Source organism: Coleofasciculus sp. A1-SPW-01, from assembly GCF_040217205.1.
GTDB classification, from domain to species: Bacteria; Cyanobacteriota; Cyanobacteriia; order Cyanobacteriales; family Coleofasciculaceae; genus Coleofasciculus; species Coleofasciculus chthonoplastes_A.
In genome coordinates this window covers 115,343-159,302 of sequence record NZ_JAVJNP010000212.1, presented here as the reverse complement: position 1 = coordinate 159,302, position 43,960 = coordinate 115,343, and the positions used below count along the sequence as shown (strand labels likewise).

The window sequence follows — 43,960 nt, the reverse complement described above, 5'->3', positions numbered from 1 at the left end:
TTCAAGAGACGATTGCCCTAATTGATAACGAAATCTCTGTCCTAAAACAGCTTCATGTACCCAATCAACCGAAAGCAGAACCGGGAAAAGCACCCCCCCCTTCACCCCTAGCCGCCCGATTAGCGATCGCGAATTTCCAAGATGAGCAAATCCGTAGTCGCATTCAGGAACGACGGGAAACCCAGAACAGCTTAAAGGAGGCAAAAACCCACTTAGACGAGTTATTACACAAACAGAAACTGGCGTCAACTGCCCAACAGGTGAAACCGCACGAATTGCGGAAAACGGTGATTATCAGCTTAAGTTATCCGGCGGAGGTGACAGTTTCCCAGCAACAGTTAATTGTCGAGTATTTCGTTCCTGGCGCACGCTGGACACCCACCTATTTATGCCGTTTAGAGAGTAGCACGAATACCGCCGCGATCGCAGTTCGGGCTTTTTTGTGTCAGCACACAGGAGAAGATTGGTCTGGAGTTCGCTTGGAACTCTCAACAGCTAACCCGATGACGTGGTGTGAGTTGCCAGAATTACCCTCACTGCGGTTAGGGCGTACCCAGCCTGTCCCCAGAAAATCCGGTTGGCGTTTACCTCCCGTTGGTGCAACAATGCTGTTTGCCGATTATGACCGCCAGAAGCCGCAGTTAGTCACGGTATCTGAACAGTTCCAAAACCTGGAATCATCTTCAATTGATGTGTCATCAGTACAAGAGTTGAACTTAGGAGGTAAACAGACTGTAAGAGAAAATCTACAAAAGAATAGAACCTCAACACCAAGAGCCTTTACACAACCAGCGAGTAGAATCAAAAGTTCATTCTACAATCGATTATTACAGTTAGGTTATGTTGATGAACGGCAGATAGAACAAGCGCGGATAGAAAGCCGTAAGTCAGGACGACCTCTGACCGATGTTATTGAAGCCATTACCGGGCGTCAGTTGCCACCCGACTTAATCCGCCATTACAAAAAACAGCAACTGTTTGAACTCAAAACAATTTACGGTGTTGAATCTCTTGATCCAGAACTTAGTGAAATTTCCGGACACCAAGTCAAGGAACTGATTGAAAGCCTCATTCCTATTGACATCTGTAGTCGCTATCGTTTAGTCCCGTTATTCAAAAATGATGGTCAACCCCCATCCGTTCTAGTGGCAATGGTTGATCCGGATAATCTGGATGCCCAAGATGATCTCAACCGGATTCTCCGCCCTCAAGGAATTGGGCTACGGCGGATGGTGATTACCCAAGAAGATTATCAGAATCTGATTAATCAATATCGGGATCAAAAGCTGGCACAAGAGAAGGAACAAGAAGCTGCCAACCATATAGGCATCAGTAAGGATTTGGATTGTCTTACCCCGTCCGATGCACCAGAAGAAACAGAATGCGACTTAGGCGAAGTTTTGAATGAAGGGAGTGCTGGGATAATTAACTTTGTGAATCGTATTCTCATCAAAGCCTTACAAGAGGGAGTCTCCGACATTCACATCGAACCCCAAGAAGAATACTTGCGGGTTCGTTTTCGTAAAGATGGCGTACTGCGGCAAGCCTTCGATCCCTTACCGAAAAAGATTAAAAATGCTGTGGCTAATCGTATCAAAATCATGGCAGATTTAGACATCAACAAACGTCTATTGCAAAGTGGTCAGTTTCAGCGTCTGTTTCAGAGACGCATGGTCAATTTATTCGTCGAAATCATCCCGGCTCGGTATGGGCAAAATATTTACATGAGGGTACAAAAATCAGCCTTTGGTTTCTCAACTGGATGGATTAAAAATGACCTAATGACTTACAATTTAATGCGACTTCCCGGCGCAGATGATGCCAATCAGCGAGGGAAATTACTACTTCAAAACCAGCAGGATGTTTATCTAGCAATCCTTAAGCAACAGCAACTTGTGGTAACATTCAATGTCCTAGAAATCGTCAAACAAGCGATATCAACTTCCCAACAATGTCTGTCTACCCCATTACCATTTGGTGGAATATCAGTACGTGAAGCAGCAGGTTCCTTTGATTATGCTTACCCTGCCGATGGACGGGTAGATGTTCCGTCAGATGGACAATTTCATTCTGTGGCACTAACTAGCCAAAGTACCAATGTCAACCTGCGCTATGTTGTCGTTCCCCGTGAAGATACAAATGTTTTCCGAATTGTTCAACTTTGTAATCCCCTAGATGCCCCACTTTTAAGTGGTTCAGCTGATGTTTATGTTGATGGGGAGTATATCTTATCCACGACATTACCCACCGTACCCGCCAAGGGACAAGTTGAATTAGGTTTAGGCGTTGAACAAGGGATAAAAGTGGCTCGAAACACGACATATCAGGAAAAACGTTCCAGTCATTTATTAGTCGCATTCAACGAACTCCATCACCACCTTACAATTGACATTGCTAACCGTTTAGCCAACGAAGCACGGATTGAAATTCGAGAACGGATTCCCGTCCCTCAAGAAGGAGAAAAAGTTGATGTAGAACTTGGTAAAGTTTACCCGCAATGGCAAAAATACGAACAAGAAGAACGCGGAAAACCCATTCGAGGCGGCTATCGCTGGCGGATAAAAGTACCCGGTCAACAACAGGCAAAATTATCAGCACAGTACACCATTAAAACCTACGCCGATAGTGAAGTAATCGGTGGGAATCGACGGGAATAGTTCGTTCGTAGTGAGGGGCTTTAGCCCTCTCCAGCTAGGCGTTATAGCACTCTTCGTGCTTACTACAAACTACGCTAAAATTTACAGAGGTCAATTATGCCATCAATTACACCCCAACAAGACATTCAATCCTTAACCCTCGACGCACCCGTCACCCTCGTTACCCTACTCGAAGACCGCGCCTTAGTGCAACGCCGGGGGAAAACCAACCTAACATCAGGATTATGGCGCATCACTGTAGAAAATGTCGCCCCCGTACTTTCCGATAAATCCCTGCGGGCAGAATTTGCAGAAAACTATGATAATGCCAGAATTAATGATGTCCGCGTTCGTCGCCAGATAATCGTCAAAGACGAAGAACGACCCGAAGACATTCAACCCTTGTATAACGAGTTGCGATCGCACCAGCATCACCTCGCCATAGTTTCAGAAGACTCTCAACATCAGAAGTATTGCTTTAAACAAGTCAATACCATCTTAAGCAAAGCCTTACAAGAATTACCCATTGATGCCGTTTGGGGACAAATTGACCCCAAAACCTGGCGGGAACAATTGCAAATTCTGTTTAAACAACTCCGTGAATTGCGGACAGAAACCTTAACCAGCGGTGAACATCAAGCACAACTCAGACGGCAAATTGATGACATAACCACTCACCTCCAATCCCTATCCCGTCCCGATACAATTTACACCGCCAAAATTGAATCCGATTTAATGATTTCTGACCCTGGAGACTATGAAATTACCTTCGATTACGTTGTTCCCAATGCCTTATGGCGTCCTTGGCATCAAGCCCGTCTGCTAGTCCCAACTAATGGGTCTTCATCACCAGCTACTCTATCCTTTCGGATGGATGGGTGTGTCTGGCAAAATACAGGAGAAGACTGGACAAATGTTGATTTAATCTTTTCCACTGCCCGCACATCTCTGGGCACTGAACCCCCTCTTTTAAGCGATGACAAATTAAATGTCAAAGAAAAATCCAAACAAATTATTGTTGAAACCCGAAATCAGCAAATTCAAACCACTGGACTGGGTACAGGTGTCACCCCTCCACAGAGAGAAACGACTAATTCAGTAAACTTACCGGGTGTTGATGATGGCGGCGAAGTCCGGACGCTTCGCCCTAGCCAAAAAGCAACAATTCCCTCTGATGGTCGTCCCTATCGGGTGCCAATTTTTTCCTTTGAGTCCAAGGCTGAGATTGAATATATCTTAATGCCAGAAGTATCCTGTCAGGTTGTTCTCAAAAGCGAACAAATTAATTCATCAACCTGTCCCATTCTCGCTGGACCTGTGGACTTAGTACGTTCTTCCGAATTTGTCGGCAAAACTGCCATTGGATTCATCGCCCCCGGAGAAAAATTTGCCTTAGGATGGGGGTCTGATGAAGCCATGCGGGTGCAGCGTAGCCAAACGAAAAAACAAGAAAAAGACCATCTAACCCAGTGGAAACGAGTGATTACGCAAACCCAGTTATTTCTCTCTAATATTGCCGCTGAACCGAGAGAGATTACAATAACAGAGCGGGTTCCGGTGTCAGAATTAGAGCAAGTCAAGGTAAAGTTTTAACGAAAAAAACGACCAATGGAGTTCAACCCGATAATGATGGATTTTGTACCTGGAAATTGACCCTCGCGCCCTACTCTAAACGTCAAGTCACCCTAGTTTATCAAGTAGCAACAGCGCCAGAGGTGAAAGGAGCATTGTAAGGGTACGGTATTGCCCATTCTCAACCCCTCACCCCCAGCCCCTCTCCCACCCTGGGATACTGCTGGCGAATTGGAAAAACCTAACCCCCCAGCCCCCTTCCCTGCGAGGGAAGGGGGAGCATCAAAGCCCCTCCCCGCGTCGGGGAGGGGTTTGGGGAGGGGTCAGACCCCTCAGTTAATGACCAGCAGTATCACCCTGGGGAGAGGGGAGCAAGAAGCAAGCGGTGTTCCAAAGGTACTTTGGAAGCGTCTGTATGTGATATAGCAATCCTATTTAGGGCTTGCTGAATTAATCCGGAAGCTATACTATACAAGGGTTCTAATCCCTTTTGCCACCTAGCAAGTGCAAGGTTTTTACACTACCACTCTCTTGCAGCTTGGAATTTTTGCCGACAACAGCACTAAATTTTACCTCGACAGAGGGTTGAAACCATTGCCCATGACACACCGAGCGAAGCCGAGGTGTTGCCTATTCCCTATTGCCTCTCCCCACCACAAGACTTATTCAGCAACCCCTATTTAGCTCATCTATGATTAAAGATCATTCAAAGGATTAGGACGAGGATTGAAGGGACGATTTTGGGGTACTACCGTGAAATAAGGATTGAGGAACTCTTCCTCCACCCAACCTGAATGGTAATTCAGCTTAGTGGTCGTTTCTGTTAATTCCAATACTTCCAGATCACCCCGCAAGACGTTCATATTGGCAGGCTTTTCCCCTGTCCATTGATCCTGATCGGATACAATTCCCAGAGGTCCACCACCAAAGAAATTTAGGGCGACTTGATCAAAACCGCGTACAAAGCGATCGCCTTGCCAATGCCATTCGTGTCCCGCCCAGTAGAAAGGCGGTTGCCAAGGGCGAGGTTGCCATGATGACCCATATTTCTCAGACCAAGAACTCGTCCCCTCGTCTAAGGTGACGGTAAAGCCATCCTCATACCGAACTTCATACCGCCCTTTTTGGGTTTGGTAGTCCAACGGAGACCACCATAACACCTCTACCGTGTCTCCCACCTGATCTGGGTCAAGGGTAACGGCTGGAGTTTCCGCTAATAAACGGCGGTAAATCGGTAATCCCTGACTCGGTAGTTCCGCCTTTGCTGCAAATCGCCAACAAGACCAATTTCCAGGATTATCTGCCCCTTGCCAACGAACCTGGCAAACCCCGTTTCCGGTTCCCACCCAGAGGCGATCGCCTTCTAAGTGCAGTTGATCAGGAATTGCGCCAACTATTGGACTATTGCGGACAGTGTAAGAGGTAATTGTTCCGGATTTGAGACTAGGGGGAGAAGGACGATAGGCGACTAATCCCATTCCGGATAAATAGGGATTCCCTTCACCACTGATTTGAGTTCCCAACCAAAAGACTGGATTGCCGGGATCTCCGGCGATGACAAAATCAGTAATTTGTTGCCCTTGGATTTCTTCAGGTTGAATCACCACCAACTCATTCATATCGGGATTGTAACCAACCATCGTGGCGATACCACTAAATCCTTCCCCTTGTTCCGATGCAACGGACAAAAATAGGCGATCCGCATAACTGAGGGCAGAGGTAATTCGCGGAACTCCCAAGGAAAATCCGACTTCAGCCTGCTTTACTTGGTCTAAAGTATAGAGGGGGTGACGTTGGGGTTGTTCGCTATTGGGAGTAATCAGTTCAAAGACAACCGTTTCGGGTTCAATTCCTTGGGCTTCATTGCCAAAGGGATTCGGTTCGAGAATGACGCGATATTGATAAGATTTTCCGTTCAGTTCAATAGTTTGATAGGGAGGGTTCTGGATATTTTCTGAGAATTGTTCAGGATTATTAGCTGTCTGGAATTCAGGGGCTAACGTTCCCGGTTCTACTGTCCAAGTGCGATCAAATCGGCAAAATACAATATCATACTGCTGTGTCTGGAATGTAATCGTATCAGCATCTGTAATAATATCGCGAATGTGATAATCAAATTGCTGATACAGTCCCTCCTCATTAGCAGACGCGATCGGTAGGGGTTCAGTTTGGCTAGGGCAATTAGCGGGATTCCTGATGGCTTGAGAGGAAATGTTCACCGGGGTGGTGCAACTCTGGAGTAATCCGATAATCGCAAAAATAGGTAAGATAGGTTTCATAGAAAAAGCACCAGAACTATTATTCTTAAAGACGAATTTCAGGACTTAGCGTTCCAATTTGTCATTTGTCATTGGTCATTGGTCATTTGTTACTAGACAGGGAAGGAAGAACCGGGAACCGGAAAATCTAGGATATCGGTCTAGAAACCGGGTTTCTTTGGGTGAAAGCTGGATATTTCGTTGTCATCCTCACGAGAAACCCGGTTTCTCGGAATACTTGACCGACGCTCTAGGTGAGGTTAGACATGGTATCAGACATCATTGTAGAGTGACTCTCTTAGTCGCTACTTCGTGAAATCTGCTCCGACAAAAGTTATTTATAATTCCGGAGAAATTTTCCCCACTCCACCGCCAGAGGAATTTCGGTAAACGGAACCTGAACTGTGGATTCTGGGAGGAGAAACTCTAGTGCGATCGCGCGACCTTTTTTGGGCGGATTCTCTAAGGTAACAATTTGCCCATCAACTACCAGTTTAATGCTTTGGACATCATTCAGAGAAAAGGTTTCTATATCCACCGGACCCGAACGAGTCGGTTTTCCCCAGGTCAGATTCTTCCCCTTTTGTCCCAGTACCGCATAAATATCATATTTTGCCCGTTCAAATTGTTCTGCCCATACACGATATGCCTCAACTTTTTGATATTCATTCCAACCTGACCAAGCTAGCCAAATAAATACAGCGAGTAAGGGTAACCAGAGTAAACCACGTTCCATGTTCTTGTTAATCTATAAATAAACCAAAATATTCTAAGTAGTCGGACACAACAAAACAGCACGTCCACGCTGGTTTTGTTAACCAGCCTCAACAGGGTAAGCTCATCTAATTTAGTATAAATTGTACTTGACAAAAGTCAGAGTCATTGTGGAGCAAGAGGAAGGGTTTGCGATCGCGCCCCTAACGGGGTGAATCAAAAACCTTGTCGGGCGGTCATTGTGGAGCAAGAGGAAAGGGGGGTTTGCGATCGCGCCCTGGATATGGGTCAACCTGACTTGCACAAGCAAACCGATAAAAAATGTACTTGACAGGGTAGTCCGCCTGCGCGGACTGAGTTATAGCAACCGCCATAGCGGTTAGGACACATCATTTATGTAGAGACGCGCTATGGCGCGTCTCTACAATGGTGCCGAAAGTCCTAATCGATGTGTCTACTGCTATATAATCGGGGTGCCTAACCCAAATTGGGTATAACGAATGACAAACGTTTTAATCATTTTCACCGACTTAGATGGCACACTTATAGATTCTGATACTTACAGTTATCAGAATGCGATTCCTGTTCTCAATACCTTAAAGAATAATCAGGTTCCGGTTATTCCGGTTACCAGTAAGACACGCCTAGAAGTCGAAACGCTACGCCAATCCCTACAAATCAATGATCCGTTTATTGTGGAAAATGGTAGCGGTATCTTTGTTCCCCTCGATTATAACGACTTAACCTTACCCAAAAGTAACCAATGGGGGGATTATTATCTGCATCGCTTAGGTTGTACTTATGCTGAAGCAAGACAGGGATTAGAGAAAATAGCCACCGCCCTCAATGAACCCTTGCAGGGATTTGGGGATATGAGTGAAGCCGAGATTTGTCACTTGACAGGGTTGTCCTCCGATGAAGCCAAACAAGCCAAGGCGCGGGAGTTTACCGAACCCTTTCTGACTCCTAAGAAGGTAACACCAGAACGCCTGAACAAAATTGTACAAGACTTAGGATACCGGATAGTTGTTGGCGATCGCTTCTGTCATTTGATTGGTGCTGGAGCAGGTAAAGGAAAAGCGGTACAGTGGTTAGTAGATTCCTACCAATCTGCTCGACCTGATGCCAAAATTACTACCCTGGGTTTAGGTAATAGTCCCAATGACTTGGAGATGCTGGAAGTGGTGGATAGCCCGGTAATTGTTCCTGGAAATAAAGGAATTAATCCCGGCTTATCCGGTAAAGGATGGCAAGTTGCACCCGCACCCGGTTCTCAGGGTTGGGCGGAAGCAGTGAGGGGGGTTGTCTTGTCCCCACCCTAAAATAAAAAACCTACGCCTATAAGGAGTGTGTAGGGGCGGGTTTCACTACTATCTTTTTGGTTATACCCAGATTTAACTAAACCCGCCCCGACTAAATGACGAATGACGAATGACGATCTTCACCGTTAGCTTTTATTGTGTCCACCTATTTAATGTGAGTCTATAGTTGATCACGTCGTAAAATCCGCCACAGGTGTTCGGTTGCACTCACTAGGCGAGGACTAGAAGATTGATTAAAGTAAAAGATAAGAGATAGGAAAACAAACGACACTACCCAATTTCGATTATTACCATGAACAATCTGTCCAATCGAGTTCCAGAATTTTTTGATGGCGAAGGCGAAGGCGGTAACTTACTCTGGCAATATGTCCAGTCTCTGCATCCAGAAACCGTCGCCCAACTCTCTAAACCCGATCCGGAAGTGGTTCAGGTGATGGAACGCAACCTAATCGGAATGTTAGGCGCACTCCCTCATGAACATTTTAATGTCACGGTTACGACCAACCGCGAAAATCTGAGTCGGTTATTAGTTTCTGCAATGATGAGCGGTTATTTTCTCCGCAATGCTCAACAGCGCCTGGAATTTGAAAAGTCGCTGCACGAAGTTGCCGAAATGTACGACAATTAATTAACTATCTGTAGACAAAGTGAAATTCGTCATTTATCCTACTCGCTTCGCGAAAAGCAAGCTACGTCATTCGGAAAAAGAAAACAAAGGACAAATGACATAAGACGAAGGACATAAGACGAAGGACATAAGACGAAGGATAACCTTGTCATCTGCCATCAGAAGTGAGATGATCGCTCAAAATGAGTGGTAAACTTCCCTGATGGCTAACCCTTTTCCCCAGAAAACTCCCAGTGAACCCTTGAATTTGCCCACCAAACTCGCTTATGGAGTTGGAGAACTGGGAGGAGAGATTCCGGGTAATATCTTAGTCTTTTTCTTGCTGTTTTTCCTCACCAATGTCGCGGGGTTAAATCCCACCTTGGCGGGGAGTGTTTTGCTGATTGGCAAGGTTTGGGATGCGATTAACGATCCGATGATCGGGTATTTGAGCGATCGCACTCGTTCTCCGTTAGGGCGGCGTTACCCGTGGATGCTGATTGGGGCGATTCCTTTGGGGATTGGCTTTGGTTTACAGTGGTTTGTTCCGCCTACCTCGAATCAATGGCTACTGTTTGCCTATTATGGGGGAGTTGGGATTCTCTTTTATGCGGCGTTTACTTCGGTTGTTCTCACCCATAATGCGTTAGCGGCTGAACTCACTCAAAGCTATGATGAGCGCATTGATTTAATTAGCTTTAAAGCGTCGTTTAGCATCGGTGCGAGTATTTTTTCCCTGGGTTTAGCCCAGATTATTTTTGCATACGTTGATGATGAGTCTCAAGAGTATCGGATTCTGGGCACAATTTGTGCAGTTGTCGCTACCTTAGCCGTTTTCCTGTGTGTTGTTGGCACCTATAAGCGTTATAAGCAAATTGAAGCCCAACGGGAATCGGTGACTCAGGTATCCGTTTTACCCATCACCCAACAGTTTCGGATTGCGTTTAGCAACTTCCCGTTTATTTGTGTGATCGGGATTTATTTGTGTTCGTGGTTAAGTCTGCAAACAACAGCAGCGATTCTGCCCTTTTTTGTGACGCATTGGATGGGATTACCGGATCACCACTTTACCCAAACTGCGCTCACTGTTCAAGGGACAGCCTTAAGTATGACATTTGTCTGGAGTGCGATCGCCAAACGGGTGGGTAAACGGATTATCTATTGTATCGGTATCCCTGTCACTGTCTGTGCCTTGATGGGACTGTTTTTCTTACAACCCAATCAAGTGGCATTAATGTATGTTCTGGCGGTGTTTGTGGGGCTGGGTTTGTCTACGGCTTATATTGTACCCTGGTCAATGCTTCCTGATGTGGTTGATTTTGATGAATTTAACACCGGACAACGACGGGAGGGTATTTTCTATGCCTTAGTTGTACAAATACACAAAATTGCCGTCGCGATCGCACTATTCCTCGTGGGTAGATCCCTAGATATGTCGGGGTTTATCTCCAGCACCTCTGAACAGTTACCCACGACTCAACCAGAATCAGCGTTGTGGACGATTCGTCTGCTGATTGGTCCGATTCCCGCTATTGTCCTCATGGGCGGTTTAGCTTGGGCGTACTTCTATCCGATTAGTCGTTCCTTCCATGGCGAAATCCTCCTAAAACTCATCGAACGCCGGAATACGGAAACGTTAAGAGATGGGGGAGATGGGGGAGATGGGGAAGACTACGGATGAAACCACAAGATTGTTAAATAACTTTATAGTGATATAAAATAATCAGAAGAACATTTACGTGATCCCTCGTTGATGCCTGGATCAGGCAACGATAGAGATATAGATAGGGAAACCTCCATGAATAACCTTCACCATAACCAAAGGCAGCACAAGCATCGTCGGCATCGCCAGACAACCCTAGAGACGGGCAACCATCGGCGACGACGCAGAGGGTGTCGATTCCCTGGCGTGGTTTTGGGAACAATGGTGCTGACATGCAGCAGCGCCTTCGCTGAAACTGCGTCACAACAACCCAGTAATGTTGTGTATCAACTCAACCCCGAAACCCAAGCCGCGTTGGTTGAAGCCATCGAAGATGAATATAAAGCCCGCGCTTTCTACGAAGCAGTTATCAATAAGTTCGGTAGTGTGCGACCATTTAGTAATATTGTTCACGCCGAAGCCAGACACGCTCAACGATTGGCAGCCCTGTTCATGAAGTATGGAGTGCCAGTACCAGCAGATACGTTTACTGGAACGATTGAGGCACCCGATAGCCTAAAAGCCGCCTGTCAAATCAGCATAGACGGCGAAATCGAGAATCTCAAAATGTACGATCGCTTTTCATCCTTTGTTCAGGAACCTGATATCGTTGCAGCTTTCTCCCAATTGCGTGACGCTTCCGCTAATCGCCATTTACCTGCTTTTGAGCGCTGTTATCGTCGATTGTAACGGGTTATTTGTCATTGGTCATTGGTCATTAGTCCTTTGTCAATAACCGATAAGTTAAAACGAATATGAGGTTTTCAGGCGCGATTTTATGACAGCCAGCCAGATTGAACAACTCCCTCTCCAACCTACCCCTGATATCGATATAACTCTAGATGATCAAGCAATACAGGAATGCTGCAACTGGTTGAGTTTTCACCGAGTTTGGGGAGAACTTAGCGATGCTGCGATTCACGCCATGGCGAGGGCATTTCAACCCTTGACAGTGGAACCGAATCGCGAAATCTATCGCCAAGGATTACAGCCAGCGGGTTTGTATCTACTCAAATGGGGAACTGTGGAGATTTATCGCCATTCTCTGGTGGGTAGAACCCATATTACCTATCGCAATGCGGGGGAAACCTTTGGCTATGTGCCATTAGTAGAAAACCAAGACACCGCTAGCTATCGCGCCAGCGCCGTCGCCCTGACAAAGAGTGAAATTTGGTTCCTCGGACAAACTGAGTTTCGTACCCTCTGTCGCACCTATCCAGACTTTCAAGGGGCAATTAATACCCTATTGGCGCAAGACTTAGCCAACTTTGCCATGCGAATGGCAAAGGAACAGGCGAGAATTCAGGGGTTACAGCGCTATATTCAGCCCGTACCCAGGGGAGAAGATATCATCGGTACGAGTAAAGCCACCAAAAAACTGCGATCGCAGATTCAACAAGCCCAGGATGACCTAAAACCTGTCATGTTTCAAGCCCCAGCCGGGAGTGGCAAAACCTTCTTGGCGGGGTTAATTCATGCTGGTTCATCCCTGCAAAACCGTCAGTTTGCCGAAATTGACTGCGCTGAGTTACCCAAAACTGAAGCGGGTGCGGTGAATACCGATGCCCTATTTGGTAAACAGGGAGAACAACTGGGGGTGATTGAACTGCTGGAACGGGGGAGTTTACTGATTGATAATATCCATCTCTTAACCCCCCAAGAGCGCGATCGCTTAATTCACTTTATCAAAACAGGCAGCTTTACCCCCAATCCCAACCCCGAATCTGAGGAATCCTCATCGCCACCCCTTGTCCAATCCTGGGTGCGCCTGATCCTCGCCAGTCCCCAAAAAATCGCCCTATCTGGCGTCGATGTTCATACCATCAAACTCTTTAGCCTCCCCCAACGTAAAGGAGATATTCCCGAATTTGCTCGCTATTTCCTCCAGAAATTCTGTCGCCAACGCGAGGAAATCCTGCAACTGGATCAAGCCAATTTGCGCCGTTTAATCAGTTATGATTATCCCGGAAATATTGCCGAACTCGCAGGAATCCTGCAACGCGCCGTCTTGATGACACCCGCCGGACAATCGGTGATTCCAGAACAGGTTCTTTGGTCTGTAGAATCAAAGAAAAATGCCTTCCGTGTCGATTTACTCAACCAACTACCTTGGTTACGTAAATTTCTCTTAAGTGACTGGTGGCCCCAACGGTTCTGGTTTATCGTCATGGCAATTTTTATCCCAGTGACAGTGATGGGATATATCGGTCCGCAAAGCCGAGATGCCAGCATCACCTTGAATTTTTTCTGGGCATGGTGGTGGCCCCTCTACCTCTTTTTATTTGCCTTTGTCGGTCGCCTTTGGTGTGCAATATGTCCGTTTATGATTACAGGGGAATGGATTAGAAAAGTCTCCCTATGGATATTTCCGCGCCAACTCTTACCGTGGCCCACGAAATGGTTAAATAAATGGGGCGCTTGGGTGTTATTTGCCGGATTTGTAGCGATTTATTTGTGGGAGAAACTCTGGGATTTACCTCATACGCCTTACCTGTCCTCTTGGCTATTAGTCGCAATTGCTGCGGGTGCGGTGATTTGTAGTGTCATTTATGAACGCCGCCTCTGGTGTCGCTATCTCTGTCCCATTGGTGGAATGAATGGGATGTTTGCCAAACTTTCTATGATTGAAGTGCGATCGGTTCAGCAAGTTTGTGGGAGTCAATGCAGTACCTTTGGCTGTTATAAAGGTAGTGAGGCGACACCTGTTAATTTTAGTAATCCCTTACCGAATGAAGGACAAGCCACAGGAGGATGTCCTCTCTATTCTCATCCGGCTCAGTTACAGGATAATCGAGATTGTGTGTTATGTATGACCTGTCTTAAGGCTTGTCCGAACCGTTCAGTACAGTTCAATTTGCGATTTCCGGCGGTGGATTTATTGGAGAATCATCAAGGGTTTTGGGCAGAAGTGGCGTTGATGTTGCTCTTATTTGGCGGCGTATTTATGCACTATTCGCACCGGATTCTGGGATGGTTGGGTGTTGGGAATATACCCTTAGATTCTGAGCATTTGTTGACGGCGTTCCCTGTGGTAACGTTGTTGCTGTTGATTCCCTTTGTCGCCACCTATTTGACACATCAACTGGCGCGTTTATTTGACAAAGAAATGCCAGATTATTTAAAGGTCATTTATGCCTATCTGCCCATGATGTTAGCGGCGAATTTAGCCTATTATGTGCCAGCCGGAATTACGGAAGCCGGTCAGATTCTGCCCGTTATTGCTCGTACTTTTGGTTATTCTGGCGCGAATTTGCCAACGTTAACCTGGAGTATGGATGTGGCGAGTTTTTTACAGGGGGTGACGTTGCTTTCAATTTTAGCGTTCAGCATCTATCCGTTGTTAAAAATTACCCAACGTCCGTTCTGGAACAATTTACCTCATTTGGTGCTGATGGCTGGTTTTACCGTGGTTTTCTTTGAATTAATGATCGGGTGAACTTCAGTGTTTAGGTAAGCGAAGACAGCGCAATGACGAACCAACTATAAACTATAATTGGTGAGCAAGAAACTCTCAAGTAAAGACATGACTACAGTTGCTATCTTGCCAGTATCCGATGCAAGCGGTGAGAGGCTTTATCGAGCGATTGCAGGTGATAAGCAATCCACTGGTAAAACCGCAGGTGAAGCGTTAGATGCATTGACCGCCCAGCTAGAAGGAGGTGAATTGGGTACTCTATTGATTCTCCAAAGCTTTCGTCCTGACTGGTTTTTTAGTGAAGTTGAGCAACAGCGTTTATCTAAGTTGATAAATCGGTGGCGAACAGCCCGCGATCAGGGAGAAATGCTACCTCCAGAACAACAAGCGGAGTTAGATAGTCTTGTCGAGGCGGAATTGAAAGCCGCCACAGCCCGAACCGCCGCTTTGATACAGCAACTGAACCCATGAATCCTTTCTATACTCTAGTTGCTGATCGTGCCTTTCATCGCTGTGAATATTGTCATGCTCCTGAACTGGTTTTCAACTTTCCGTTTGAAGTCGAACACATCATACCCCTTTACCGAGGCGGCGCTAATGCTGAATTCAATCTGGCTCTTGCTTGTCGCTCCTGCAATCTGCGTAAAGGAACTCGTATCAGTGGACTCGATCCTGAATCCAATCGGGAAGTTAGTCTGTTTCATCCCAGACAAGACTTGTGGGATGATCATTTCCAAGTAGACAGCGATTCGGGAAAATTGGTGGCGAAAACACCTATTGGAAGAGTCGCGATCGCGTATTTAGAGATGAACAGTCAAGCACAAGTAACAGCAAGGCAACTATGGATTCGTTTAGGTTTATTTCCCTAAGACTTTATCGTAAGTGAAATTGTACTTCCATCTGCCATCTATGAAAATTTACTCAAACATTACAGATGTTATCGGTAGCACCTCCCTGGTGCAACTTCAACGCCTTCCCCAACGTCACGGCTGCGTCGCCACAATTGTCTTAAAACTGGAGGGGATGAATCCAGCCAAATCGATTAAAGATCGCATCGCGATTAGTATGGTTGCGGAGGCGGAGGAGGTGGGATTGATTCAGCCGGGAGTCTCGACGATTATTGAGGCGACATCGGGGAATACGGGTATTGGTTTAGCCATGGTTTGTGCGGCTAAGGGATATCGCTTAATTTTAACTATGCCAGAAAATATGAGTCGTGAACGTCAGCAATTGGTGAAAGCCTACGGTGCAGAAGTGGTGCTGACACCTGCTAAAGCAGATATGGCTGGCGCGATCGCCCGGGCGAATGAGTTATTGGCGACTCTCCCCAATGCTTTTTCCCCACAACAATTTAGTAATCCCGCTAACCCGAAAATTCATTATCAAACCACGGGACCAGAGATTTGGCAAGGGACAGATGGACAAATTGACATTCTTGTGCTAGGCGTTGGCACAGGGGGGACACTCACGGGGGCGGGGCGCTATCTCAAACAACAAAAACCCCAATTGAAAATTGTGGCAATTGAGCCAACTAAGAGTGCGGTTTTAAGTGGCAAACCTGCGGGAATCCATAATTTACAAGGAATTGGTGCGGGGTTTGTTCCTGACGTGTTGCGGGTGAATTTGATTGACGAAATTATGCAGGTGAATGAGGCGCAAGCTTATGACATCGGGCGTCAGTTAGCGCAGGAGGAAGGAATTCTTAGTGGCATTTCTACAGGGGCGGCGGTGTCTGCTGCGTTAAAGGTGGGGTGTCGTCCCGAAAATCGCGATCGCCTAATTGTGGTGATTCAACCCAGTGGTGGAGAACGGTATCTGAGTACACCAATGTTTGCCCATTAATCTGTCATGTATTTAAATTGGGTACGAGTAGCGAGCAAGATGCTCGTACTACAAGGATGGCGTCATTATTGATATTTAAGATTTAATCGTTAGCCTCTCTCCCTCTATAATCTGTTGATGTCATACATTAAATTTGTAAATAACAAACTGTTGCAGCGATAAGCGTTAACAATGTAAGCTAGGGGCTAGTGATACAGAAGGAACCTCCCATGCATGAGCCTCTACCATCCTCGCCACCAAACTGGTACGAACAGGTTAAGCGAAATCACATTGTCCGGGCGCTAGAAACAATCCAAGACTTATTTATCATTTCCCTCTGTGTTGGCTTATTTGCTTTGATGGCGATTCAGCTACGAGAAATGTTTTTGGAGTTGCTACCGCCCTTAGATTTCCCTGGCGTCACTTCAGATATTCTGTTCTTGCTGATTTTGGTTGAGTTATTCCGACTGCTGATTATTTACTTACAAGAACAGCGGGTATCGATTGGAGTAGCAGTAGAAGTTTCCATTGTCTCTGTGCTGCGGGAGGTGATTGTGCGAGGAGTCTTGGAAACCTCCTGGATTCAAATTTTAGCTGCCTGTGCATTCTTAATTGTGATGGCGGCTTTATTAATTGTACGAGTCTATTTGCCACCAACATTTGATGGGATTGACCCAGAAAAACGGTTGTCCTTGCAATATAAACAGCCGACAATGAGTCAGGTTACTGATTCTAATAATCACCCGTTAACTCCTTACGCCAATACGAAGGTTGTGGCAGATAAAAGGGGTCACTGAGTTCCGAATATCATGTTCTTGGCTGTTCCCTTTTCCCTAAACTAAAACGTCAACATTAATTTCGTTCAACTGATTATCTATGACTACAATACCTGATATTAAACCCCGTGATGTCCAAGTCGCCGCCATTGAAGGAACGGATACAACGGTTTTGCGATCGCGAACCTGGGATAGACTCAAGTTTGAGGTAGAATATTCCCTACAACGGGGTACAACCGCCAACTCTTATCTAATTCAAGCCGATAAAACAGCGCTGATTGATCCGCCAGGGGAATCCTTTACTGAAATCTTCCTGACTCAATTACAGCAATGCCTAAATGTACAGCAATTGGATTATGTGATTTTAGGTCACGTCAATCCCAACCGAATGGTAACGCTGAAAGCTTTACTAGAATTAGCCCCCCAAATCACCTTTGTTTGTTCTAAAGCCGGGGCGGTGGCGTTACAAAATGCCTTACGAGAATACCAATGCAATGTTTGGGTACCCAAAGGCGAGGAAACCTTAGACTTAGGTCAAAATCATCAGCTACAATTCATTCCCATCCCCACACCTCGTTGGCCCGATGGACAATGTACGTATGACCCCCAAAGTCGTATCCTATTTACCGATAAACTCTTCGGCGCCCATGTCTGCGGCGATGAACTCTTTGATGAAAACTGGAAACGCCTAGACGAAGACCGACGCTACTATTATGATTGTCTCCATGCTGCCCAAGCGCGACAAGTTGAAGTCGCCCTGAACAAACTAGCCACGTTCTCGGCGAAAATGTACGCCCCAGGTCATGGTCCAATTGTCCGTTATAGCCTCAGTCGATTCCTCCATGACTATCGCCAATGGGGTCAGCAGCAGACTGAACAGGACTTGACAATAGCATTAATTTATGCATCAGCTTATGGGAATACTGCCACATTAGCCCAAGCGATCGCCAGAGGAATTACCAAAACTGGTGCAGCCGTCGAATCGATTAACTGTGAATTTGCCGAACCTGGGGAGATTGAAGCCGCGATTCAACGCTGTGATGGCTTTTTAATTGGTTCCCCTACCCTGGGTGGGCATACCCCCACTCAAGTGCAAACGGCGTTAGGGATTGTCCTCTCCAATGCCGCGAAAACCAAACTAGCTGGGGTGTTTGGTTCCTATGGCTGGAGTGGCGAAGCCGTTGATGAAATTGAAAGCAAACTTTTAGATGCAGGGTATCGATTAGGGTTTGAATCGATTCGGGTTAAATTTAAACCTGATGACGAGACGATTCAATATTGTAAAGAAGTCGGCATAGATTTTGCCCAGGCGCTGAAAAAATCCAAGAAATTCCGCGCCCCCAAACAAGCCGTCAGCAGCGCCCAAATTGATCGAACAGCGCAGGCGGTGGGACGAATTGTCGGATCATTGTGTGTTGTCGCGGCGCAGCGTGGGAATGTTCGCAGTGGGATGTTAGCCTCTTGGGTAACGCAAGCCTCATTCAATCCGCCAGGGATTACTGTTGCGATCGCCAAAGATCGGGCTGTTGAGTCTCTGACGCATACGGAAGATAGTTTTGTCCTGAATATCTTAAAAGAAGGGATGAATGTAAGGCGACACTTTTTACAATCCTTTGCGCCAGGGGACGATCGATTTGCGGGGTTAGAGACGGAAACAGCGGAAAATGGTTGTCCGATTATCAAAGATGCCCTGGCTTATTTAGAATGTACAGTGCAGAGTCGGATGGATTGCGGCGATCACTGGTTAATCTATGCGATTGTCGATAATGGTAAAGTATTGCAATCAACGGGGATGACGGCTGTACACCACCGTAAATCAGGCAATCATTATTGATTTGTCATTCGTCATTCGTCATTGGTCATTCGTTATTTAGTCGGGGCGGGTTTAGTAACATCAGGGTGCAAATCAAATGTTAATGGTAAAACCCGCCCCTACAACAGATGTTTCATCTCCCCCATCTTTCCTGTATCCATGGAAAACAACGCCATTAAACGATTTAGGCAATCAACATCCGGCAAAATTGGTCTTTTAATCACGTTCACCATCATCCTAATGGCGTTGTTAGCACCGATTCTCAATCCTTATAACCCAGCAACCGATCGCAATTATACCGCCCGGTTACAACCTCCCAGCTTGGATCATTGGTTTGGCACCGATGGTTTAGGACGAGATATTCTTGACCTGGTATGGTATGGGTTACGCACGTCTCTATTTATCGGTTTAGTTTCCGTGGGATTAGGGTTAATTGTGGGAGTTGTGTTGGGGTTAATCGCGGGTTATTTTCGAGGCGGGTTAGAAACCGTGATTGGCTGGTTCACCGATATTCTGTTAGCCTTTCCCTCAATTCTACTCGCGATCGCGATCGTCACGGTAACCGGTCCAAGTATCGCCAGTGTGATGATTGCTGTGGGTGTGGTGCAAGTCCCCATTTTCATCCGTTTGACTCGCAGTATGGTGCTATCCTTGCGGGAACAGGACTTTGTGCAAACCGTGCGATCGTTTGGTGCGACGCCAGGACGGATCATTGTTTATCATATCTTACCCGCTAGCTTGAGTCCTTTAGTCGTGCAAGGGACGCTTTCCATTGGTACGGCTACCTTAGAAGCAGCGGGTTTAGGCTTTTTAGGGTTAGGCGCACAACCTCCCACGCCGGAATTAGGAACGATGTTATCCGATGCATTTAAGGGCGGCTATTCTTTATCATCTCCCTGGACAATTTTGTTTCCTGGTTTGTTTATTACCCTAACTGTTTTAGCCTTTAATTTACTCGGAGATGGTTTAAGAGACGCTTTAGATCCCCATAGTTAGCTTGTGCGGTGAGAAGCCCCGTGCTGTACCCGCAGGGGAGTGTATATGAGGATTTCACCTAGAAGAGTTGAAGGGGAGTTCAAGTAGGTTGGGTAGAGCGAATATTAAAAGGCTTCGGGATTAATGTCCGACTACTTAATTTCAAACTCTAAACATTCATTGTAAACTGAATGTGTCATAGATATAATTTCATCTATAGTGTTATTATCCAATATTTTTTTGTATCTACTCACTACTTCTTCATCTACTACATTAGAAGAATTGTATTCACTATTTGATGCTATAGGAATACTGTTAAAAGTTGGACTTGTCAATATTTCATTAAATTTAATTCCTACAATTTCAGATATAAAATTCATCACTAATTCTGTTTTTTGTACTATATCTTCAAAAAGAACAATAATAATCTTATCACCATATTTATTTTTTGCATTCAAACTAGCTTTAGCACTTTCTTTCCACAGATCTATGACATTTTCAAGAGAACCTCGCTTTTCTATAGCAATCCTAAATTGATTGTGGCAATTTTCAAAACTGAAACCCTTGCTATACCTTGATTTCAAGCCGTCTACTTGTTGCATCCTATTTAGGATTGCTATAGATAGCCACGCTTAAAAACTGAAGAATACCAACTGGCTGGATGACGAATACTTGTCAATAAATAACCGTCGGGATAATCCTTAAAAAACCGTTCTAAATTTTCGGTATTCATTACAACTCTTGGAGTAAATCCTGTGACTATTTTTTTGTTCGGTGTGTATATATTCTGATAATCTATCCAAGCATTAAAAAATGATGTTAAATAACAATTTAATACCTGTCTCTGGTTGGTTATTTTTTCTTCTTTTATCAGCTTATTATATATTCTTTCCTGCAAATGTATGTCATATATAAATGGATATTTTGGAGCGTTGGGATTTTTTTTTAATTCTTTCAAATTTTTTTGATAAAATCCCAAATTCACATATCTTGTAATCCAAAATTTCTCTTTAAATTCCAGTACTTTTTTAAAGTCTATAGTTTCATCATTGTTTAGCAAGTTGGGCCACATACCCATGTGTTTAGGAGGTACATCCCACATAAATTCCCAGGGATGAGCATAGACCTGCGGATGTCCATCAAATAACTGAGATAGCAAAGTGCCGCCTGATCTCTCTATTTGACTAATCAGTATTACAGGTTGTTCGATCTTGTGAATCCACTGAATTTTCAAGTCTCTATAGTTCAAAAAATAATGCTTTTGCAGTCTATTAATTTTTTTCGATATTTTAGAAACTATATTCTTTTGCATTTTTAACTTATTTTGTATTTGTGATTACTGTATGATAGATACATCAATAACATGGAACAAATTTTTTGTCAAGTGACTACCTTAGATTTTCTTTTGGCTGAAGCTTGGGCAGCGTATGCTTTCCCTGACATGCTCTCACGCTGATCATGATATATAGATCAGGGTACGATAGGCGCAATACCCCTACCCAATCTGCCGTTATGGTAGGGGCACGGCATTGCCGTGCCCTATTAAGTAGGTGGACACTTGCACTTAATACAGTACCCTTTTCTTTTGTCCGACTACTTATCACCCTCGTCGCCTAAACTAAACCGAATCTGATATTACACAAGCGTTGGAACCGTCAGCAGTTCAGCTTGAGGCATTTCAATCAGAGATTCAACAGTCTCATTCGTGAAAGGATCTCCGATACCGATGCTGTTTGTCAGATTAATCGGCGTCACTTCACTAGCAGTAAACGAGTCTGATACATCTTGATGACTAGCTAAAGTCATTTGTCCACTTGCAAGATCAAAACTCTCTTGACTACCATTGTCTTCAGTTACAAGCAGATGCGAATGTCCACCATTGTCGAAAGCCTCAACACCTGTATTGCCTAAAAGTTCGTCACCTCCTGACGCAACCGTTGTCAAAGAAACAGCCGTATTATGCATCATTGCATTGACTGAAAAATCACTGGACTTAGCCGCATAAAGCTGACTTTGAGGAATAATTTCCTCCGATTGACTCGCACTTGACCAAGCCAATTGTGCTACCGATTTTCCTCGGTTTTCATAGTACTCCATGCGAATTTCATACTGTTGTCCCGCCTCTAGGTCAATTGTGCCACGATTATCGGTAACCGCATGGTCTGTCCAATTATCAACCAGTAGCTGGTCATTTACCCACAATCGCACCCCATCATCAGAAGAGGTTTTGAACTGATAGGTTTCGGAATAAAGCGGTTCCACAAACCCCGTCCAGCGTACCGAGTAGGTATTGGGATCTATCGCCGCATCGGGTGAACCTGAACCCCAGTTAAAGTCCACAGTTTCATCAGTGCGAGTTAGGGCTAAGTCGGTAAAATCGCGATTGTTGTAGTATTCGGCTGTTAACCCTGTACCGTTACCACTAATATTTGGACTAGGAGTATCAACAGCAGGGGAATAAAGCTGAGATTCAGGAATAATCTCCTTACTTTGACTCTCACTAGACCACAACAATTGTGCCACCGATTTGCCAAAGTTCTCGTAGTAGTCCATGCGGATGTCATACTGTTGACCCGCTTGCAGGTCAATTGTGCCACTATTTTCTGTAGCAGCGTGATTTGTCCAATTGTCAATCAATAATTGGTCATCTACCCACAGGCGTACACCATCATCAGAATTGGTGAAAAATTCGTAGGTTTCTGAGAACAAAGGTGCCACTGAACCTGTCCAGCGTACCGAGTAGGTATTGGCGTCTATCGCCGCATCGGGTGAACCTGAACCCCAGTTAAAGTCCACAGTTTCATCGGTGCGAGTTAGGGCTAAGTCGGTAAAATCGCGGTTATTGTAGTATTCGGCTGTTAACCCTGTACCGTTACCATTGGTGGGAGGAGGATTAATCGCCGGACTATCCAGAACCACATTGTCAACAGCAATGAAATCACTATCGGAAGTCTTCTTGTCAGCATTAACGCTGAAGACTACAAACTGATGACCATCACCAAAGTCTACATCCCACTCAACGTTTGTCCAGTCAAAGGTAGAACCCCCAACTGTTTCTTCGAGTAACAGGGTTCGGTTCATCGGAATCGCCCCAACCTGAGTCGGTCCATCAGAACCAATCCCCCCGTCAAATTCTCCATCAACTCCCCAGAGGCGCACAGTAATCTCGTTGGCTCGGTCATCTCCTTCTGTATTCTTGATATCCAAACTCAGAGTCTGTTGACCCCGACGCAGGTTGTTGTCCAGAAAAATTTGTCCTAATCCTGTCCCCCGCGAGTCTGCATCAAAAACTGCTGCACCTCCATCACCAATGTTGGAATTGCGTGACCAACCCGTTCCTTGCCAACCTTGATCATTTCGTTTATGGTCAATACCCCAGTTTGGTCCGGCAAATTCACCAGAATCGCTGAAGTCGCTATCGAGAATTAGGTTGGTATAGGCGGTTGGGGTGACCTGAATCTGTTGAGTTACCGTGGTTGTTGCGCCTTGGCTATCCCAAACCGTTAGGCTGACATTGTGAGAACCTGTTGGGTCAAATTGGTGATTGACTTGGCGACCGAATTCGTCGATACTGCCATCATTATCAAAATCCCAACCATAACTTGCGATCGCCTCGTTGGTCTGTTCTAATGTATCCGGTGGGTCACTGTCGAAAGATGCACTGGCATCAAACAAGACAACTCCTTGATTGCCCACTGATTCGTAGTTAAAGTTAGCTACTGGTGCAATGTTCGTCGGCGACACCTCAAAGGTGGTGTTAACAACCTCGAAGTAATCGGGGAATGTCTCCGAATCACCAAAACTTTTCTGTTTGGATAGATTGTGCGTATTATTCGCTAAATAGCTGTCTTCAATGCGTGAACCCAGAAACGGTACGCCTCCGTCATTCGGACCTTCCCACGGAAGCTTCACGCCATGTTCAAATCCTTCGACACGGATATCTTTGAACAGAAGGTCTTGAGAAAGCGGATTCAGACCAATCCCATACCCACGACCATTCCCATTTATACCTCTCTTGAAAGGAACAGGGTTATCAGGGTCTCCGACAATTAACCCATCGACAAAATCAATCTGGCTGCTGTACTGAGTGAAGATGCCTTCACCATAGATATTCCAGAGTTTGAAATTATCCACTAATGAGCGAACATCATGGGCTTCTTTTGTATTTGGCCCCTGAAAGCCCAATTGACCATCATTATTCCGCATATGGTTCCAGAAAATCATCCCCATATCGGAGTTATAACTCTCGAAACCGGACAAACGACGCAGTGGCACGTTGGTGACATCAAGAGTGTCTGAGTCATTATCATAGGAAGCCTGAGACAGGACTGGCTGTAATTCCGGTGACAGGTTATCAACCGCAACCGTGTCAGCCTCTCTAACCTTAGAGATTCCATCCACGCCATTAAAGATATTAATCCCACCGCCCGCAGCACTAATGGCAACGTTATCGACCATTTCCACTTGGGCAGCGCCTTGCACCCAGTACCCCTCGCCGTTAAAGCCCATATCAAACAGAGGGACGCGGTCTGAACCGTCAAAGTCGGCTTGGGGACGGTCATCGCCTGTAGTTTTGATGGTAATGTTATTGCGCCACGCACCGAGTTCATTTCCGGCTTCTGCGGCAATTCCAGACCCAACCACATCGAAGACCACATTATCTTCTAAGACGGCGTGGCTGTCATGATGTACAATTCCCCATCCCGGACTACCGACAATAGCGTTACCTTTGACTAGAGAGGGGGTGCTATTGATATCTTCCGCCCCGGTGCGATGCAGATGCAACGCATATCGCCCACGGGGATTGGTTCCGTAACCCGGTGAACCATCGACATTTTCTCCTGGGTCATCAATCAACCTATTTTTATCGGTTCGTCCCAGGTTGTAAAATCCGGCGTTTTGTACCTCGACATCCGGGTTGTGCATGAACATCACATGACCCCGTTGCTGAGTGGGTAAGGTTTCAGCGTTTTCGGTCTCGAAGATAACGTTCCGACTGGTATTAGCGATGTAAAGGTTTAAGTCCTCGCCCTCAAATCCTGCGGGGCGCTCGTGGTCAAATCGGAGTACGGTATTATCACCAGAGGTAATGTCGTTGTTGGTAAATTTGATCCGGTTTCCGTTAATTTCGGTGATGGTTAACACTTCATCTTGGAACCGACTGTTATCCTCATCCGAACCGTTGGGATTGTAGGATGTTCCACCTAAGACTAATTGATCCCCAACTTGCCAGCCAGCAGGTGTATTCATGCCATCGGGCAGATTTAACACCAGTTCATTATCACCGGCTGAGGCGTCTGTTTGCAGCGAGATAAAATCGAGTTTCTCTGCACCATGGATTCTAACTTGACCGTGAGTGATAACGCCACGACTAATGAGTGTGGGGTCCCAATTGACATCAATTTCTCCATCGTTGGCAATGACAATTCGGGCAGTTTTATTGGCTTGAATCGGGTTTGCTTCACTACCAATCGTCAATATACTTGTGGGTGATGCGATGAATGTGTCTACGACGATTTTGGTGTTGCGATTGTGGGCGAATTCCAATGTTCCGTCCACGCGCACGGTTTCTAGACGAGTGTCACTCTCAGCGTCGTAGGTGACATGAACACCTTCAGAAATGACGACTTTAGCATCAGTTCCAGGAACCTGACCTTGCTGCCATGTATTTGGATCAAACCATGACCCATCGTTTATAGCGACATGAGTTGCGGCTGAATGAGGGACTAAATCCAATAGTTCTAGATGTTCGGTTTGCTTGCCTGGATGGTCTTGATGAGGAAGATTGTGATTATGTTGCATGCTGATCATTGATGTATCGTCAGTCCCAGCGAGGTTGGTTTCTAGTTGCATAACGTTTGGATTAATCAGTGTAATCAGTTAGTTTCCAGAAAGCAGTCATCGTTTGATAGCTATTCGCGATCGCTGACCACAAGGAGCGGCATACACACTGAAATCGACTATGACTCATCTAAACTTCACAATCGATTTGCTTATTTAAATTAATAACATTAATTACTCTTGATTTTCATAAAGTAAAAAAATCTATACACAATCTTTATACTACAGGTAGACAATAGTATATGTTTGTTTTATATTTGGAGTTTTTATTGTCTTTAAATTGCCAAAAAGCGCAAATCATAAACTCTTATCGTGAAAAAAGTGAAGGACTTTGCTAGAAGGCATCCTTACTTTTGGCAGAACTATTATTTTCGGATCAGGTGGGTATCCTGCCCATCCTACGGGGCAAGGGAGACGCCTACTCGACAAAGGTAGATGGGTTAATGTAGGCTACCGGACTCAACGAAGCCTACAACTAAGCTTTTATAGATTAAAATGGAAAGCTCCATGGCATGATAGAATAGAAAAATATATTCAAAGACTATTTAATTTTAATTAAGGCGTTGAGTCCCCATAACTGAAAAGACTGGGGAATTTATTGTGTAAAATCGAGAGGCACCGTCTATCGCTGGTGATCGTGCATCAGTCATTTATAGAGTCGGTCTATTGTATTAATCCTGACTGCCCCCGTCCTTATCCTCAATCTGGGGACTTTAAGTTTTGTAGCAGTTGTGGATCGATGCTGCGACTAAATAATCGCTACGTTCCTCTCCAGCGTTTGGGTTTAGGGGGATTTGCGGCGATTTATGCGGTTTGGGATCAGCAGGATCAAACGGAAAAAGTCTTGAAACTTTTGGTAGAAACGTCACCCAAGGCGTTGCAGCTATTTGAACAAGAGGCAGCCGTATTGCAACGTCTGAACCATCCGGGTGTGCCTAAAGTGGAGTCTGGTGCCTATTTTACTGTAGGTCTGAGATCCTGCCAACAGCGGGTACTCCCTTGTCTGGTTATGGAAAAAATAAATGGTCAGACGCTGGAGGCGATCTTAAACCGTTACCCTCAGGGGTGTCCGGAGATGTTGATTATGAATTGGCTGTACCAAGCGGCTGATATTCTCCAGGAGTTACATGATTTGGGAATTATTCACCGGGATATTAAACCCTCGAACTTAATGGTGCGCGAGGAAACTGGTCAACTGGTGGCGATTGATTTTGGCGGCGCGAAACAAATTGGCGCGATCCCTGTGGGGACAGAGAATCGTTCCACCCGCTTAATTTCTCCGGGTTATAGTCCCCCTGAACAGATTGCAGGGGATGTGGTGGGACCAAGGGCTGATTTTTATGCCTTAGGGCGTACCATGATTCAATTACTTACGGGTCAAGAGTTAGCGGATTTACAAGATCCGGTTACGGGTGAATTTCACTGGCGCGATCGCACTAAAGTCCGTCGGGGTTTAGCTAACTTACTCGATAGTATGATTCGCCTTGATCCTCACCATCGACCCACTAAAGCCGCCGAGATTCAACGGCGTTTGGTTGTCAGTTGCCGTTTTAACAGAAAATCGTCTTCTTCATCATCCTCATTATTGCCGGCACTGGCTAAAGCCGCAGGAACAGCACAAGAGATTTCTATACGAGTTCTGATTACCTGCGCTGAAATTATTGTTAGTTTAGTGCGCTGGGTGTGGCGAGTCTTTATCAGCATAGTTCTGGCTTGTTTAGATACCACTTGGGTAATGGTGATGGCGGGAATCGGTGCAGCCTTTGGTGCTTCTGCTGGATTTGCTTTGATTAACTGGACGATTATAGGCGATCGCTTTGCGGCTTGGATGATCGGACAATGGACTCTCATCGTTCCCGAAATTCAGATTATCCCTTGGCGGGAACTGCTGATGTTCGCTTGTGCGGGTTTGGGGACGGCTTGGGGATTAACGGAGTCGGGAGGATTCGGTCAACAGAAACGGCGGATTATTGCTGGGATAACCGGGGTTTTTGGGTATGGTGTGGGTTGGTTTATTTGGCAGGCGTCGATCTCCGCTTTGGCTAGGCAGCAATTGACCGGATTGGGGGATTTTTTGCAGGTATCGCTATCTTATGCGATCGCGGATCGGTTACTGGGTTTAGTCACAGCTATTGCAGTTATTCCCTTGGTGTTAGGATTAGGTTTACCCAGTCATTACCTGGTTCATGCCGCCGTAGCCGCAGCAGGTACAGGTATGCTATTTTCCGGCTTAGTTCGGTTAAATATATTGCCGTTGGAGGTATTAGTTCATATCTTTTCCTTCTCCGATGGCAGTTGGTTAGATTTTATCAATACCATTAGTTTTTTTGGTTTACTTGGTATTACCCTAGGCTTTTGGTTAGGCGTGAGTTATTATCTGCTGGTTCCTGTGTTGCGTTGGTTGGGATGGCGGTAATGGCAAAAGATACAGTGCTTTTCGCTGTAATAAAGTACAGTCGATCAAAGTCCCCCTTTTTAAGGGGGATTTAGGGGGATCGACACCTCGGTCAATGCTTAAACTACCGAATTGCCTTAGAAGCCTCAGAAGAACCTGATCGCATCCTTTATCTGGCTGTCCCCAAAGATGTTTATCAAACGTTTCTACGTTTCGAGCCAGCTAAAACTGTAATTGAACGCTACGACATTCGCCTAATTGTATACAACCCTACGCAGGAGGTTATCGAACAATGGATCGAGTAGATGAATATCGCCAAATCGTGCGTGAATTCTTGCAAGAATTTGCGACAGATGATCCCGAAGCACAACTGATTTTTGATTTTGAGCGCAATCATTATTTAGTAATGCACGTTGGTTGGCGTGGAGACTACCGCATCTACGGCTGTGCCATGCAGCTAGATATTATTGATGGCAAAGTCTGGATTCAGCACAATAGCACCGAGATTGTCATTGACCAGAAACTCATTCAACGAGGTATACCCAAACAAGATATTGTTTTGGGCTTTCGTTCACCTAGTATTCGAGAACGCCTTGCTGCTGCTTCATGAAGGTATCAATTGTAGAACATGAGCTACCCAAACTCAAAAGTGATGTCGAAGGAATTCTGCCATAATTCCACGGTAGGGACACGATATGTCGTACCCCTACTTACTTGATAAATTAATCCTGTAGCCAACGGGCAGCATCTTTAGCATGGTACGTCAGAATCAAGTCAGCGCCCGATCGCTTGAATCCGGTTAATGTTTCCATCACCACCTTTTGTTCATCAATCCAGCCATTCAGGGCGGCGGCTTTCACCATGGAATATTCACCCGATACATTGTAGGCAGCAACGGGTAAATTTGTGGCTTCCTTCACCCGCCAGATAATATCCATATACGCTAATGCGGGTTTAATCATTAGCATATCTGCCCCTTCAGCAATATCCAGTTCTATTTCCTTGAGGGCTTCCCGGCTGTTGGCGGGGTCCATTTGATAGGTAGAGCGATCGCCAAATTGGGGTGGTGATTCGGCTGCATCCCGAAACGGACCATAATAGGCAGAGGAATACTTCGCCGCATAGGACAGAATCGGCGTATCCTGGAATCCAGCTTCATCTAATCCTGCCCGAATTGCCTGGACAAAACCATCCATCATCCCCGATGGGGCAATAATATCCGCACCAGCTTTGGCTTGAGAGACGGCGGTTTTTTTCAGGAGTTCTAAGGTGGGATCGTTGAGAACCCGTCCGCTTAAGTCGCCGACTTCCAGATACCCACAATGTCCATGACTGGTGTATTCACACAAACACGTATCAGCAATAATCACCAACTCAGGTACAGCTTCTTTAACCGCTGTGGCGGCTTTCTGGACAATTCCACAATCATGCCATGCGCCCGTGGCTTCGACATCTTTATTATCCGGGATACCAAATAGAATAATCGACGGAATCCCCAGATCGTAAACTTCCTTCGCCTCTGCCACGATTTTGTCTACCGATAACTGGTAGACTCCCGGCATGGATTTGACTTCTTGGGCGATTCCCTCACCGGGTACAGCAAACAAGGGGTAGATGAGATCGCTAGTGGTGACAACAGTTTCACGCACCATGCGACGCAACTGGCTGGTTTGGCGGAGACGACGAGGACGATGAATGGGAAACATAGGCATAAGATTTGAAAAGACGGATTAACTTAAAATTTTTAGACCAGAAAACTATTGTAGAACGAGCCGTACCCTGACGATAGAAATAAGAATCGCTCTCTCTCAGCGAAAGGCATCGCCTTTACGGGCGCGACAGCTAGCGGTTTGGACGATCAACTCCATCAGGCGATCGCGTTTTTTCCAGCGCATTGCCCGCCGACTGGAATCCATCCCATGTTCGGCAATCATGTCTTTGAGTTGTTCAACCTCAAGTTGTTGCAACTGTTCGCGTAAGTGTTTCTCTCCTTTTTGGTGATAGAGTTCAACCGGGTCAAAAGCACTGGTACGTCGGCGAGTGCGGCGCTTTTTCGCGGGAGATGGCTTTTTTGTCGATAAAATTTGAAATAACGAATCAATCTCTTCGGCAAAGTCAGGATCATGTTGGTATTTGGTCAGAGTAGCTTGGGTATCGGGAAGTATTTCTTCCAGGAGTTTGATCAACGCTGTAAGTTTGTCAAGGCTCATTCAATTTCTCCAAGTTCAACTGGAGTGAGACGGCTTATCTTTGATAATTTGACTCGCCGCCATTCTGATCTCTTTGGCTAAATTGAGATATTGTTCAAACTGACCCGCATATCCCCATTTTTGTCGCAAGGTTGAAAACTTATAGGGATGATTGAATTCAACGGTTTCAGCAATTTGTTGTTTGTGCGGAATTTGGGTTTCAAAGACACGGGCGTCTTTACTGTATCGACGTAAATCCTTAATTACGCGATCGTGCAGTGTCATTCCGGCATTATATTTACAGATGACAATCCCTAAAGGAACAATCGGTTCAGCGATGGTTTCGGAAAACTCATGAATAGTTTTGGTGATTTGGGGAATTCCATAGGTTGAGAGAATATCCGGAATGGTGGGAATGATATAACCATGGGAAATTCGTAACCCATTGAGTGTCACAATACTTAAATTAGGTGGGCAGTCGATGAGAATATAATCATAGGGGTCAATAATGGCGCGAATTCCGCGCCGCAAAATGTTAATCGGACTGGCGGCATAAAAGCGTCCGGCGGGAATAGTCGCTAGCCTATCTTGCACATTGATTAGATCTAAACTTGAAGGAAGCAAGTCTAAACTGGTTAAGTCTTTAACATTAGAGACTTGCTTTTGCAAGGTTTTCTGGAGATGAAACTTAGGATGTTCTGGCGCGATCGCATCCAGAAATAGTTGGGCTAAGGTGTGACGATTCTCATTGAGTTCTTCCCATCGTTCTTCGCCAATCAGCATTAATGTGGCATTGGTTTGCGGATCAAGGTCAATAACCAAAACTTTGCGATGGAATACTCCAGCCAGCATCTCAGCAACGGCGACGGTGGTTGTTGTTTTACCCACACCTCCCTTCAAGTTAATAAATGAAATTACAATTGCCACAAATCTACTCCAATCTCTAGGTTGATTAGGGTGAACAGTTGTTGAATGAAGACTTGTCTTTGCCTAGAAGACTTGAGTAGGTTCATGGGTCGCGATCGCGTCACGTTTGGTAGTAGAAAATCAAGCAAAAGATTATTATTCGTCATTGGGAAGACACGTCCTGCCAATTTACACTAATTCTCAGGCTCACCCGATTACATTGGTAGGATTAAGGGATAGCCTGTTACTGCTGATGAGCTTATCGTCTGGTAGTGCTAATCACCCTTCTACTCTCCAAGGTAACAAGCTCCGATAAGAGTACGCCATGGTTACAAGCCACCAGATAGCGGCAAACCCTGTTCCTGTCAGGGATAGGAGAAGAGTGGTTACCGTCAGAACCAATGTTGCGATCGCGCCCAATCTAATCCTCTCCTTACCTGTCATGGCTAACCCAACCGATTCAATGATCGGCGGCTTGCTGGGTACAGCCGTTGCACAGGTGTTGGCACTTCCTGGTGCAGGATGATCAAAACCTAGACAACGCCAGATTTATCCAAATATTACCAGGCATCATTTTTTCTTTGACAAAGGAATGGTTTCTGACGATACGGAACATACCTGCATCGTCGCTCAAGCCCTAAAATTCCGCCGACTCTTGCCTCCCTATTAAGCAGGATATCAATCTTGACCTGTTCCCAGTAATACGTTCTTATAACCCGATAGTTTATTAATAACCGGAGCAGGCTGTCTTTAATTTTTAAATGTTTTGAACAAGCTTGTGACGTCGAGATTTAACGATTTCAGGAATATATCTATTCTTTTCATCTTGACCTTCAAAACCTAGCCGCTCATACACACTACCACCAATACCAGGTAGAACTATACCTTTATCATCTCGCGTGGAATCTTTAGCAAAGTAGAAAAACTCAAATTTACTGTAAATATCCTTGTTGAATTCACTACTTAACTTTTCTTCTGCTGTTTTATAAATTACTGGTGCAGCAATAAGTATTTTTTCGGGTTCAATTTTTTGAATTAGATTAGTTAGATTTGTCCTCACGACACAAGCACCAGAGATAATGGACTTAATCACGATTAAATACTGAACGATATCATTATTAACAGGCTCTTGATACTTTTTGAGTATCGGAGCAACTTTTAACTCGTTTATCTCAAAGGGGGAAAATCGTTGATTCCAAAAACAAGCGAAGGCAAGTTTTGAAACTTTAGATTCTAAAGTCGTGAGAATTCCTTTGGCTAAAAAATCCGCATCTTCAACGGTACAGGCTAGATATACATTGCTTTGACTATTAATAGACTTTAAAATTGAATTGCCAAGTTTTACCCCTAGCTTAAACATAACTGAGCGATAGGCTTCAGGAGATGTGCTTTTATCTGCTAATTTATCGAGAAATTTTTTTGTTTCCGTATCGGCTAATTCTGTATATAATCTTGAATTTATTTTGGTTGTAAATTGCATACCAATCATCTCCCTATTCTGTATACTCAAAAATAAATAATTATATAATTTTTACTTCACCCTAAATATTTACTCTAAAACTTTAATTTTTTAAAAGTGAATTTCAAGTTCATCGAATGTCATTTTGATTTAAGTTGTATTGTTTAACAAAATCGTCAGCAATTGAGCGTAATCCACTTCCCCATCTTAAACTTGCAGTATTTTTCAACTGGTAGTGCTGATAAATATTCTCCTGGATGTCGTTAATAATTAAGTCATCAACAAATGCAATGATTTGACTAGCAAAGAATATTTCTTTATCATTTTCTAAGACATCTTTGGACAAAACCGATATTTTATATACGGCAAAGAAATTCTCATAAGTATTACCTTTTTCGTTGACTATTCCCCCTTTATTTTTGTTTTTTAGATAATCGAGAACTTGCTTTCCAAATAACTCTTTAATTTGCTCTTGTTGGTACACGTCGTCTTCACCGTCATCTTAAATAAACCAAGCCCTGCACTAGATTCTAGACGCCACAGATTATTGCTTGAATCTCTTGGGCGGTAGCTGGGGCGAGGAGAACACCGTTGCGATAGTGACCTGTTGCCAGCAAGACATTATCATAACCTGATAGTTTACCAATAACCGGAGCAGGCTGTCCTTCTGGACGAGGACGTTTACCTAACCAAGTGCGAACCACTGTGGCTTGGGCTAAAGCAGGACAAAAGCCGATCGCATCTTCCTTAACCTGTTCAAGTAACGCAGGTTCTGCTACCACTTCAGCGCCATGAGGAAACTCCACCGTTGCCCCTACCCAATAATCACCGCCACCGATTGGCACAATATGCACATCATCCCCTGTAATCACAGGCTGGAAATCTGGATGACCAATGGTATTCCCTAGGCGTAATTGTAACGCTTGACCGAGAACGGGTTTGAGTGCGATCGCAGACGATTGATTTGGTGAGGATAGGAGAAAATTGACCAATTGTGTCGAACCTAATCCCGCCGCAATCACCAGCCAATCCACTGCCAAGGTTTCTGTCTGGGTGTAAATTTGCTGACAAATTCGCTGATTGGAACCATTAACAGGCATGGATTCTATTCCTTCCACACCAACGCCAAACTTAAATGTTACGCCCCTCTTTTCGGCAGCAGCAACTAAGGCGTGAGTAAGGGCGGTGGGTTCAACTTGTCGGTCATGGGGAGAATAAATCGCACCGATACTATTCTCCAGATTAAGCTGAGGACAGTGGGATTGAACCTGATCAGTATTCCAAATTTCCAGTTGCCATCCTTGGGATTGGCGAATTTTGACTAAATTCTGCCAACGGGCTAAATCGTCGTTTTCAAACGCCAGCATCAAGATGCCTTGACGGTTAAAGGGAATGTGACGCCCTGTCAATGTTTCCAATTCCGGAATCAGGGTTTCATAGCGCTGCATACTAGCTTGACGCAACTGCCAGGTTCTCCCCTTAACCTTTTGACTAATTACACCCATCAAGACACCTAATGCTGCCCCAGTTGACCCTTGGGCGGGAGGTTGTCGATCCAGCACAGTTACCTGTAGCCCCGAAACGCCACTCAGTTGGTAGGCGATCGCGGCACCAACAATTCCACACCCAATGATGGCAACATGAGTCATTCAGGCAACTCCCCCGGCATTACTGGCATCCGGAATCTGTGAAGTACCCTAACTTGCTTCGCTGAAGTTAGGGCTTCTAACTTAGCTAAACAATGACGGTCTTATTCGTCTTCAGGGTTTCCCGTTTCATCCGCCGATGCCACGTTGGGTACTTTCCAATTCCTAAGAACAGAAAGTCCAAAACTTAATCTGGTGATGGTCTTACTCAGCGTCAACAGGCAGCCGTCCGCCTTCCGCAGACAGTGATATTTTGCTAGTCCGCTTGGTTTTCGCGGTTTGTGGTTAGAGTTCTAACCGAGTAATGCCGTTAGGCATCTTGCGCTATTCTTTTCTGGACGCTACAAAAGCGAACGGTGGTCGAGTTCATTAACGCGCAAGGACTACATCTCTATCACACCTAGCCCAGCCATCTTTAGCCCATGCATTACCATGTAGACCAAGGAAGGTTACTATCATTATAGCGCTAAAAAGTAAACCTAACAATTGTAATTTGGAAATCTCCATACTTCCGATTTCCCGCTGTCTATCCTCACTCTACTAACGTTGAGGGTGAGGACTTCCGCGCCTACGTTAAGAACCGATCAAAGTCGATTAACGCCTCTTGATAATAGACAAACCAATACATTGGGTTATAGCTAAACCCAAACGCTAATTCAGCCTAACTAGAGGTATTATAGGGGATTGATGATTAGAGCCTGATTCACAGGCAATTTCTAGATATTTCCGGTGTTGCCAATCTGAAGCGGTGACAAGCTACGACACGATCAGGTGAACACGGATAACATTTTCCCGATTTGGGACTGGACAATTCCCAAAAATTGAGTATACTTAGGTTGTGTGTGTGAGGAAAAGGAAAAGGCGCTTGGGGTCGAAACACGGCAAGACTCCCAGGCGCCTTTCCCATATTAGTCTTCGTCTACTCGATCCCCGCGTTCTTGAAGCCGTCGGGAATCTAATCTAATTCGCGCTTAGGCGTAACGGATGGTGGTTATTAACCGTAAGAACTCCTGGCACCCTCCAAGCATCTTCTGCGGCGGCGACTTGGGCACGGTAGCTGGGTACTCTACGCCAGTCAAGACGGCTGTGCCATTATCAACAGTTACACCAGATGTTAGATTAAAAGTCATAAAGTGTGGGGTAATCTGATCAGGTACAGATGGGTCGCCTGTTGGCTGATTCCGAGTCGGGCGATCGCACGGCTAAAACCTTGACAAGTTTCTCAGACTATGCATTTACAGAGGGGTGATATGAAAATTGGCAGCAACTACCTGGGTAACGGTCAATGTGAATTCCGAGTTTGGGCACCGTTTCGGGACAGCGTTGCGGTTCACATCGTCTCTCCCCAAGATCAAGTGATTCCCCTGCAAAAGGATGAATGGGGATATTGGCAGGAAACGGTAAAAGCTGATCCCGGAACGCTCTACGTTTACCAACTCGATGGGTCACTGGAACGACCTGATCCCGCCTCCCATTACCAACCTGAGGGAGTCCATGGTTCCTCTCAGGTAGTAGATCACCACTTTGACTGGACGGATAATTCCTGGCAAGGAATTCCCCTCAAAGACTTAATTATTTACGAACTCCACGTTGGTACTTTTACCCCAGAGGGAACCTTTGAATCGATTATTCCTCGCTTGAGTTACCTTCAGGATTTAGGCATAACCGCGATTGAAATTATGCCCGTTGCCCAGTTTCCCGGAAGTCGCAACTGGGGGTATGACGGGGTTTATGTCTATGGTGTGCAAGAGTCTTATGGGGGACCTGCGGGGTTGAAAAAACTCGTGGATGCTTGTCACCAAGCGGGGATCGCGGTCATTTTAGATGTGGTGTATAACCATTTAGGACCCGAAGGCAACTATCTCTGGGCGTATGGTCCCTACTTTACGGATCAATATCGTACCCCTTGGGGTAATGCCGTTAACTTTGATGGCGCTTACAGTAATCAGGTGCGGAATTTCTTTATCCAGAATGCTCTGTACTGGTTAGATAAGTACCACATTGACGCCCTGCGCGTTGATGCAATTCACGCGATTTACGATATGAGTGCTCAACCCTTTCTACAAGAATTAGGGGATGCTGTCGCCAACTTCAATCGCACCACGCCAGTGCAACGATACGTCATCGCCGAAAGTGATCTCAATGACGTGCGCGTGATTAAACCCAGGGAAGACGGGGGATTTGGTCATGATGCTCAATGGTGCGATGACTTTCACCACATCTTGCATACTCTGTTAACGGGCGAACTATCGGGATATTACGAAGATTTTGGCAAAATTGAGCAGTTGGCAGTTGCTCTGCGCGAAGGCTATATCTATAGTGGACAATATTCCAGCTTCCGCAAACGCAACCATGGCAATTCAGCAGCAGATCGTCCGGCGGAACAGTTTGTCGTCTGTATCCAGAACCACGATCAAATTGGCAATCGACTGATTGGCGATCGCTTATCCACTTTGGTAGACTTTCAGGGGTTGAAGGTAGCGGCGGCGACGGTATTGCTTTCTCCTTATGTCCCGATGCTATTTATGGGCGAAGAATATGGAGAAGATGCACCGTTTCAGTATTTTGTCAGTCACAGTGATCCCGATTTAATTGAAGGCGTGCGTACCGGGAGGGCTGAAGAGTTTAAAGCATTTGGTTGGGACAACGCCCCTGATCCCCAAGGGACAAAAGTCTTTGAGCAGTCAAAACTCCAGTGGGAGAAGATAGAGCAAGACAACTATGCCGTATTGCGACGCTGGTACAAACGGTTAATTCAGCTACGCAAAGAGACCCCAGCTTTGGCTAAACTAGATCGGCAGAATCTTAATGTATCGAGCTTGTCCTCAGAAAAGGTTATTGTTATCCATCGCACGGCTGGAGATAGCCAAGCTATCGGCTTGATCAACTTTGCCCACGATGCAGTAACCGTTTCGCCTCAGATCCCCCCAGGGAACTTCTCAAAAGTGATTGACTCGGCGGATAAGGAATGGATGGGTGAGGGATCTCAACTCTCCCAACAGCTACAAGCTGGACAATCCTTAACCCTTGCTCCTCTGAGTTTTGCCTTATATGCTCAGTGACCTGAAGGGGTGACAAGCCGTCCAAAACCTTTGAAAATCAGGTTTTAAGTGACATTAGTATCTCCAAAAATGAAGCCTTATTGACATCTTTATTGACATATGAAGACCACCTGAGCAGATATATTCAAGCGAAGCGTTGTGCAGGGGGTATGGGGGGCTAGTCCCCCAGAAAAAACTGCTATCTTTGACCTTATCTGTGACAAGAAGAAAAGGGATAAAAGCAGGATGGCTCAACACTTCAGCTAGTTTGTCACCCCGTTAACTCCGTGACACTAGCCTCGGTTCAGTCGTTAGAAAGAGGCGCAATCTGCCCAAAAGGGGATGTAAGCCCAGTCAAAATCATACCATTATCAACAAATAAGGTGTTACCTAGAGATAATGCATGTATTGGTTGATTTGTCAATCTTGGTGGCTGATATCAAATTCGCTTTTGTCACCCCCTTTATCCCTTGAGGTACGTTTTCCTGGAAACCATCTGCCTTGGAGCTTTCCTGTCCGGTACTTTTGGTATTGCTCAGTGCTAATCCCTGTATAATTAACTAATGTTAAGCTATGATTTAAGCATTACGTTCAACGTCACTATCCTACGGTTTGACATCTTTGTTAACAAGCAATTTTTAAATCTAGTCCCAGAGCCAACGTTCTGTCAGTTCTTTAACCCCTTGAAAAGCTTATGATGCGGATTCCAGTCGCCACCTATAGAATTCAATTTAATCCTGAGTTTACCTTTGAGTCAGCCAAAGCCATTATTTCCTACTTGGCTGAATTAGGAATTTCTGACTTTTATGCATCCCCCATATTTAAAGCCCGATCCGGTAGCACTCATGGCTACGATGTCGTTGATCCCAATCAAATAAACCCAGAACTCGGCGGATTGGAGAACTTCGAGTCTCTAATTGAGGAAGTGCAAAAGCACGGATTAGGATGGCTTCAGGATATTGTGCCGAACCACATGGCTTTTGATCGTCAAAATCCCATGCTGGTCGAAGTTTTAGAGAATGGTCCTAATTCTCAATATAAAGACTACTTTGATATTAATTGGGAACATCACTATGAGGGCATTCGGGAGCGAGTCTTAGCGCCATTTTTAGGGAAATTTTGTGGCGATTGCTTAGAAAGTGGTGAACTTAAACTCCAGTATAACCAAGAAGGTTTTACGATTAATTACTATGACCTACAGTTTCCCATTCGCATCGAATCCTACTCCAATGTCGTCACCTATGATTTGGCACGTATTCGCCGGAAATTAGGCAGGAATCATCCCGATTTTGTCAAGTTTCTGGGCGCTCTATATGCGCTAAAATACATTCCCTCTGGCGAAGAAGGAATGGAACGCTATGACCAGATTGGCTTTATCAAGAGTATGTTATGGGAACTCTGGAATGATAGTGTCGAGATCAGGGAGTTCATCGACGAAAATATTCAAATCTTTAATGGCGAACCCGGAAAACCCGAAAGCTTTGATTTGTTAGAGAAATTATTGGCTGAGCAGTTTTTCCGCCTTGCGTACTGGAAGGTGGGGAATGAAGAACTGAATTATCGGCGATTTTTCACGGTTAATGACCTGATTTCCGTTCGCATCGAGGATGAGCGGGTGTTTAATCACAATCATGCGTTGATATTGAAGCTGATTGAGGAAAATAAATTTAGCGGCATTAGAATCGATCATATCGATGGACTGTACGATCCGGCTCAATATTTGAATCGCTTGCGAGATCATGCCTCTGATGCGTATATCGTGGTTGAGAAAATCTTGGAAGAGCATGAAGATTTGCCGCTAACGTGGCCCGTACAAGGGACGAGTGGGTATGATTTCTTAAACAAAGTTAATGGCATTTTTTGTCATCACCAGACTCAGCCTAAGTTTGACAGCGTTTACTATCGCTTTATCGGGCATTCCATATCCTATAAAGCCATAATTGAAGACAAAAAGCGATTGATTATCGCCAAGCATTTGACTGGAGATATCGATAATTTAGCCAATTTACTCCAACGAATTTCTGGTCGGTACAGATACGCTAGTGACTTTACTATATATGCGCTGAAAGCTGCTTTAGTCGAAATCATGGCGCTGTTTCCCGTATACCGAACCTACATTAATCCAGAAGGGTTGAGCAAAGCGGATCGAGATTGTATTGAGTATGTCATTAGCAAAGCCAAAGAAAATACGCCAATTTTCTTTAACGAACTGACGTTTATTGAGAAATTTTTATTACTGGAGGTTGATGAGTCACTCAATCCCGAAGAAGCCGAACAATGGCGTTATTTTGTCATGCGGCTGCAACAGTTTACCGGACCGCTGACAGCCAAGGGGGTGGAAGATACGACGTTCTATATTTACAACCGTCTCATCTCTCTTAATGAAGTGGGTGGTAATCCGGGTGAGTTTGGCGTTTCCTTAGACGACTTTCATGACTTTAACCAACACCGCATCGCTTATTGGCCCCATACAATCAATACAACAGCAACCCACGATACAAAACGGGGTGAAGATGTGAGAGCCAGAATTAATGTCATCTCAGAAATTCCCGGCGAGTGGGATAGTATGTTGAGAAAATGGCAGGAAATAAATGCGGTTCACAAGGATTGTATTGATGGGTTAGATATTCCTGATCCCAATGACGAATATTTTCTTTACCAAACCTTGCTGGGAACCTTCCCCTTTAATGAAACGGAGTTCCCTACTTATGTGCAGCGGATCAAAGACTATATTATTAAGGCAATCCGAGAGGCAAAGGTCCATACCGCTTGGTTGAGACCCGATACTAACTATGAAGAAGGGTTTATTCGGTTTGCGGAACGCTTACTCAAAGATATGCCTGATAATCCCTTTTTAGAAGCGTTTCTACCCTTTCAACGCAAAGTCCAACATTACGGCGTTTTTAATAGTCTCTCCCAAGCCTTGTTGAAATTGACATCTCCCGGCGTTCCTGATTTTTACCAAGGAACGGAACTGTGGGATTTAAGTTTAGTCGATCCCGATAATCGTCGTCCGGTGGATTTTGAACAGCGGCTGGCGTTAGTTCAAGACTTGAAGCAGCGCTACGAAACGGATAAGTTGGGTTTAGTTCAGGAACTTTGTCAGAGTCCAGAAGACGGTCGAATTAAGTTATTCGTCATCTATCAAGCCCTAAAAACTCGGCGCGAGTATTTAGAGTTATTCCAACGTGGTGATTACCACAAACTGACTGTTATTGGTAGCTTGAAGGATCATGTTGTTACCTTTGCCCGAACTTGGGATCATACAACGGTGATTGTCATTGTCCCTCGGCTGTTGACGAGTTTAGTGAAGCCAGGAGAATATCCCATGGGTGAACAAGTTTGGCAAGAAACCCGGATTTCTTTACCCTCTAGTTCGTCGTCTGTGTGGCGGGATGTGATGACGGGACGGGAAATTCAGGGGGACGATACGCTGTGGATTCGAGATGTTCTCACTGATTTTCCAGTGGCGTTATTGGTGAATCAAAATCAGCAGGAATGATGAATAGATAAACACCGTAGGGGCGACCCGCCGCATATAATTCATACCACCAAACCATTAATTTGTTCGGGTCGCCCTCCACAGGGTATCGGTAATTATCTGACATCACTTACTTTGAGAAAAGGGCGAGTCGAGACAGGTTAATTCTCACATCATCTATTGATGCAGCGACTCGCCCCTACAAAACCAATTAACCCCCCGTACCGACGAGAAAAGGGCGAGTCGAGACAGTTGAATTCTCACGCCATCTATTGATGCAGCGACTCGCCCCTACAAATCCAATTATCAATTACCAATCAACCATTAACCATCAACCATCAACCATTAACCATTAACCATTAACAAATAACAAAATGATTCACTGATTAAACACCATGGCTGGATCAAGGCGCGTCACTTTCTGAATCGCGAAAATCGCCGAACCGACGCACATTCCCACCGTGATCGCCAAAACCGCGATCGCAGATACGGGGGTGATCAAAATCACAATCCCCTGAGTCGCTGATGTCCACAGGGCTACACCGTAGCAGAGGAACATCGCTGGGAGATAACCCAGAACCGACATCCACATCGCCTGTTCAATAATTACGCCGTAAATGCGCCAATCTGACGCGCCAATTGCCTTTAGCGTACCAAATTCTTTAATATGGTCAGCTACGGAGGAATAAAGAATTTGACCGACAATAATCACACCAACCACCACACCAACCACTGCCCCCAAACCTAGAATAAAGCCAATTCCGGTTCGCTGTTGCCAAAAGTTTTGATTCTTTTTAATAAACTCCTCGCGAGTATAGGTACTGACATTCGGTAACGCTTTCTCTAATCGTGCTTTCAGTTGTGACAAATCCTGACCCGGTTCCGCCGCAATTAAAACATATTGAATCAAATCAGAAGCGACTAATGAATTCGGTGGCGGTGGCGATTGATTCTGTAGTTCTGCTTCCGTCGTTCTCGAATAAGTATTGGTACAAATTAAATCCTCAGCACCTGACGGTAATTTACAGGACAGTTCCGACTTTTGACCCGATGTTAAGAACGCATTAGCACTGGTTAGGGAGGTAAACATGAAGGAATTGGACACAATCGATGCATTCCCTTGGGTGAAACCTATCACTTGGGCGGGCAAGGAATTGACGCGGGCAATATCCCCAATCTGTTGAATATTTAGAGAATCTTGGTTGGTTGCATCCACAATAATTTTATAGGGTTCAGTTAAGTCCCTGACATCGCCTTGCACTAGATTGATGGGTTGAAAGAGTTGCCCATTGGGGTCAAATCCGACTACTCTGACGCGGGTAATTTCCCCTTGAGGCGGATTCCATAACGCGCCACTAAAAATAAGGGCTTCGGCTTTGGCTACCCCTTCCACCTGACGGGCGGAGATAACATGGGATAAGGGAATGGGTAGTGTCAGTTCAAGTTGCACCAACTTATCTGATGCGACCCAAATATCTGCATTAGAATTGTAAATTAACTGAGCCGTGGATTGGGTAAATCCATTAAAAATACCCGTTTGCAACGTGACTAAACTCACCGCAAACATAATTCCAGCTTGGGCGACTAAAAAGCGGGGAATGTCTTCAAGTAAGTTTTTTCGGGCAAGAGAAACCATTTTCGTGTGTTTTTTGTTTAGAATCTCTCTGAAAATTTGGTCGGGGCGGGTTTAGTTGCATCTGGGTGAGGGAAGAAACAATAATAGTAAAACCCGCCCCTACATAAAAACGTTCTCATGCTTCATCTTCGGAGGGCCACAACAAGCGAACTGCCATTAAGGCGAAACCCACCGCCGCGATCGCTTTGAGAATTCGCACCGGGAACAGTTGCGCTACGCCTCCCCCTGCTAATACGCCAATCAACGTGGCTAATAGCAATGCGGCTACAGCCCCCAAGAATACCGCACGAGGCGACTTGAGGCTACCCCCAAGCGCGATCGCCGCCAGTTGGCTTTTGTCACCAATTTCGGCTAAAAATACGGTAATGAAGCTTAATCCTAGTAATTGCCAATCCATAATCTTCAAAACTCTCTGATTCAGTCAGGGCTGGTTTCGTAAAACCCGCCCCTACACACTCCAATTTGTTTCATCCGAGTTGCACCACATCCCACAGCAGCATAACGGAAATGAAGAGTAATAATGTCCCGGCGGCGGTTTCCAGGGTTTTGGGCGGTAAACGCTTGGCTAACCAGGTTCCCAGTAAGACACCGATTAAACTGGTGGTAATTAGTGCGATCGCGGCACCTGTAAAGACTATCCACGGGGATTGAGATTCTGCACTGATCAGCAGGGTTGCCAGTTGGGTTTTATCGCCAATCTCAGCTAGAAAAATGGTTAGGAAGGTGGAACTAAAGATACCCCATATCCCCCGTTGGCGCTTGACGATGGGACGCAAACTGTTCGGAGTGGGGGAAATTGGTAACTCAGACGGATCAGAGACATCTTTGGGGGCTGGATTCATCAATGAAAAGGGTGCTGTCAGAACAAAACCGACGATGGGCAAGGAAGATAGTTTCACAGGGAGTTCCCAGTTTACGTCGATCTTTTTTCATATTCTATTCATCTTTGCAGAACTTTACAAATTTGACTATGATCCGGGCTAAAGTCAGCATGAGAGTCGGTGTCTACTGGTCTACTTTCCTTCCTTGTCTCACCTGAACCCCAATCTTAAAAAACCTACCCTTGTGAGCCTCTACAGCCGTGGTAAAATTTCCGGTAAAAGCTGACCCGGTACCTTAGAAAGTGCCAGATTTTGCCCACTAATCCCTTGTTCCTGGTAGAACGTGCGAATCGTTTTAATGATATAGTCCAAAGAGGTTTGGTAAACATCCGATCGCACCGCTACTCCCGTACAAGCTTGAACATGCTGATGGAGGGCGGTTTGTAGATGGTGAGATTGATCCTCTTTTCCCGCACCCAAAGACGGTTCAGTGGCAAACTGGTAATGGGCAAGTCCCAAATTATTCCGAGTGGCGATAACATCAAAATTAACCGATGTCGGCGGATGATTCTGCGCCAATTCCTCGGCTAACGCGATCGCAACCTCGTAAGCCGCGATACAATGGCGTAAATAGTCTGCCCGTCTCTGAGAGTCTTCAACACAGCGATCCGCCAGATGCCAATACGCCGTTCCTAAATTATTCTGAGTCGCGGCACAAGCAGCCGGAGACACCTCTGGGGTACGATAGGTCAACGCATCTTTATAGGCTATCACCGCTAACTCCAGCCAGGTTTCGGGTTGTTCGTACTGTGCCAGATTCCAGTACGCTGTGCCTAAATTATTTTGAATCATCGCCCAATTTGTCGCATTCGAGCGACTATTGTAATAACACAGGGCTTCCGCATACGCCCCAATTGCTGCCTGTAAGTTATTG

General features: G+C 45.3%; 33 protein-coding genes and 1 pseudogene (1 of these 34 only partly in view). 19 read left to right on the top strand and 15 right to left on the bottom strand.

All coding sequences use genetic code 11. The features are described from left to right. Together RH949_RS31155 and RH949_RS31150 are read left to right on the top strand one after the other, a co-directional pair. On the top strand, positions 1-2,657 hold a 2,657-nt coding region (locus RH949_RS31155; protein WP_446358645.1), incomplete at its 5' end, for an ATPase, T2SS/T4P/T4SS family. A gap of 96 nt (positions 2,658-2,753) precedes the next feature. Continuing rightward, a complete protein-coding gene (locus tag RH949_RS31150) occupies positions 2,754-4,229 on the top strand; it encodes a mucoidy inhibitor MuiA family protein (protein WP_446358643.1) in 1,476 nt (491 codons plus the stop codon). A gap of 674 nt (positions 4,230-4,903) precedes the next feature. Here RH949_RS31150 and RH949_RS31145 read toward each other — a convergent pair. Next, the gene (locus RH949_RS31145) at positions 4,904-6,487 is read right to left on the bottom strand and encodes a hypothetical protein (protein ID WP_446358641.1); all 1,584 of its coding nucleotides are present in this window, start codon (positions 6,485-6,487) and stop codon (positions 4,904-4,906) included. Between the two features lie 313 nt (positions 6,488-6,800). Continuing rightward, positions 6,801-7,202 (bottom strand): hypothetical protein, encoded by a 402-nt coding sequence (locus RH949_RS31140; RefSeq protein WP_446358639.1) that lies wholly within the window; start codon positions 7,200-7,202, stop codon positions 6,801-6,803. A gap of 478 nt (positions 7,203-7,680) precedes the next feature. On the opposite strand from RH949_RS31140, the gene RH949_RS31135 reads away from it, so the two are divergent. From RH949_RS31135 to RH949_RS31085, 11 genes are all read left to right on the top strand, one after another. Next, positions 7,681-8,502 carry an HAD-IIB family hydrolase gene (locus RH949_RS31135; protein WP_006105952.1) on the top strand — a complete coding sequence of 274 codons (822 nt, stop codon included), beginning with the start codon at positions 7,681-7,683 and terminating at the stop codon, positions 8,500-8,502. 292 nt (positions 8,503-8,794) lie between these two features. Beyond that, entirely contained in the window at positions 8,795-9,130 is a 336-nt protein-coding gene (locus RH949_RS31130) for a DUF760 domain-containing protein (protein WP_006105960.1), read from the top strand. 202 nt (positions 9,131-9,332) lie between these two features. Next, entirely contained in the window at positions 9,333-10,790 is a 1,458-nt protein-coding gene (locus RH949_RS31125) for an MFS transporter (protein ID WP_006105961.1), read from the top strand. Positions 10,791-10,907: 117 nt separating this feature from the next. Beyond that, entirely contained in the window at positions 10,908-11,501 is a 594-nt protein-coding gene (locus RH949_RS31120; protein WP_446358636.1) for a ferritin-like domain-containing protein, read from the top strand. An 88-nt stretch (positions 11,502-11,589) separates the two neighbouring features. Continuing rightward, positions 11,590-14,247, top strand: coding sequence for a cyclic nucleotide-binding domain-containing protein (locus RH949_RS31115; RefSeq protein WP_446358634.1), 2,658 nt, complete (start codon positions 11,590-11,592; stop codon positions 14,245-14,247). Positions 14,248-14,334: 87 nt separating this feature from the next. Further along, on the top strand, positions 14,335-14,697 hold the full coding sequence (locus RH949_RS31110; RefSeq protein ID WP_446358632.1) for a hypothetical protein: 363 nt from the start codon (positions 14,335-14,337) through the stop codon (positions 14,695-14,697). After that, a complete protein-coding gene (locus RH949_RS31105; protein WP_446358630.1) occupies positions 14,694-15,095 on the top strand; it encodes an HNH endonuclease in 402 nt (133 codons plus the stop codon). Before RH949_RS31110 ends, RH949_RS31105 begins: the two co-directional genes overlap by 4 nt. A 40-nt stretch (positions 15,096-15,135) precedes the next feature. Further along, positions 15,136-16,068, top strand: a complete 933-nt coding sequence (gene cysK, locus RH949_RS31100) for a cysteine synthase A (protein WP_446358628.1) — start codon at positions 15,136-15,138, stop codon at positions 16,066-16,068. A gap of 209 nt (positions 16,069-16,277) precedes the next feature. Then, positions 16,278-16,844, top strand: coding sequence for a phosphate-starvation-inducible PsiE family protein (locus RH949_RS31095; protein WP_446358626.1), 567 nt, complete (start codon positions 16,278-16,280; stop codon positions 16,842-16,844). 79 nt (positions 16,845-16,923) lie between these two features. Then, a complete protein-coding gene (locus tag RH949_RS31090) occupies positions 16,924-18,657 on the top strand; it encodes a diflavin flavoprotein (RefSeq protein WP_446358624.1) in 1,734 nt (577 codons plus the stop codon). 138 nt (positions 18,658-18,795) lie between these two features. Beyond that, a complete protein-coding gene (locus RH949_RS31085) occupies positions 18,796-19,632 on the top strand; it encodes an ABC transporter permease (RefSeq protein ID WP_446358622.1) in 837 nt (278 codons plus the stop codon). Positions 19,633-19,763: 131 nt separating this feature from the next. On the opposite strand, the gene RH949_RS31080 is transcribed toward RH949_RS31085, so the two are convergent. The 3 genes from RH949_RS31080 to RH949_RS31070 form a co-directional block, all read right to left on the bottom strand. Beyond that, positions 19,764-20,213, bottom strand: a complete 450-nt coding sequence (locus RH949_RS31080; protein ID WP_446358620.1) for a hypothetical protein — start codon at positions 20,211-20,213, stop codon at positions 19,764-19,766. Positions 20,214-20,227: 14 nt separating this feature from the next. Next, a complete protein-coding gene (locus RH949_RS31075) occupies positions 20,228-20,923 on the bottom strand; it encodes a hypothetical protein (RefSeq protein WP_446358618.1) in 696 nt (231 codons plus the stop codon). A 323-nt stretch (positions 20,924-21,246) separates the two neighbouring features. Then, the gene (locus RH949_RS31070) at positions 21,247-25,413 is read right to left on the bottom strand and encodes a PA14 domain-containing protein (protein WP_446358616.1); all 4,167 of its coding nucleotides are present in this window, start codon (positions 25,411-25,413) and stop codon (positions 21,247-21,249) included. Positions 25,414-26,089: 676 nt separating this feature from the next. Here RH949_RS31070 and RH949_RS31065 point away from each other — a divergent pair. The 3 genes and pseudogenes from RH949_RS31065 to RH949_RS31055 all read left to right on the top strand — a co-directional run bounded on the left by RH949_RS31065 (position 26,090) and on the right by RH949_RS31055 (position 28,457). Continuing rightward, the gene (locus tag RH949_RS31065) at positions 26,090-27,868 is read left to right on the top strand and encodes a serine/threonine protein kinase (RefSeq protein ID WP_446358614.1); all 1,779 of its coding nucleotides are present in this window, start codon (positions 26,090-26,092) and stop codon (positions 27,866-27,868) included. A 95-nt stretch (positions 27,869-27,963) separates the two neighbouring features. Beyond that, positions 27,964-28,152 (top strand): annotated as a pseudogene (locus RH949_RS31060) (element excision factor XisH family protein); the annotation flags it as partial. Beyond that, positions 28,140-28,457 (top strand): XisI protein, encoded by a 318-nt coding sequence (locus tag RH949_RS31055; protein ID WP_006105914.1) that lies wholly within the window; start codon positions 28,140-28,142, stop codon positions 28,455-28,457. The pseudogene RH949_RS31060 and the gene RH949_RS31055, both read left to right, overlap by 13 nt. 112 nt (positions 28,458-28,569) lie before the next feature. Here RH949_RS31055 and hemB read toward each other — a convergent pair whose 3' ends face one another. From hemB to RH949_RS31040, 3 genes are all read right to left on the bottom strand, one after another. Then, entirely contained in the window at positions 28,570-29,553 is a 984-nt protein-coding gene (gene hemB, locus RH949_RS31050; RefSeq protein WP_446358612.1) for a porphobilinogen synthase, read from the bottom strand. Positions 29,554-29,655: 102 nt separating this feature from the next. Next, positions 29,656-30,057 carry a hypothetical protein gene (locus tag RH949_RS31045; protein ID WP_006105916.1) on the bottom strand — a complete coding sequence of 134 codons (402 nt, stop codon included), beginning with the start codon at positions 30,055-30,057 and terminating at the stop codon, positions 29,656-29,658. A 15-nt stretch (positions 30,058-30,072) separates the two neighbouring features. Further along, positions 30,073-30,963: a ParA family protein gene (locus RH949_RS31040; protein ID WP_044210955.1), complete on the bottom strand. Its 891-nt coding sequence runs from the start codon at positions 30,961-30,963 to the stop codon at positions 30,073-30,075. A gap of 304 nt (positions 30,964-31,267) precedes the next feature. Here RH949_RS31040 and RH949_RS31035 point away from each other — a divergent pair, with 304 nt between their 5' ends. Continuing rightward, complete coding sequence (locus tag RH949_RS31035; protein ID WP_044210957.1) at positions 31,268-31,468, top strand: hypothetical protein; 201 nt, start codon at positions 31,268-31,270, stop codon at positions 31,466-31,468. A gap of 231 nt (positions 31,469-31,699) precedes the next feature. On the opposite strand, the gene RH949_RS31030 is transcribed toward RH949_RS31035, so the two are convergent. The 3 genes from RH949_RS31030 to RH949_RS31020 form a co-directional block, all read right to left on the bottom strand. Then, complete coding sequence (locus tag RH949_RS31030; RefSeq protein WP_446347346.1) at positions 31,700-32,422, bottom strand: hypothetical protein; 723 nt, start codon at positions 32,420-32,422, stop codon at positions 31,700-31,702. Between the two features lie 109 nt (positions 32,423-32,531). Next, entirely contained in the window at positions 32,532-32,885 is a 354-nt protein-coding gene (locus tag RH949_RS31025; RefSeq protein ID WP_446358609.1) for a hypothetical protein, read from the bottom strand. A 46-nt stretch (positions 32,886-32,931) separates the two neighbouring features. Beyond that, positions 32,932-34,050 carry an NAD(P)/FAD-dependent oxidoreductase gene (locus tag RH949_RS31020; RefSeq protein ID WP_446358607.1) on the bottom strand — a complete coding sequence of 373 codons (1,119 nt, stop codon included), beginning with the start codon at positions 34,048-34,050 and terminating at the stop codon, positions 32,932-32,934. A 1,247-nt stretch (positions 34,051-35,297) separates the two neighbouring features. Between RH949_RS31020 and treZ the strand changes: the two genes are divergently transcribed. Both treZ and treY read left to right on the top strand, forming a co-directional pair. Continuing rightward, a complete protein-coding gene (treZ, locus tag RH949_RS31015) occupies positions 35,298-37,109 on the top strand; it encodes a malto-oligosyltrehalose trehalohydrolase (RefSeq protein WP_446358605.1) in 1,812 nt (603 codons plus the stop codon). 676 nt (positions 37,110-37,785) lie between these two features. Continuing rightward, positions 37,786-40,590, top strand: coding sequence for a malto-oligosyltrehalose synthase (treY, locus tag RH949_RS31010; protein WP_446358654.1), 2,805 nt, complete (start codon positions 37,786-37,788; stop codon positions 40,588-40,590). Between the two features lie 358 nt (positions 40,591-40,948). On the opposite strand, the gene RH949_RS31005 is transcribed toward treY, so the two are convergent. The 4 genes from RH949_RS31005 to RH949_RS30990 all read right to left on the bottom strand — a co-directional run. Further along, positions 40,949-42,205: an FtsX-like permease family protein gene (locus RH949_RS31005; protein ID WP_446358603.1), complete on the bottom strand. Its 1,257-nt coding sequence runs from the start codon at positions 42,203-42,205 to the stop codon at positions 40,949-40,951. Between the two features lie 115 nt (positions 42,206-42,320). Beyond that, entirely contained in the window at positions 42,321-42,602 is a 282-nt protein-coding gene (locus tag RH949_RS31000) for a TMEM165/GDT1 family protein (protein ID WP_006102145.1), read from the bottom strand. 70 nt (positions 42,603-42,672) lie between these two features. After that, the gene (locus tag RH949_RS30995) at positions 42,673-43,047 is read right to left on the bottom strand and encodes a TMEM165/GDT1 family protein (protein ID WP_044208195.1); all 375 of its coding nucleotides are present in this window, start codon (positions 43,045-43,047) and stop codon (positions 42,673-42,675) included. A gap of 231 nt (positions 43,048-43,278) precedes the next feature. Next, on the bottom strand, positions 43,279-43,960 hold the 3' end of the coding sequence (locus RH949_RS30990; RefSeq protein WP_006102336.1) for a tetratricopeptide repeat protein. 1,427 nt of this gene lie beyond the right edge of the window; 682 of the gene's 2,109 nt are visible here — the last part of the coding sequence; its start codon lies beyond the right edge, outside the window; the stop codon is at positions 43,279-43,281.

Excerpts from the sequence above, each read along its gene's own strand:
- RH949_RS31150 (WP_446358643.1), top strand. The coding sequence starts at position 2,754 with ATGCCATCAATTACACCCCAACAAGACATTCAATCCTTAACCCTCGAC.
- RH949_RS31145 (WP_446358641.1), bottom strand. The coding sequence starts at position 6,487 with ATGAAACCTATCTTACCTATTTTTGCGATTATCGGATTACTCCAGAGT.
- RH949_RS31140 (WP_446358639.1), bottom strand. The coding sequence starts at position 7,202 with ATGGAACGTGGTTTACTCTGGTTACCCTTACTCGCTGTATTTATTTGG.
- RH949_RS31135 (WP_006105952.1), top strand. The coding sequence starts at position 7,681 with ATGACAAACGTTTTAATCATTTTCACCGACTTAGATGGCACACTTATA.
- RH949_RS31130 (WP_006105960.1), top strand. The coding sequence starts at position 8,795 with ATGAACAATCTGTCCAATCGAGTTCCAGAATTTTTTGATGGCGAAGGC.
- RH949_RS31125 (WP_006105961.1), top strand. The coding sequence starts at position 9,333 with ATGGCTAACCCTTTTCCCCAGAAAACTCCCAGTGAACCCTTGAATTTG.
- RH949_RS31120 (WP_446358636.1), top strand. The coding sequence starts at position 10,908 with ATGAATAACCTTCACCATAACCAAAGGCAGCACAAGCATCGTCGGCAT.
- RH949_RS31115 (WP_446358634.1), top strand. The coding sequence starts at position 11,590 with ATGACAGCCAGCCAGATTGAACAACTCCCTCTCCAACCTACCCCTGAT.
- RH949_RS31110 (WP_446358632.1), top strand. The coding sequence starts at position 14,335 with ATGACTACAGTTGCTATCTTGCCAGTATCCGATGCAAGCGGTGAGAGG.
- RH949_RS31105 (WP_446358630.1), top strand. The coding sequence starts at position 14,694 with ATGAATCCTTTCTATACTCTAGTTGCTGATCGTGCCTTTCATCGCTGT.
- cysK (WP_446358628.1), top strand. The coding sequence starts at position 15,136 with ATGAAAATTTACTCAAACATTACAGATGTTATCGGTAGCACCTCCCTG.
- RH949_RS31095 (WP_446358626.1), top strand. The coding sequence starts at position 16,278 with ATGCATGAGCCTCTACCATCCTCGCCACCAAACTGGTACGAACAGGTT.
- RH949_RS31090 (WP_446358624.1), top strand. The coding sequence starts at position 16,924 with ATGACTACAATACCTGATATTAAACCCCGTGATGTCCAAGTCGCCGCC.
- RH949_RS31085 (WP_446358622.1), top strand. The coding sequence starts at position 18,796 with ATGGAAAACAACGCCATTAAACGATTTAGGCAATCAACATCCGGCAAA.
- RH949_RS31080 (WP_446358620.1), bottom strand. The coding sequence starts at position 20,213 with ATGCAACAAGTAGACGGCTTGAAATCAAGGTATAGCAAGGGTTTCAGT.
- RH949_RS31075 (WP_446358618.1), bottom strand. The coding sequence starts at position 20,923 with ATGCAAAAGAATATAGTTTCTAAAATATCGAAAAAAATTAATAGACTG.
- RH949_RS31070 (WP_446358616.1), bottom strand. The coding sequence starts at position 25,413 with ATGCAACATAATCACAATCTTCCTCATCAAGACCATCCAGGCAAGCAA.
- RH949_RS31055 (WP_006105914.1), top strand. The coding sequence starts at position 28,140 with ATGGATCGAGTAGATGAATATCGCCAAATCGTGCGTGAATTCTTGCAA.
- hemB (WP_446358612.1), bottom strand. The coding sequence starts at position 29,553 with ATGTTTCCCATTCATCGTCCTCGTCGTCTCCGCCAAACCAGCCAGTTG.
- RH949_RS31045 (WP_006105916.1), bottom strand. The coding sequence starts at position 30,057 with ATGAGCCTTGACAAACTTACAGCGTTGATCAAACTCCTGGAAGAAATA.
- RH949_RS31035 (WP_044210957.1), top strand. The coding sequence starts at position 31,268 with ATGGTTACAAGCCACCAGATAGCGGCAAACCCTGTTCCTGTCAGGGAT.
- RH949_RS31030 (WP_446347346.1), bottom strand. The coding sequence starts at position 32,422 with ATGCAATTTACAACCAAAATAAATTCAAGATTATATACAGAATTAGCC.
- RH949_RS31020 (WP_446358607.1), bottom strand. The coding sequence starts at position 34,050 with ATGACTCATGTTGCCATCATTGGGTGTGGAATTGTTGGTGCCGCGATC.
- treZ (WP_446358605.1), top strand. The coding sequence starts at position 35,298 with ATGAAAATTGGCAGCAACTACCTGGGTAACGGTCAATGTGAATTCCGA.
- treY (WP_446358654.1), top strand. The coding sequence starts at position 37,786 with ATGCGGATTCCAGTCGCCACCTATAGAATTCAATTTAATCCTGAGTTT.
- RH949_RS31005 (WP_446358603.1), bottom strand. The coding sequence starts at position 42,205 with ATGGTTTCTCTTGCCCGAAAAAACTTACTTGAAGACATTCCCCGCTTT.
- RH949_RS31000 (WP_006102145.1), bottom strand. The coding sequence starts at position 42,602 with ATGGATTGGCAATTACTAGGATTAAGCTTCATTACCGTATTTTTAGCC.
- RH949_RS30995 (WP_044208195.1), bottom strand. The coding sequence starts at position 43,047 with ATGAATCCAGCCCCCAAAGATGTCTCTGATCCGTCTGAGTTACCAATT.